Genomic DNA, 57,671 nt, shown 5'->3' on the forward strand with positions numbered 1-57,671 from the left:
CTTACAGCGCCGATGGTACTGCAGGGGGGACCCTGTGGGAGAGTAGGACGCCGCCGAACAATTATTCAAAGGGTTGGATCCTGAACTTCGGTTCGGGGTCCAACCCTTTTTTGTTCTCCGTCACTTGAAGTTCACGTTGCGCAACAACCATCCGAAGCATGGGTACTGCTGCAATGCTCAGGGCCGCCGGCGTCGGAGTCGGTGACGAGGTTGTCGTGCCGGCCTTCGGGAACTCCGAGGTTGCCGGGGCCGTCGCCCTCGCCGGCGCGCTGCCGGTGTTCGCCGACATAGATCCGCTGACGTACTGCCTCGACCCGGTCGCTGTCGAAGCAGCCATAACTCCGCGGACGGCGGCGGTCGTTGCCGTACACCGCTTCGGCCGGCCGGCCGACATCGCGCGGCTGCACGGTGTGGGGCAGCGGCACGGGCTTCTGGTCCTGGAGCAGGGCGAGTCCGAGGTTCCGTATGACGAAGTCGCTCAGCGGAGGGAGCGGGCCGCCTATCTCGACGCCAAGTTGAGGGGTGTGCGGACGCCCGACGGTGGTGACGGGCACACCTATCAGCAGTACGTGGTGCGGGTGCCGGGGAACGGGCGGCCGGATCGGGATGCCTTCGCTCGTGCCGTGCGCGCCAGGGGAGTTGAGTGCCGCGTGCCGGTGAAGACGCCTGTGCACCGGCTGCCGGAATTCCGCCGGTGTGTGTCGCTGCCGGAGACCGAGCGGGCGGCCGACGAGACCCTCGCGCTTCCTGTCGACGCCGCGTTGACCAAGCGGGACATGCAGCGGATCGTGGGCGCGTGCAATGCGCTGGGAGGATTGCTTCAGCCTGCTTTCTGATCGGCGGTCCGCACTGCATGACACGGTTGGGAGCACGTGTCTGTTCGGGGTATGATCTATTCCGTTGCCGCGAGGAAAACTCCTCAGGGTGACAGGCCCCTATAGCTCAGTCGGCAGAGCGTCTCCATGGTAAGGAGAAGGTCAACGGTTCGATTCCGTTTGGGGGCTCCAGAGGAAAGGCCCCGCCCAATTGGGCGGGGCCTTTTTCGTGTGCGTGGGTCCCTCAGTCCTTGTGGAGGCCTGGGACTCGCATCGCCAGGATCGCCATGTCGTCGGACGGGGCGTCGGACGCAAAGCGTTCCACTGCGCGCATGATGCGCGCGGCAACCGCTCCGGCCGTCAGGCCCGTGCAGGTGGTCAGGACGTCGGTGAGGCCGTCGTCGCCGAGCATGCGGGTGCCCTCGCGGCGCTCGGTGACGCCGTCCGTGACGCACAGGAGGACGTCGCCCGGGTCGAGGGTGACCGTCTGCTCGTAGAGCTCCAGGTCCTCCATGACGCCCAGGAGCGGCTGCGGTTCGGCTGCCGGTTCGACCGTGCCGTCCTGGCGCAGACGGAGCGGGAGGGGGTGGCCGGCGCAGACCACCTTCAGCTCGGCGCTGCCGTCCTCCTGCGGCCGTAGCTCGCCGTAGAGGAGGGTCAGGAAGCGGCTGCGGGCGCCCTCGTCGAGAATGGCCGAGTTCAGTCGCTCCAGGACCGCAGGGCCGCTGAGGCCTTCGCGGGCCAGGAGACGCAGCGCGTGCCGGGCGAGGCCCGTGACCGCCGCCGCGTTGGGGCCCGTACCGCAGACGTCGCCGATGGCGAAGCCGTAGGCGCCGTCGCTGATCGGGAAGAGGTCGTAGAAGTCGCCGCCGACCTCGTTGCCCTCGCCGGCCGCGCGGTAGATGACCTCGACCTCCACGCCGTCGATCTCCGGGAGTTCCGGGGGCAGGAGGCTGCGCTGGAGGGACTGGCTGATGGCCGTGCGCTCCGAGTACAGGCGGGCGTTGTCGAGGGCCAGGGCGGCCCGTCGGCTCAGGTCCTCGGCCAGTTCGAGGATTTCCTGGCGGAAGTGTTCGTCGGTGGGCTTGCCGAGGGTCAGCATGCCGATGACCCGGTTGCGCGCCACCAGGGGGAGTACGACGGTTTCGCCGCCGACCGCGGAGGCGGTGGCGAGCGTGGGGCCGATGCCCGAGGCGATCTGGCGGGTCGGGCCGCCACTCAGGCCCAGGCTCCGCATGGAGCTGCGCAGGGCCGCCCGGTGGGCGACCTCACCGGGGGCGGACCAGACGCGTGCGCCGGGGGTGGGTACCGGGTCGGGCGGCGGGACCTTCGACAGCAGCGACTTGATGCCGTCGATCAGCTCCTCGTCCTCGTGCAGGACGTACGACAGATACGGCTCGGAGGCCTGGTCGGCGATCGTGTAGACGGCGCACCAGGTGGCGAGGGTGGGGACCGTCATCTGAGCCATCAGGGCCAGGGTCTGGTCGCGGTCCAGGGTGCCTGCCAGGAGGTCGGAGGCCTCGACGAGGAAGCTGAGCGAGCCTCGGCGCAGGCGTTCCAGTTCGCCGAGGCGGGCCGACTCGACGGCCAACGCGATGCGGTCTGCTGCGAATTGGAGGCGCAGGGCCTCTTCGTTCGAGTATCTGCCCGGACTCTCGGCCGCCACGCCGAGGGAGCCGGTGAGGCGGCCCTCGACCTTCAGGGGGACCGTGACGACCGAGCGCATGCCCGTGCCGCTGAGGAGCGGGACGGCGCCGGGTACGGCCGTGAGGTCGTCGTGGACGGCCGGCATGCGGGCCGAGCCGTAGCGGCCGGGGCCTGCCTCGACGGGCACGCGCGCGAAGCGCTGTCGGGCGGAGGGCAGGCCGGTGGAGGCGCGGACCTCCAGCTCCGTCTCGTCGTCGGTCGCGAGGAGCAGGAAGGCGGAGTCGGCGTCGAGCATGTCGCGGGCGCGTTCCACCGTGCGCTGGAGGAGGCCGTCGAGGTCGTCCGGGGCCGGAGAGCCGATGAACACCTCGAAGGGGTCGGTGCTCTGGCCGTCGGCGGTGGATGCCGTGTCGGAGGCCGGGATGCGCAGCGGGGTCTGCAGGACGGCGCGTTCGTGGTCCCTGACGAGGAGGCAGACGGTGGAAGGTTCGCCGCCTGTGTCGCGGACGCGGAGGTGGGAGGCGTACACGGGGGTGACGCGGCCGTTGGCGCCCCTTATGCCGTAGCTGCCCTCCCAGCGGGAGAGCTGGAGGGCCTCGGCGATGCCGGTGCTGGTGCCGGGGGTGTGCGGCCACGCAGCGAGATCGGTAAGGGGCTTTCCGATCACCTGTTCGGCGGGGTAGCCGAAGAGTTCCTCCGCGTCCTCGTTCCACGAAGTGATGGAACCGCTGCGGTCGATCTGGACGACCGCGACGCGGACCCGGCCGTCGGCCAGGGGGAGGAGGTCGGCGGGGAGGGACGGGCCGGCGGCGCGGGTGCCCACGGCGCGCTCGGGGAGGTCGAGCTGGAACCAGACCTGTTTGTGGGTGGGCGTGTACTCGACACCCCAGCGGCCCGCGAGTGCGGCGCACAGCTGGAGCCCGCGGCCGCCCTCGCGGTCCGGGCTGCCCATGTTGACGGGGTGACCCTGGAGGGGGATCTCGCGCTCCGGGTACCGGTCGGCCACCTCGATCCGTACGCCTTCGTCACTGCGCAGACACAGGACGTCCGCGGAGGTGCCCGCGTGGACGACGGCGTTGGTGACCAGCTCGCTGGTGAGGACCACGGCGTCGTCGACGATGTCGGCGAAGCCCCAGCCCTGGAGGGTGTCGCGGACGAAGGAGCGGGCGGTCGCTACCGATCGTCCGACGGGCTCGAAGCTGGCGGCCGCGCGCGCGGTGATCACAGAACTCCTCGGCCGGTTGTCGACGGGCAGGGCTGCCTGGCCGACCGGCTCGTGCCGCTGATGCGGCAGACCGCCCGTCGGCCGGGGGTCCGGGGGCTGTCCCCCCGGGATCAGTCCGGTGGTCATGTGTGCGGCCGCCCCTCCGATGCCCGCTCGTTCTCGTGCCACCGCCCAGGCCGGACGGACCGGCGCGGCTGGACAGCCGCATGCAAGGTTACTTACCTTCGACGGCCATGCGGATGCCGGTCTGCAGTGTTTCCGCCCAGAGGGTGTGCGGACGATGTGCGAAGCTGCCGAACTGTTATGGCCGGGTTCAGGCAGGGTGAAACACTGGGCAAGCTTCTTGTGAAGGTCCGGGCAGGCCGAGTGGCTTCCGCGTGCAGTGGGCAGCAGCCCGTGGTGCGGCCTGGTACATCGGGCAGAAACAGGCAGCAGGTAACTGGTACGTCCAGCGGTAGTACCGGAGCACAGCAGTAACGGTCGACCCCTGCGGGAGGGACACAGTGGAGTCTGGCGCAGCGACGCGGGGCACTAAGACGCGCGCGAAAGGCGGACAGTCCCTGAACAACCAGCGCAAACCGCGCGGCGGGACGACCGCAGTGGACACGGCTTCTCTGAACAGGCTGCTGGCGGCTCTCGTGGCGATGCGCGACGGGAACTTCCGCAAGCGGCTCACGGTGTCCGGAGACGGCGTGATGTCGGAGATCGCGGCGGTCTTCAACGAGGTGGCCGACCGGAATCTCCATCTGACGGGTGAGCTGTCGCGGGTACGGCGCATGGTGGGCCGTGAGGGCAAGCTCACCGAACGGCTGGAGACGGGCGCCTACGAGGGCTCCTGGGTGGCCGCCATCGAGGCGTCCAACGCGCTCGTGGACGACCTCGTACGGCCCGTCTCCGAGGTCGGCCGGGTGCTGTCCGCGGTCGCGGAGGGTGATCTCTCGCCGCGAATGGAGCTGCGGACGCAGGCACCGGACGGGACCGGGCATCCGCTGCGCGGGGAGTTCCTCAAGGTCGGGCGGACTGTAAACAACCTTGTCGATCAGCTGTCGACCTTCACCGACGAGGTCACGCGCGTGGCCAGCGAGGTGGGCACCGAGGGCAAGCTGGGCGGGCAGGCACGCGTGCGCGGCATGTCGGGTTCGTGGAAGGACCTCACGGACTCCGTCAACACAATGGCGTACCGGCTGACGGCCCAGGTGCGGGACATCGCCCTGGTGACGACCGCGGTGGCCAAGGGCGACCTGTCGCGGAAGGTCACCGTTCATGTCGCCGGCGAGATGCTGGAGCTGAAGAACACCGTCAACACGATGGTGGACCAGCTGTCGTCCTTCTCCTCCGAGGTGACGCGAGTCGCCCGCGAGGTGGGCACCGAGGGCGAGCTCGGCGGGCAGGCGCAGGTGCCGGGCGTGGCCGGTGTGTGGAAGGACCTCACCGATTCGGTGAACCTCATGGCCGGCAACCTGACGGCACAGGTGCGTGGAATCGCCCAGGTCACCACGGCGGTCGCCAACGGTGACCTTTCGCAGAAGGTCACCGTCTCCGCACGCGGCGAGGTCGCGCAGCTCGCGGACACGATCAACCAGATGACGGAGACGCTGCGGATCTTCGCGGACGAGGTCACGCGCGTGGCCAACGAGGTCGGCGCCGCGGGACAGCTCGGCGGCCAGGCGAATGTGCCGGGCGCGGCGGGTACGTGGAAGGACCTGACGGACTCCGTCAACACGGTGTTCCGGAATCTGACCATTCAGGTGAGGGACATCGCGGCCGTCACCACGGCGGTGGCCAACGGTGACCTCTCCCAGAAGGTCACCGTCGACGTGGCCGGCGAGATGCTCGAGCTGAAGAACACCGTCAACGGCATGGTGGATCAGCTGTCGTCGTTCGGTTCCGAGGTCACCCGCGTGGCGCGCGAGGTCGGTGTCGAGGGAGAGCTGGGCGGGCAGGCGCAGGTGCCGGGCGCGGCCGGCACCTGGAAGGACCTGACCGACTCGGTCAACACCGCATTCCGCAACCTCACCGGGCAGGTGCGCAACATCGCCCAGGTGACGACGGCGGTCGCCAACGGCGATCTGTCGCAGAAGGTCACCGTGGACGTCTCCGGCGAGATGCTCCAGCTGAAGAACACCGTGAACACGATGGTGGACCAGCTGTCGTCCTTCGCCGACCAGGTGACCCGGATGGCCCGGGACGTGGGCACCGAGGGCCGGCTGGGCGGCCAGGCTGTCGTACCGGGCGTGGCCGGTACGTGGAAGGAGCTCACCGACTCCGTCAACGGAATGGCAGGGAACCTTACTGCCCAGGTGCGCAACATCGCCCAGGTGACGACCGCCGTGGCTCAGGGCGACCTCTCGCAGAAGATCGACGTCGACGCGCGCGGCGAGATCCTGGAGCTGAAGAACACCATCAACACGATGGTCGACCAGCTCTCCGGGTTCGCCGACCAGGTGACCCGCGTGGCCCGCGAGGTCGGCACGGAGGGCCGTCTCGGCGGCCAGGCGCAGGTGCCCGGCGTGGCAGGCGTGTGGCGGGACCTGACCGACTCCGTGAACGGAATGGCAGGGAACCTCACCGCCCAGGTGCGCAACATCGCGCAGGTCGCCACGGCCGTGGCTCGTGGTGACCTGTCCCAGAAGATCACCGTGGACGCTCGCGGGGAGATTCTGGAGCTGAAGAACACGCTGAACACGATGGTGGACCAGCTGTCGTCGTTCGCGGAGGAGGTCACCAGGGTCGCCCGCGAGGTGGGCACGGAGGGCCAGCTCGGCGGTCAGGCCGAGGTGCAGGGTGTCTCCGGCACCTGGAAGGACCTCACGCAGTCCGTGAACTTCATGGCGAACAACCTGACGATCCAGGTGCGCAACATCGCCGAGGTCACGACCGCTGTCGCCAAGGGCGACCTGTCCAAGAAGATCACAGTTGACGCGAAGGGCGAGATCCTCGAGCTCGTCACGACGGTCAACACCATGGTCGACCAGCTGTCCAGTTTCGCCGAGCAGGTGACCCGGGTGGCCCGTGAGGTGGGCACCGAGGGCATCCTGGGCGGCCAGGCGCACGTTCCGGGTGTCACGGGCATCTGGAAGGACCTCAGCGGCAACGTGAACCTGATGGCCAAGAACCTGACCATGCAGGTGCGCAACATCTCCCAGGTCGCGGCGGCCGTCGCCAACGGCGACCTGACACGGACGGTGACGATCGAGGCGCGCGGCGAGGTCCAGCAGCTCGCCGACACCTTCAACACCATGGTGAAGACGCTGAGTTCGTTCGCCGACCAGGTCACCAAGGTGGCCCGCGAGGTGGGCACGGACGGCATCCTCGGTGGCCAGGCGCATGTGCCGGGCGTGGCGGGCACGTGGAAGGACCTGACCGACTCCGTGAACGGCATGGCGTCCAACCTGACCGGCCAGGTGCGCAACATCGCCATGGTCACCACCGCCATCGCCAAGGGTGACCTGACCAAGAAGATCGACATTGACGCGCGCGGCGAGATCCTCGAGCTGAAGACGACGATCAACACCATGGTCGACCAGCTGTCGTCCTTCGCCGAGGAGGTCACCCGAGTGGCCCGTGAGGTGGGCACCGAGGGGCAGCTCGGCGGTCAGGCACGTGTGCGTGACGTCGACGGCACCTGGCGCGACCTCACCGAGTCCGTGAACGAAATGGCAGGAAACCTTACTCGGCAGGTGCGCGCCATCGCGCGCGTGGCGACCGCGGTGACCCGCGGTGACCTGAACCTGAAGATCGACGTCGATGCGTCCGGCGAGATCCAGGAGCTCCAGGACTACATCAACAAGATGATCGCCAACCTGCGCGACACCACGATCGCCAACAAGGAGCAGGACTGGCTGAAGGGCAACCTCGCCCGTATCTCCGCGCTGATGCAGGGCCGCCGCGATCTGCAGGACGTGGCCTCCCTGATCATGAGCGAGCTGACGCCCGTGGTCTCGGCACAGCACGGCGCGTTCTTCGTGGCGATGCCGCTGATGGACGGCAAGGACCTGAACGCCGAGAGCGAGGACGCGTACGAGCTGCGCATGCTGGGGTCGTACGGCTACTCGATGGGCTCCATGCCGACGTCGTTCCGGCCGGGCGAGGCGCTGATCGGGACGGCCGCCGAGGAGAAGCGCACGATCCTGGTGGAGAACGCGCCCAGCGGCTACCTGAAGATCTCCTCCGGTCTCGGCGAGGCGCCGCCCGCACAAGTGATCGTCCTTCCGGTGCTGTTCGAGGGCAAGGTGCTCGGTGTCATCGAGCTGGCCTCCTTCAATCCCTTTACGCAGATCCAGAAGGACTTCCTCAACCAGATCGCCGAGATGATCGCGACCAGCGTCAACACGATCTCCGTCAACACCAAGACGGAGCAGCTGCTGAAGCAGTCGCAGGAGCTGACCGAGCAACTGCGTGAGCGCTCGGCCGAGTTGGAGAACCGCCAGAAGGCCCTGCAGGCGTCCAATGCCGAACTGGAGGAGAAGGCCGAGCTGCTGGCCCAGCAGAACCGCGACATCGAGGTCAAGAACACCGAGATCGAGGAGGCGCGGCAGGTCCTGGAGGAGCGCGCCGAGCAACTCGCGGTGTCGATGCGCTACAAGAGCGAGTTCCTCGCCAACATGTCGCACGAGCTGCGCACACCGCTCAACTCGCTGCTGATCCTGGCCAAGTTGCTCGCCGACAACGCGGACTCCAACCTCACCCCGAAGCAGGTCGAGTTCGCCGAGACCATCCACGGCGCCGGATCGGACCTGCTTCAGCTGATCAACGACATCCTCGACCTGTCCAAGGTCGAGGCGGGCAAGATGGACGTCTCCCCGACGCGTATCGCGCTCGTCCAGCTCGTCGACTACGTGGAGGCCACCTTCCGGCCGCTGACCGCGGAGAAGGGCCTCGACCTGTCCGTACGGGTGTCGCCGGAGCTGCCCGCCACGCTGCACACCGACGAACAGCGGCTGCTGCAGGTGCTGCGGAACCTGCTGTCCAACGCGGTCAAGTTCACCGACTCCGGGGCCGTGGAGCTGGTCATCCGGCCGGCCGGCCGGGAGGTGCCGGCGGCGATCCGGGAGCAGCTGCTGGAGGCCGGGTCGATGAGCGATCCGGACGCGGATCTGATCGCGTTCTCGGTGACCGACACCGGTATCGGTATCGCCGCCAGCAAGATGCGCGTGATCTTCGAGGCGTTCAAGCAGGCGGACGGCACGACGAGCCGCAAGTACGGCGGTACCGGCCTGGGGCTGTCGATCTCGCGGGAGATCGCGCAGCTGCTCGGCGGTGAGATCCATGCGCAGAGCGAGCCGGGGCGCGGCTCGACGTTCACGCTGTATTTGCCGCTGCACCCCAGCGAACTGCCGCCGCAGGGCTACCAGCAGGCCCTGCCCGCCCTGAACGCCGGCGACCTGGTGGCCGCGTCGGACCTCGCTCATCTGTCCGAGGCGGAGATCGAGACGCCGGCCGAGGTGAAGTCGTACCGGGAGACGCAGAACGGCGCCGCCGCGCTCTTCAGGCGCCGTCGCAGGCACGGCCTCGACGCCGACCAGCGTCTGGCGACTCAGGAGCCGTGGTCGGCAGCCGAGCAGGACGCGGCGCCGCAGGTGCAGCGCGGTATCCGGTTCGGCGGCCAGAAGGTGCTGATCGTCGACGACGACATCCGCAATGTCTTCGCGCTGACCAGCGTGCTCGAACAGCACGGGCTGTCCGTGCTGTACGCGGAGAACGGCCGCGAGGGCATCGAGGTCCTGGAACAGCACGACGACGTCGCGGTCGTCCTGATGGACATCATGATGCCCGAGATGGACGGCTACGCGACCACCACGGCGATCCGCAGGATGCCGCAGTTCGCGGGCCTGCCGATCATCGCGCTGACCGCGAAGGCGATGAAGGGCGACCGGGAGAAGGCGATCGAGTCGGGTGCCTCCGACTACGTGACGAAGCCGGTCGATCCCGATCACCTGCTGTCGGTGATGGAGCAGTGGATGCGGGGGGAGTGACGGGAACCATCGATGTTCACGCGGAGTTGCTGACTCAGTGTGCCCGAAGCCGTGTAGAAGTACGGGATTCGGGGAACCTTCTGGTCTCCCGCTACGTTTCTGCTACGTGCACAGTGACATCGCGGTGACAGGGTGTGGCGACGGGCGGGGTGCGGCTACGATGACCGGCACAAGGACGGGCGGCGAAAGGGAGTCGTCCCCAGGGGCGGCGCCCGGTGCACATCCGGGGCGAGGAGGGCGGGCCATGGTGCAGAAGGCCAAGATCCTCCTGGTCGATGACCGGCCGGAGAATCTGCTTGCGCTGGAGGCCATCCTCTCTGCGCTCGATCAGACGCTGGTGCGGGCATCGTCCGGGGAGGAAGCGCTCAAAGCACTGCTCACGGACGACTTCGCGGTCATTCTGCTGGACGTCCAGATGCCGGGAATGGACGGTTTCGAAACAGCCGCGCACATCAAGCGGCGAGAGCGGACCCGGGACATCCCGATCATCTTCCTCACCGCGATCAACCACGGTCCGCACCACACCTTCCGTGGGTATGCGGCCGGCGCGGTGGACTACATCTCCAAGCCGTTCGACCCGTGGGTGCTGCGCGCGAAGGTCTCGGTCTTCGTCGAGCTGTACATGAAGAACTGCCAGCTGCGGGAGCAGGCGGCGCTGCTGCGGCTCCAGTTGGAGGGCGGCGGCGGCAAGACCGCGGCAGGTGAGGCCAAGGAGCCCGCCAGCCTGCTCGCCGAGCTGTCGGCGCGGCTCGCGGCGGTCGAGGAGCAGGCCGAGGCGCTGTCGAAGCAGCTCGACGACGAGTCGGCGGATGCGGCGGCCGTGGCGACCGCGGCCCATCTCGAACGCAAACTCACGGGATTGCGGCGGGCGCTGGACGCCTTGGAACCGGGCGCCGGCAGCGCGTCCTCGGTGTCCTCGCAGAACTGACTTCTGGGCGCGGACCAGTTGTCCATGAGGACGCGTCAGTTCCGCGCCCGCTTCAGGGCGACACGAACGGGTGAAGCAGCGGGCACACGTGTCCGCTGTCGCCTCCACCGGTAACCTCACCTCTATGGCCTCACGTCCCTCCGCTGCCAAGAAGCAGCCCGCGAAGAAGGCGGCGGCTCCGGCGAAGAAGGCCGCTGCGAAAAAGGCCCCGGCGAAGAAGGCCCCGGCCAAGAAAGCCGCGGCGAAGAAGTCGGCGCCACCGCCGAAGCCTGCGCCGAACCCGACCGGGGGTATCTACAAGCTCGTCCGCGCCCTCTGGCTGGGCGTCGCCCATGCCGTCGGCGCGGTCTTCCGCGGCATAGGGAACGGCGCCAAGAACCTCGACCCGGCCCACCGCAAGGACGGCGTCGCCCTGCTGCTGCTCGCCATCGCGCTCATCGTGGCCGCGGGCACCTGGGCCGATCTGCGCGGACCCGTCGGCGACCTGGTCGAGATCCTGGTGACCGGCGCCTTCGGCCGCCTCGACCTGCTCGTGCCGATACTGCTCGCGCTCATCGCCGTGCGCTTCATCCGCCACCCCGAGCAGCCCGAGGCCAACGGCCGCATCGTGATCGGCCTGTCCGCGCTCGTCATCGGTGTGCTCGGCCAGGTCCACATCGCCTGCGGGGCGCCCGCCCGCAGCGCCGGTATGCAGGCGATCAGGGACGCCGGCGGCCTCATCGGGTGGGCGGCGGCGACCCCGCTGACGTACACGATGGGCGACGTCCTCGCCGTACCTCTCCTCGTGCTGCTGACGATCTTCGGTCTGCTCGTCGTCACGGCGACTCCCGTCAACGCCATTCCGCAGCGGCTGCGGCTGCTCGGAGTGAAGCTCGGCGTCCTCCACGATCCGGAGGAGGACGAGTTCACCGAGGACGATCAGCGTTACGACGACCAGTGGCGCGAGGCGCTGCCCGCGCGTACGCGCAGGCGCGGTCCGGCCCCCGAGTCGTACGACCCCGAGGGCGCGGAGCAGGAGGCCCTCTCGCGGCGTCGTGGCCGCCCGCGCAGGTCGGCGGTCCCGCAGCCCGACATGCAGCGCCCCATGGACGCCGTGGACGTCGCGGCGGCCGCGGCCGCCGCGCTCGACGGCGCCGTCCTGCACGGCATGCCGCCCTCGCCGATCGTCGCCGACCTCACCCAGGGGGTGAGCGTCGGGGACCGCGAGGAGAGCACACCGATCCCCGCACCGGCACCGAAGGCCGTACCGGCCGCGCGTCCCAAGCAGGAGAAGCTGAAGGTCGAGGTCGCCGACCTCACCAAGCCCGCCCCCGAGGCGCCCGGCGACCTGCCCGCCCGCGCCGAGCAGCTTCAGCTCTCCGGCGACATCACCTACTCCCTGCCCTCCCTCGACCTCCTCACGCGCGGCGGCCCCGGCAAGGCGCGCAGCGCCGCCAACGACGCGGTGGTCGCGTCACTCACCAACGTCTTCACCGAGTTCAAGGTCGACGCCGCCGTCACCGGCTTCACCCGCGGACCGACGGTCACGCGCTACGAGGTCGAGCTCGGCCCCGCGGTGAAGGTGGAGCGGATCACCGCGCTGACCAAGAACATCGCGTACGCCGTCGCCAGCCCGGACGTGCGGATCATCAGCCCGATCCCCGGCAAGTCCGCGGTCGGCATCGAAATCCCGAACACCGACCGCGAGATGGTCAACCTCGGAGACGTGCTCCGCCTGGCGGCGGCGGCCGAGGACGACCATCCGATGCTGGTCGCGCTCGGCAAGGACGTCGAGGGCGGCTATGTGATGGCCAATCTCGCGAAGATGCCGCACGTCCTCGTGGCCGGAGCCACCGGTTCCGGCAAGTCGTCGTGCATCAACTGCTTGATCACGTCCATCATGGTCCGCGCGACTCCCGAGGACGTCCGTATGGTCCTCGTCGACCCCAAGCGGGTCGAGCTGACCGCCTACGAGGGCATCCCGCACCTGATCACGCCGATCATCACCAACCCGAAGCGTGCCGCCGAGGCGCTCCAGTGGGTCGTACGGGAGATGGACCTCAGGTACGACGACCTGGCCGCGTTCGGGTTCCGGCACATCGACGACTTCAACGAGGCCGTCCGCAACGGCAAGGTGAAGCCGCCCGAGGGCAGCGAGCGGGAGCTGCAGCCGTATCCGTATCTGCTGGTGATCGTCGACGAGCTCGCCGACCTGATGATGGTCGCGCCGCGGGACGTCGAGGACGCGATCGTGCGCATCACCCAGCTCGCGCGCGCGGCGGGCATCCACCTGGTGCTCGCCACGCAGCGGCCCTCCGTCGACGTCGTCACCGGTCTGATCAAGGCGAACGTGCCCTCGCGACTCGCGTTTGCCACCTCCTCGCTCGCCGACAGCCGCGTCATCCTCGACCAGCCCGGCGCCGAGAAGCTGATCGGCAAGGGCGACGGCCTCTTCCTCCCGATGGGTGCGAGCAAGCCGACCCGTATGCAGGGCGCCTTCGTGACCGAGGAGGAGGTCGCGGCGATCGTCCAGCACTGCAAGGACCAGATGGCGCCCGTCTTCCGGGACGACGTCACCGTGGGCACCAAGCAGAAGAAGGAGATCGACGAGGAGATCGGCGACGACCTCGACCTGCTGTGCCAGGCCGCCGAACTGGTGGTCTCCACGCAGTTCGGGTCGACGTCCATGCTCCAGCGCAAACTGCGCGTCGGCTTCGCCAAGGCCGGGCGGCTCATGGACCTCATGGAGTCCAGGGGCATCGTCGGACCGAGCGAAGGGTCGAAAGCTCGTGACGTTCTTGTGAAGGCTGACGAGCTGGACGGCGTGCTCGCGGTGATCCGCGGGGAGGCTTGAGAAGAGGCTCGCGCGACAGGGCCACCGATGTCCGATCGTGACTCACCCGTAAGGGATCATTGAGCAACCGTTTCCCGTCCCCGTACGTCAAGTTGAGCGAAGCGACCATCGCGCACCCACCATCGGCGTGTCCGGCCATTCCGATGGGCTACAAAGTCCGACCGCCCGGTTGCCCCACCCTTTCGCACCCCCCATAGACTGAACCTCCAGCACAGGTGGCTTAAACGCTCGAAAGGCGCCCCCGTGTCCATCGGCAACTCCCCTGAAGACGAGCGTCCGTTCGAAGACGATCGCGCGGAAGCCCACCGCTCCATCGGCCATGCCCTGCGGCAGGCACGGATCGCGGCCGGGTTGACCGTCGACGACGTCACCAACGCCACCCGGGTCCGCATCGCCATCGTGCACGCCATCGAGGCCGACGACTTCGCCCCCTGCGGTGGCGACGTCTACGCCCGGGGCCACATCCGGACCCTGGCCAAGGCTGTCCACCTCGATCCGGCCCCGCTGCTCGCGCAGTACGACGCCCAGCACGGCGGCCGCCCCGCACCGACCCCCGCGGCCCCCCTCTTCGAGGCGGAACGCATCCGCCCCGAGCGGCGCGGACCCAACTGGACCGCGGCCATGGTCGCCGCGATCGTCGCCGTGGTCGGCTTCGTCGGCTTCACCGCGTTCAAGGGCGGCGACGACAGCGGCGCGAAGACCCAGGTCGCCGAGGGGTCCACGCCCTCGACCAGCAAGTCCGCCTCGCCCACCCCCAAGAGCAGCAAGTCCGACATCCCGAAGTCCAACCCCTCGGACAGCGCCATCGCGGCCGCGCCCCAGGACAAGGTGACCGTCCAGGTCAGCGCCGCCAACGGCCGCAGCTGGATCTCGGCCAAGGACCACAACGGCCGGCTGCTCTTCGACGGGCTCCTCAAGCAGGGCGACTCCAAGACCTTCCAGGACAGCGAGAAGATCAATCTCGTCCTCGGCGACGCCGGCGCGATCCAGCTCTACGTCAACGGCAAGAAGATCGACGACAACTTCCAGTCCGGCGCGGTGGAGCGCCTCACGTACACGAAGGGTGACCCCCAGGCAGGCTGACGGCTGACAGCGGGGGAGGGCTCACACGGGGTTGGCCAAGATCGGCCAACCCCGTCGACGTGGGCTGTCAGTGAGACAAAGTAGTCTTGAGCGCATGCCTGAACGCCGTACCGTCGCACTCGTCACCCTTGGCTGCGCCCGTAACGAGGTGGACTCGGAGGAGCTCGCAGGCCGCTTGGAGGCGGACGGCTGGGACCTCGTGGAGGACGCCGCGGAAGCGGACGTCGCCGTCGTCAACACCTGTGGCTTCGTCGAGGCCGCCAAGAAGGACTCCGTCGACGCCCTCCTGGAGGCCAACGACCTCAAGGGCCACAGCAGAACCCAGGCCGTCGTGGCGGTGGGCTGCATGGCCGAGCGGTACGGCAAGGAGCTCGCCGAGGCCCTCCCCGAGGCCGACGGCGTACTCGGCTTCGACGACTACGCGGACATCTCCGACCGTCTGCAGACCATCCTGAACGGCGGCATCCACGCCTCCCACACCCCGCGGGACCGGCGCAAGCTGCTGCCGATCAGCCCCGCGGAGCGCCAGGAGTCCGCGACCGAGGTCGCGCTGCCCGGGCATGCCCCGGTGGACCTCCCGGACGGACTGGCGCCCGCCTCCGGCCCCCGTGCGCCCCTGCGCCGCCGGCTGGACGGTGCCCCGGTCGCCTCGGTCAAGCTCGCCTCCGGCTGCGACCGGCGCTGCTCGTTCTGCGCCATCCCGTCCTTCCGCGGCTCGTTCATCTCGCGCCGCCCGAGCGACGTGCTGAACGAGACGCGGTGGCTGGCCGAGCAGGGCGTCAAGGAGATCATGCTGGTCTCCGAGAACAACACCTCGTACGGCAAGGACCTCGGCGACATCCGCCTGCTGGAGTCGCTCCTGCCGGAGCTCGCCGAGGTCGACGGCCTGGAGCGCGTGCGCGTGAGCTATCTCCAGCCGGCCGAGATGCGTCCCGGGCTGATCGACGTCCTGACCTCGACGCCGAAGGTCGCCCCGTACTTCGACCTGTCCTTCCAGCACTCCGCCCCCGGTGTGCTGCGCGCGATGCGCCGCTTCGGTGACACCGACCGCTTCCTGGAGCTGCTCGACACCATCCGGAGCAAGGCCCCCCAGGCGGGCGTGCGCTCCAACTTCATCGTGGGCTTCCCGGGCGAGAGCGCGGACGACCTGGCGGAGCTGGAGCGGTTCCTGAACGGCGCGCGGCTGGATGCCATCGGTGTCTTCGGCTACTCCGACGAGGAGGGCACGGAGGCGGCGACGTACGACAACAAGCTGGCCGAGGACGTCGTCGCGGAGCGGCTGGCACGTGTCTCCCGGCTGGCCGAGGAGCTCGTCTCGCAGCGGGCCGAGGAGCGCCTGGGCGAGACCGTGCACGTGCTCGTGGAGTCCGTGGACGAGGACGGCGTGTACGGCCGCGGGGCGCACCAGGCACCGGAGACGGACGGCCAGGTGCTGCTCACGAGCGGCGAAGGTCTGAGCGTCGGCCGTATGGTCGAGGCGAAGGTGGTCGGTACGGAAGGTGTCGACCTGGTGGCCGAGCCGCTGACGGGCTCGCTCGGGTGTAGTGAGGAGGCGGGCAGATGACCGGAGTACCGGCATCGGCGGCGAACGGCTCCTCCCCGGCGGATTCCTCGCCGGCCGGCCCCGCCGCTTCCGACCGGGAGACAGGGGCGAAGTCCCCGAGGGGCGGGAAGCTGGCCGCCGCGGCCGTCAACCAGGCCAGCGTCTGGAACGTCGCCAACCTGCTCACCATGCTCCGGCTCCTCCTCGTGCCCGGCTTCGTCGCCCTGATGCTGGCCGACGGCGGGTACGACCCGGCATGGCGCTCTTTCGCCTGGGCCGCCTTCGCCATCGCCATGATCACCGACCTTTTCGACGGTCATCTGGCGCGCACGTACGACCTCGTCACCGACTTCGGCAAGATCGCCGACCCCATCGCGGACAAGGCGATCATGGGGGCGGCACTGATCTGTCTCTCCTCGCTGGGCGACCTGCCGTGGTGGGTGACGATCGTCATCCTGGGCCGGGAACTGGGGATCACGCTGCTGCGTTTCCTCGTCATCAGGTACGGCGTCATCCCGGCGAGCCGCGGCGGCAAGCTGAAGACGCTCACCCAGGGCGTGGCGGTGGGGATGTACGTCCTGGCGCTGACGGGCTGGCTGGCCACCCTGAGGTTCTGGGTGATGGCGGCGGCGGTCGTCCTGACCGTGGCGACCGGACTGGACTATGTGAGACAGGCCATTGTGCTGCGCAGGCAGGGAATCGCCGAGCGCACGGCCGCGTTGGAGGAGACGGAAGCGTGAATTCTCCGGCCGCCGACGTCGTACGACTACTGACAGTGAGGGGCGAGACCCTCGCAGTCGCCGAGTCGCTCACGGGCGGGCTGGTTGCGGCGGAAATCACAGCCGCCCCAGGAGCGTCCAAGGCGTTCCGCGGCTCGGTGACCGCCTACGCCACCGAGCTGAAGCACCAACTGCTGGGTGTCGACGACACCCTGCTGGCGCAGCGCGGAGCGGTGGACCCGCAGGTCGCGGCCCAGATGGCGGCCGGCGTGCGGAAGGCGCTGGGCGCCGACTGGGGCATCGCGACGACCGGTGTCGCGGGCCCGGAACCGCAGGACGGGAAGCCCGTCGGGACGGTTTTCGTGGCCGTGGACGGCCCCTTCGGAGCGGATTCCGGTTCCGCCGGTGGCGGAAAAGTCGAGGCCCTGCGGTTGAACGGCGACCGCGCGGAAATTCGTATGGAGAGTGTACGGAGCGTACTCGCACTGCTCCTGAAGGAGATTGCGAGCGAACAGTCCGGGAATGAGCTGGCACAGGATACGGAACAGAACGGGGGGTTTTGATGTTTGCAGCCCTGAGTGAACACGACATCGCTCCCCGCACGGCCGCAGCGCGAGGCGGTACGGTGGGGCGTGAAGGATGCGGCTACGCGGTCCGAGGAGGGAGCCACCGATGATTCTGCTCCGTCGCCTGCTGGGTGACGTGCTGCGTCGGCAGCGCCAGCGCCAGGGCCGTACTCTGCGCGAAGTCTCCTCGTCCGCCCGAGTCTCACTCGGCTATCTCTCCGAGGTGGAGCGGGGGCAGAAGGAGGCTTCCTCCGAACTGCTCTCCGCCATCTGCGACGCGCTGGACGTACGGATGTCCGAGCTCATGCGAGAAGTGAGCGACGAGCTCGCCCTTGCCGAGCTGGCCCAGTCTGCTGCGGCCACCGAGCCTGTGCCCGCGCCGGTTCGTCCGATGCTGGGTTCCGTGTCGGTGACCGGTGTGCCACCGGAACGGGTGACGATCAAGGCGCCCGCCGAGGCGGTGGACGTGGTCGCCGCGTGACGTTCACGCGCGTGGCTTGAGCCGACGTGCACGTGCAAGGCCCCGGCCGGGGCTTCTCCAGGGAGAACTGGGGAGGTGCGGTCGGGGTTTTCGTGTTGTCGGGGGGCCTTGTACGGCCGTCCGGGTCCGTTTGCCGGTGTGGCTCGGGGCGGTCATGGTGGATGCCTGCGATGCGTTGCGCCCATGTGCCGTCGGTGCGCCCTTTCCGGGGGCGAAGGCGGCGGTCTAGCTTCGGGCCCGGAGGTGGCGTCCATGGCACGGCCGACAGTGCGCTGGGGGGCGTTTCTCGGGCTCGGGGTGCTGTGGTGGTGGGCGGTGCTGCGGCTTGCGTTTGCGCCCGGGGCCGGCGTGCTGGAGGGGGCGGTCGCGGCCGGAGGCTGGGGGCTGGGTCTGCTGCCGGTGCACTGTGTGCCGAAGGGGCGGGCGAGGGATGCCGTGGGGGCAGGGCGGTGGCGGGTGGCCTGGCGGACGGCCCGCGTCACCACGGCATCGCCACCCCGCCGTTCGGACGCAGGATCTGGCCCGTCGTGAACGACGAGGCGTCGGAGGCCAGATACAGCACGGTGTGAGCGACGTCCTCCGGTTCGCCGACCCGGCCCAGCGGTGACATCCGGGCCATCAGCGCCTCGGTCTGCGCCTGTGCCTCGGCTTCATGGCGGTCGGTCATGGGGGTGCGGACCCAGCCGGGGGCGACCGCGTTGACCCGGATTCCGTGCCGGCCGACCTCGGTCGCCAGGGTCTTCGTCAGCTGGACGACGGCCGCTTTGGCCGCGCCGTAGCAGAGCAGGCCGGGACGGCCGGTGTCGACGGCGCTGGAGGCCATGGTGATGATGCTGCCGCCGGTCTTCCGGTCCACCATCAGACGGGCGGCCTCCTGGCAGGCGTACAGCACTCCCTTGAAGTTCACGCTCAAGACCCGGTCGAGGTCCTCGTCCCGCGTCTGAAGGACCGGGCTGCTGTGCATGATCCCGGCGATCGCGGCCATCACGTCCAGGCGCTCGCAGGACTCGACGGCCTGTCTGAGCTGCGCCCGGTCGGTGACGTCGAGGGGGTGGACATGGGCGGTGCCGCCGCCGTCCTTGATCAGGGTCGCCGTCTCGTGCAGGCCCTGTGCGTCGCGGTCGGCGCAGTGGACCGTGGCGCCGGCTTCGGCGAGCAGTACGGCCGAGGCGCGGCCGATACCGCCGGCCGCTCCGGTGACGAATGCGGTGCGTCCGGTGAGTTCGTACGCCTTGACGGGCATGAAGGGACGGTACGAGAGTTTCTGACGGGTCGTCAATTAGTCGTACTGCGTGGAGTTCCGCGGGGCGGTGCGGTACTCGGCGCGGGTCCCGTCTGGCAGTTCGGGCACCAGTAGGTGGGGCGTTCGCGGGAGCCGTCGCCCTGGTCGGCCACGCGGACGGAGGTGTGGCAGCGCAGGCAGGGGCGGGGCGCGCGGCCGTACACGAACAGGTCCTGGCCGCGGCGGCCCGTCGTGGTGCGGACCGGGCGGTCCCGGTTGGCCTCCAGGAGCTTCTTGGCGAGCGCGGGCAGCTTCGCCGCGCGGTCGGCGGGCAGCGCGCCGACGGGGAGCCAGGGGGTGGCACCGAGCAGGAAGCAGAGCTCGCTCTTGTAGACATTGCCGATGCCGGCGAGGTTGCGCTGGTCCAGGAGGGCCTCGCCGAGGGGGCGGGCGGGGTCGGCGAGCAGGTTGGCGAGCGCCTGCTGCGGGTCCCAGTCCGGGCCGAGGAGGTCGGGGCCGAGGTGGCCGACGGCGCGCTGTTCGTCGGCGGTGCGCAGGAGGTCGAGGACGGGGAGGCGGTAGCCGACCGCTGTGCGGTCGGCGTTGCCGAGGATCACGCGGATCTGGTGGGACGGGCCGCCGGTCCAGCGCATGCCGTTCGCGTACACCTTCCAGGAGCCGTCCATCCTCAGATGGGAGTGGAGCGTCAGGCCGCCCTCGATACGCGTCAGGAGGTGCTTGCCGCGCGGGGTGACGTCCAGGACGGTGCGGCCCGTGAGGTCGGTCGTGGCGTACTTGGGCACCCGGAAGTCGCTACGGGTCAGCACCTTGCCGGCGAGGGCGTCGTGCAGGCGTCTCGCCGTCTGCCAGACCGTGTCTCCTTCGGGCATGGGTCAAGGGTGTCACGGGCGGGCGTTCGCGGGCTCGGAGAGCGGGGGCGGGGTCCTTGCGGTCACGCCCGCAGCCGCAGGCCCCGCGGCGTCGCGATGAAGCCTGCTCCTTCCAGGAGAGTGCCGATGGGGGACGTCAGGGCCGAGGCGCCGTTGACCCGCTCCACCGTGACCGTGCCGAGGGAGCCTGCTCGGGCAGCGGCGGCCAGAGCCTGCGCCGCTGCCTGCAGACGGGGGTCCTCGGTGGCGGTGCCTTCCGGGTCGGCGGGCCAGGCCAGCAGCGTCTTGCCGCCGCGCTCCATGTAGAGCGTCAGCTCACCGTCGACGAGGACCACCAGGGAGCCCGCCTTTCGCCCCGGCTTGTGTCCCGCGCCGGTCGGGGGCTCCGGCCAGGGCAGCGCCGCGCCGTAGGCGTTCGCCGGATCGGCTGCGGCGAGGACGACGGCCCGGGAGTCGGGAGTGGGGCGGGGCCGGCGATCGGGGAACGCGGAGCCGTACGAGACGGGTGGTGAGCCGGGGCCGCTTCGGGGGCCGCCTGCGCCCGGGGACGCGAAGTCACGGGGCGAGACGTATTCGTCCCGTGGGGCGCGGGCGGGCGGGAGACCGAAGTCGTCCTCGAAGCCGGTGATGTCGAACTCGGGCGCGCCCCCGCCGGTACCATCCCCGCTCCGGGTGGTGCCGCTCCCCGAGTCGAAGCCGGCCGTCCAGTTGAAGGTGTCGGGATCGTCGGAGCTGTGCGGTGTGTGGCCGTGGGGCGTCCCGGCGCTCGGGTCGCCGGGCGGGGTGAAGGCGTGGGACGAGCCGAAGGGGCCGGCGGGGTAGCCGCTCGGCGTGCCCTCCGCCGACGGCTGCGGCAGGGTTTCGCCGCGGTCGCGGGCGTTGGACACCGCGCGCAGGCGGTCCACCGCGCCGTCCATCGCGAACTGGGCTGCACCGAGCCCCTCCACCACATAGCCGCGCCGTGCCTGGCCGCTCTCCTCGAAGGCGGACAGGATGCGGTACGTCGCCGAGAAGCCGCCCTCGACGCCTTCCGCGGAGACGGCGCCCCGGGTGACCACGCCGTGCCGGTCGAGGAGGGTGCGGGCGACGGCGTGTGCCCGCACCGTCGGGTCCGCCTCGCGTGCCGGGAGCAGGGACCAGCGGCCGGCGACGGTCGGCGGACCGCTGCGGGAGGCGGGGCGGGCCGCGGCCGTCAGGGAGCCGTAACGCCCGCGGGGGACGCTGCGCTTGGCGCGGTGGGCCGTGGAGCCCGCGGTGCGGCCCGAGCCCAGCAGGGAGCGCATGGGGGCCAGTGTGTCGTTGGTGAGGTGTCCGGACCAGGCCAGGTCCCAGACGGTGTCGGCGAGTTGGGGATCGGTGACGTCGGGGTGGGTGGTCGCGCGGACCTGGTCGGCGATCTGACGGAAGAACAGGCCGTAGCCCCCGGAGAGGGCGTCCAGTACGGACTGGTGGAGCGCGGTCAGTTCCAGCGGGTGTGGCGGGGGCTGGAGCAGGGGAGCAGCGTCCGCCAGATAGAGCGAGACCCAGCCGTCCTTGCCGGGAAGGGCGCCTGCGCCGGCCCAGACGACCTCTCCGGCGGCGGTCAGCTCGTCGAGCATCGCGGGCGTGTAGTTGACGACACGCGACGGCAGCACCAGCTTCTCCAGGGCCGACGCCGGCACGGATGCGCCCTGCAACTGCTCGACGGCACGCACCAGTCCGTCGACACCGCGCAGGCCGTGCCCCTTGCCGATGTGCTGCCACTGCGGCAGGAACTGGGCGAGCGCGGCCGGTGCCACCGGTTCCAGCTCGTGCCGCAGCGCGGCCAGGGAACGGCGGCGCAGTCGGCGCAGTACCGCCGCGTCGCACCACTCCTGGCCGATGCCTGCCGGATGGAACTCGCCCTGCACGACACGGCCGTTCGCCGCGAGGCGCTGCAGCGCGCCGTCCGTGACGGCCACGCCCAGGCCGAAGCGAGCCGCCGCCGTGGCCGATGTGAAGGGGCCGTGGGTGCGGGCATAGCGGGCGAGGAGGTCGCCGAGGGGGTCCTTCACCGGCTCTGTGAAAGCCTCCGGGACGCCGACCGGCAAGGCTGTGCCGAGGGCGTCGCGCAGGCGGCCCGCGTCCTCGATCGCCGCCCAGTGGTCCGCGCCGGCGATACGAACCTTGATCGCGCGGCGGGCGCGGGCCAGCTCCTGCGCCCACTGCGGCTCGGAGCCGCGCTCCGTCAGTTCCGCGTCGGTCAACGGGCCGAGCAGGCGCAGCAGGTCGGCGACACCCTCGGCGTCCTTGACGCGCCGGTCCTCGGTGAGCCACTGGAGCTCCCGCTCCAGCTCGGTCAGCACCTCGGCGTCGAGCAGTTCGCGCAGCTCCGCCTGGCCCAGCAGCTCGGCCAGCAGCCGCGAGTCCAGGGAGAGCGCGGCGGCGCGGCGCTCGGCGAGCGGCGAGTCACCCTCGTAGAGGAACTGGGCGACGTATCCGAAGAGGAGGGAGCGGGCGAAGGGGGAGGGCTCTGGGGTGGTGACCTCGACCAGGCGTACCTTGCGGGACTCCAGGTCGCCCATCAGCTCGACGAGGCCGGGGACGTCGAAGACGTCCTGAAGGCACTCGCGGACCGCTTCCAGGACGATCGGGAACGAGCCGAACTCGCCGGCCACCTGGAGCAGTTGGGAGGCGCGCTGGCGCTGCTGCCACAACGGGGTGCGCTTGCCCGGGTTGCGGCGCGGCAGCAGCAGCGCGCGGGCCGCGCACTCGCGGAAGCGGGACGCGAACAGGGCGGAGCTGCCCACCTGGTCGGTGACCACCTGGTCGACCTCGCCCTTGTCGAAGACGACGTCCGCGGCGCCGACGGGTGCCTGGTCGGCGTCGTACTCCGTGCCCGCCTTCATCGGCTCCTGGTCGAGCAGGTCCAGGCCCATGAGGTCGGCGTCCGGGAGGCGCAGCACGATGCCGTCGTCGGCGTGCATGACCTGGGCGTCCATGCCGTACCGCTCGGAGAGCTTGGCGCCGAGGGCGAGTGCCCACGGCGCGTGCACCTGGGCACCGAAGGGGGAGTGGACGACGACCCGCCAGTCGCCGAGCTCGTCGCGGAAGCGCTCCACGACGATGGTGCGGTCGTCCGGGACATGGCCGCAGGCCTCGCGTTGCTCGTCCAGATAGGACAGGACGTTGTCCGCGGCCCAGGCGTCCAGGCCCGCCGCGAGAAGGCGCAGCCGGGCGTCCTCCTTGGGCAGCGAGCCGACCTCGCGCAGGAACTGGCCGACCGCGCGGCCCAGTTCGAGCGGGCGGCCGAGCTGGTCGCCCTTCCAGAAGGGGAGCCGGCCCGGTACGCCCGGAGCGGGGGAGACCAGGACGCGGTCACGGGTGATGTCCTCGATGCGCCAGGAGCTGGTGCCGAGCGTGAAGACATCGCCCACGCGTGACTCGTAGACCATCTCCTCGTCGAGCTCGCCGACCCGGCCGCCGCCCTTCTTGGGGTCGGCTCCGGCGAGGAAGACCCCGAAGAGCCCGCGGTCGGGGATGGTGCCGCCGGAGGTGACGGCAAGGCGCTGAGCGCCGGGGCGGCCGGTGACCGTGCCGGTGACGCGGTCCCACACCACGCGGGGGCGCAGCTCGGCGAACGCGTCGGACGGATAGCGGCCGGCGAGCATGTCGAGGACCGCCGTGAACGCCGACTCCGGGAGCGAGGCGAAGGGCGCGGCTCGCCGGACCGTGGCGAGCAGGTCGTCGACCTGCCAGGTGTCCAGGGCCGTCATCGCCACCAGCTGCTGCGCCAGGACGTCCAGGGGGTTGGCGGGGACCTTCAGGGATTCGATGGAGCCGGTGCGCATGCGCTCGGTGACCACCGCCGCCTGGACGAGGTCGCCTCGGTACTTGGGGAAGACCACGCCGGTGGAGACCGCGCCCACCTGGTGCCCCGCGCGGCCCACCCGCTGCAGACCCGAGGCGACGGACGGCGGGGACTCCACTTGGACGACGAGGTCCACGGCACCCATGTCAATGCCCAGTTCGAGGCTGGAGGTGGCGACCACGGCGGGCAGGCGGCCCGCCTTGAGGTCCTCCTCGACGAGGGCGCGCTGCTCCTTGGAGACCGAGCCGTGGTGGGCACGGGCGATGACAGGTGGTGCACCCTGCGCCGCTCCGGAGCCGGCCATGAGCTCGGCCGGGGCGTGATGCTCCTCCAGGGGCTCGCCGGTGGCCCGCTCGTAGGCGATCTCGTTGAGCCTGTTGCACAGGCGCTCCGCGAGGCGACGGGAGTTGGCGAACACGATCGTGGAACGGTGGGCCTGGACGAGGTCGGTGATCCGCTCCTCGACATGCGGCCAGATCGACGGGCGCTCCGTGCCCTCCGATCCGTCGGCGACCGGGGAGCCGCCCAGCTCTCCCAGGTCCTCGACCGGGACGACGACCGAGAGGTCGAACTCCTTGCCCGACTTCGGCTGGACGATCTCCACCTTGCGGCGCGGTGAAAGGTACCGCGCGACCTCGTCGACCGGGCGGACCGTCGCCGAGAGACCGATGCGGCGGGCCGGCTTCGGCAGGATCTCGTCCAGCCGCTCCAGGGAGAGCGCGAGATGCGCGCCGCGCTTGGTGCCCGCCACCGCGTGCACCTCGTCGAGGATCACCGTCTCGATGCCGGTCAGCGCGTCGCGCGTGGCCGAGGTCAGCATCAGGAACAGGGACTCCGGGGTGGTGATCAGGATGTCCGGGGGGCGGGTGGACAGGGCGCGGCGCTCGGCGGGCGGGGTGTCGCCGGAGCGGATGCCCACCTTCACCTCGGGCTCGGGCAGGCCCCGGCGCACGGATTCCTGGCGGATACCGGTCAGGGGGCTGCGGAGGTTGCGCTCGACGTCGACCGCGAGGGCCTTGAGCGGCGACACGTACAGGACGCGGCAGCGCTTCCGGGGGTCTGCGGGCGGCGGGGTCGAGGCCAGCTGGTCCAGGGCGGCGAGGAACGCGGCCAGGGTCTTGCCGGAGCCGGTGGGGGCGACCACCAGGACGTCCGAGCCCTCTCTGATGGCCTGCCACGCGCCTGCCTGGGCCGCGGTGGGCGCGGAGAAGGCCCCCGTGAACCAACCGCGGGTCGCGGGGGAGAAGCCGTCGAGGGCTCGGTGTGCGGAGCTGACCATGCGTCCATCCTGCACCCGGCCACTGACAATGGCTCTGGCCTGCGGGTTCGCGGCGCTGGGCTTGGGCCGGGCGCGATGAGGTCCGTCGTGGGGCGGGGTCGCGGCGGTACGGCGAGCCCGCCGCCCGCGGGAGATCAGCCTGGTGGGGGGAGGGGCCGGCGGTGGGACGACGTAAGCGGCGGGCTGCGCCGCACCGCCGCGACCCACTTCTGTGCGTCGGCGGCTGCGGGTGGGTGGGGGGAGTTGGGCGGGCTGGCGGAGAATGGGGGTATGGCGGGGTCCGGGAAGGAATTGGCTCGGCACTGGCAGTACGCCGAGTTGCCCGGGGTCGATCTGCTGCGGGCCCGGTACATCCGCAAGGAGTTCGTGCGGCATACGCACGAGAACTTCGTCATCGCTGCCATCGCGGACGGGGTCGAGGTCTTTCACCATCGCGGGGCCGATCAGTACGCGGGGGCGGGGGCGCTCGCGCTGGTCAATCCGGACACCCCGCACACGGGGCGGGCCGGTGTGCCGGAGGGGTGGCGGTACGGGGCCGTGTATCCGTCGCCGGAGGTGGTGGCCGAGATCGCGGCCGAGAGCACGTTCATACGGGGGACGCCCGGGTTCGTCAGTCCGGTGCTTGACGATCCGTACACCGTGAGACTTGTGCATCAGGTGCTGCGGGCCGCGGAGGACGGCAATGCCCTGGCCGCCGACACGCTGCTGCGGGTCACGGTGACGAGGCTGCTGCGGCTCAATGGTGGGTCGCTGCCACAGCGGGAGGTACGGACGGCGGGTGCCCGGATCGCGGCACGCGCGCGTGCCGTGCTGGAGGAGCGGCTGGCCGAGCCTCCGACCCTGGAGAGGCTTGCTGCCGATTTCGGTACCAGTCCGTTCGCTTTGCTGCGGGCGTTCCGGGACGCCTACGGGATGCCGCCGCACGCCTGGCTCACGGACGCGCGGGTACGGCGGGCGCGGCGGCTGCTGGACGCCGGTACGACGCCCGCGGAGGCTGCCGTCACCGTCGGGTTCACCGATCAGCCGCACCTGAACCGGCATTTCACCCGGATCGTCGGTGTGCCCCATGGGGCGTACCGGCGTGAGCGCAAGAACGTACAAGACGCGCGAGCGTGACTGCTTCTACCGTCGGGTGGGTGGCAGAAGAGACAGCTCTCGCAGGTATGCGTCCGGAAGACGGAGGGAAGGCGGACTCCGCCGTCGTTCGGGATGCGCTCGGAGTCGGCGTCGCCGTAGGACTGTCCGGGTTCGCCTTCGGGGTGACCTCGGCCGGCAGCGGGCTCACGCTGCTGCAGACCTGCGCGCTCAGCCTCCTGGTGTTCACCGGTGCGTCCCAGTTCGCCCTCGTGGGGGCGCTCGCGGCCGGCGGCAACCCGCTCACGGCAGCGGCGGGCGCCCTCTTCCTGGGGGTGCGCAACGCCTTCTACGGGCTCCGTCTGTCCCAGTTGCTCGCCCTCCCGCGCGCGGTGCGGCCGTTCGCCGCCCAGTGGATCATCGACGAGACCACCGCGGTCGCGCTGGCACAGCCCACTCGGCGGGGCACGCGCATCGGGTTCGCCGTCACCGGGCTCAGTCTGTACCTGCTGTGGAACCTCACCACGTTCCTCGGCGCACTGGGCGCCGACGCCATCGGGGACACCGACAGATGGGGCCTCGACGCCGCCGGGCCGGCCGTATTCCTCGCTCTGCTCGCGCCGATGCTCAGGACCACCACCGAGCGCGCGGTGGCCGGCCTCGCCGTCCTTCTGGGGCTCGGTCTGCTGCCCGTGCTGCCCGCCGGAGTGCCTGTCCTGGTGGCAGCGCTGGCAGCGCCCACCGTTCTCTGCCTGGAGGGTCGCCGCCGGGGCACGTCACGCAAGGAAGCACACGAGAACGACGTATCAGAGGAAGACCGTTGAACACCTGGATCGCGATCGGCGCGACCGCCTTCGGCTGTTACGCCGTCAAGCTCGCCGGACTGCTCGTACCCGCGGGCGTGCTCGAGAAGCCGCTCGTCAGGCGTCTGGCCGCACTGTTGCCGGTGGCCCTGCTCGCCGCCCTCACGGCCCAGCAGACCTTCGCCGACGGGCACGCCCTGACCCTCGACGCGCGGGTTGCAGGGCTCGCCGCAGCCGCCGTGGCGCTGGTCCTGCGCGCCCCGTTCCTGCTCGTCGTGGCGGCGGCCGTCGTGGTGACGGCCGGAGTGCGCGCCATGGGCGGGTGACGGCGTCCGGGTCAGCCGATGGGACGCCCGTGCGCCCTGAGGGTGTGCAGCGCCTCGATCGTCGCCATGGGGCGAGCTTCCAGGGCGGTGCCCGGTGCCCACCGGTGCCGGTGGACGGGCCAGCCGCCGTCCTCCTGCTGCGCGTCCGCGAGGAAGTCGAGGGAGCGCGTCATCTCCGCGTCCGTGAACCACGCGCGCGCCAGAGAGCTCGGCGTCTTCGCGTAGTCGTGCGGGAAGTGGTGCTCACCGGGCGCGTAGCCGAGGGCGACCGGGTATGCGTCGAGGCGGTCGGGCTCCAGAGCCGCGAGCCGGTGTTCGCGCACCAGGCGGCCGAGGCGGTCGGCAGCCGCCTCCGCGCGCGGGCGATCGGGAGCGGAGTCCAGGAAGGCCACGGCGGCCTCGATCTCGTACGGGTGGGACTTCTCCAGCGACTCGACCGCATGCCAGCAGAAGTCCGTGGCCCTGAACAGCCAGGCGTGCCACACCTCGTTGCGGTGCAGCAGGCCCACCACCGGGCCCGTGGTGAGGAGTTCGCTGGCCGGGTCGTCCACGATCGGCATGAAAGGGGCCGCCGGATAGCCGCGCTGGCTGGGACGGATCGCCGGCAGGGCACCGTCCGTCGTGGACACGGCCGTCAGATAGCGGCACACGCGCTCCACCCGCTGTCCGCCACAGCGCCCGATGGCATCCAGAACACGCAGCGCGTGCACCGTGTGCAGCGGCTGGCTGACCGGGCCGCGCAGATCGGGCTCCAGGGCGTGGCCGTACCCGCCGTCCTCGTTGCGGTACGCGTCCAGCGCGGTCTCCACCGGGTCGGCGCCCCCGTTCAGGAAGTGGTACGCGAAGAGGCGCTGTTCCAGCACGCGCGCGGTGAGCCAGACGAAGTGCTCCGCGCGGAAGAGCGGGGAGCGTGCCGGGGGTGAGGCAGGGAGTGGGGAAGCTCCTGTTTCGGACATGCGTCAGACCGTAGGGCGGAAAGCGGTCTCGGCAAGGGGTCCCGGCTCAGGCCCACCCTCAGGGGCGGGATACTGGAGTCATGCGGTTGACGGTCTTCTGGCAGCGGATGGCGGATCACTTCGGTCCGGGATACGCCGACACCTTCGCACGCGACCACGTGATGGCGGAGCTCGGCGGTCGCACGGTGCACGGGGCGCTGGAGGCCGGCTGGGACGCCAAGGACGTGTGGCGAGTGGTCTGCACAGTCATGGACGTTCCGCGGGAGAAGCACTGATCGGTCACGAAGATCGCAGGACGGTAGTTGACTGTCAGACCGGTGGGCGAGACTTGAGCCGTGGCACCCACTGACGAGGCCGGGCAGACGGCCCAGCACGCATCCTCTCTCGGCACGACGCCGCCCGGCAGGCCCCCGGCCGACGCCGCCGGGGCGAACGTCCGCATGCCGCGCTGGCTGCCGCGCGCCGTGGTGCTCGTGCTCGCCCTCTACGCGGCCTTCCAGCTGGGCACTTGGGCCTTCCATCAGCTCACGGGCCTGCTGATCAACATCCTCATCGCGTTCTTCCTGGCTCTGGCCATCGAGCCCGCGGTGAGCTGGATGGCCTCGCGTGGCATACGCAGGGGGCTGGCCACAGGCTTCGTCTTCCTCGCCGTAATGATCATGGCGGCGGGCTTCGTCACCCTTCTCGGTTCCATGCTGGCGGGCCAGATCGTCAAGATCGTCGAGGAGTTCCCGAACTACCTCGACTCCGTCATCAACTGGGTCAACACGCACTTCCACACCGAGCTCAGACGCGTCGACGTCCAGGAGGGCCTGCTCCGCTCCAACTGGCTGCGCAACTACGTGCAGAACAGCGCCACCGGTGTGCTGGACGTGTCCGCGCAGGTCATCGGCGGTCTCTTCCAGCTGCTCACGATCGCGCTGTTCTCGTTCTACTTCGCCGCGGACGGCCCTCGGCTGCGCCGCGCGATCTGCTCCGTGCTGCCGCCCGCGCGTCAGGCCGAGGTACTGCGTGCGTGGGAGATCGCCGTCGACAAGACCGGCGGTTACATCTACTCACGCGGCCTGATGGCGCTCATCTCCGGCATAGCGCACTACATCCTGCTGCAGATCCTGGGTGTGCCCTACGCGCCCGTGCTCGGCGTCTGGGTGGGCCTGGTCTCCCAGTTCATCCCGACCATCGGCACCTACCTCGCGGGCGCCCTGCCCATGCTGATCGCCTTCACCGTCGATCCCTGGTACGCGCTGTGGGTGCTGATCTTCGTCGTGGTCTACCAGCAGTTCGAGAACTACATGCTGCAGCCCAAGCTGACCGCGAAGACCGTCGACATCCACCCCGCCGTCGCGTTCGGTTCGGTCATCGCCGGCACCGCGCTCCTCGGCGCCGTCGGGGCGCTGATCGCCATCCCCGCGGTCGCCACGCTGCAGGCGTTCCTGGGGGCGTACGTGAAGCGGTACGCCGTCACGGACGACCCTCGTGTCCACGGCCACCGGAGAGGGGGATCGGGGCCGGGTCTGCTCACGCGCGCGAGGCAGTTGTGGATACGGCGGCCGGAGGTGGTTCAGGACGAAGCGGTGGAAGCCGGGGAGGGTTCCTCCTGAGGCACGCCCCGATGAGCGGGCACGACCGGCTCAGTACGTGAGGACGGCCCACACCCCGGCGCCGATGACGGCAGCCACGTAGCAGCCGGTCGCCGCGGCCACGATCCGGCGTCGGGCCGGCTCGCTCCAGGACGTGCCGGACAGCAGCCGCGCCAGCAGCGGCAGGACGAGCACCGCATGCAGGCTGACCCCGTGCAGAGGCTTGAGCGGCGCCGTCGAGTGGTAGGCCGCCTCCTGGTGCCCGGTCCGGGTGAGCAGCACACCGCGCGCGATCATTGCGGCACCCGAAGCGAGCGCGACGAGCAGGATCGCGAAGCCGGAACGCACCGCGAGCGCCATCCCCGCGGGACCTGCGGGCCGGTGCCGGAACGACGCGACGGCGAAAGCGGTGAGCAGCACCACGAGGACACCACCGCCCACCGCGAGCGTCATGGACACCGCGGTGTCGAACGGGGTCTCCATGTCGAGGTGTGAGGGCACTCCGCGCCAGGCCTGAAGAGTGATACCGCCGACTTCCACGACGCAGTCGGCAGCGAACACGACGAGCAGCAGGGCGCGCAGCCGCGGACCGATGCGCAGATACGACGTCACCCAGGTCACCGCGATCAGCGTCGCCCCGAAGGACAACCCGAAGGTGACGGGCTTGCGCCAGGAGACGGGTCCGTCCCAGGGGCCACCGTCGACGGCGAACACCACCAGGTGCACGAGGCCGGAGAGGATCAGAAGAAGTCCGACGGTGCGGCAGAGGCGCTCCGCCGGGCGGTCTCCCGCCGTGGCCGCGACGACAGGGGGACGTTTAGCCCTGCCGCCCTCCCGGGTGAGCTTCGTGGTCTCCATGCCGTCAGCCTCGCGAGAGCGCCCCCTCCGGTCGTCGTCCGGTCGAAGACACCCGCCGTACGCCGCGGGAAGTAGTCGGACCGGCCGCAGCCACGAACAGCGGCCGTACGGCTCGCAGTCCGGCCCGTTGTCGGACCGCGGACGTAGGGTCGGAGGTGTCGCATGGTGCGCTTGACACAAAAATCGAACATCCATTCTTATGGAGGCTCCGGCTAGGCGCTCGACGGGTAATTCGCCGTGGTTTTGACGGAGATGTACCCGAGTTATCCACAGGCCGGACGGGCGTCGGGGCGCATTGTCAGTGGCAGGCGTTAGCGTCTTTGACGTGAAGCGATCGACTCAAGCAAACCGGGTGGAACCCATGGCAGGAACCGACCGCGAGAAGGCGCTCGACGCCGCGCTCGCACAGATTGAACGGCAGTTCGGCAAGGGCGCCGTGATGCGCCTCGGCGAGCGGCCGAACGAGCCCATCGAGGTCATCCCCACCGGGTCGACCGCACTCGACGTCGCCCTCGGCGTCGGCGGCCTGCCGCGTGGCCGTGTCGTGGAGGTGTACGGCCCGGAGTCCTCCGGTAAGACGACCCTGACCCTGCACGCGGTGGCGAACGCGCAGAAGGCCGGCGGCCAGGTCGCCTTCGTGGACGCGGAGCACGCCCTCGACCCCGAGTACGCGAAGAAGCTCGGCGTCGACATCGACAACCTGATCCTCTCCCAGCCGGACAACGGCGAGCAGGCCCTGGAGATCGTGGACATGCTGGTCCGCTCCGGCGCCCTCGACCTCATCGTGATCGACTCCGTCGCCGCGCTCGTCCCGCGCGCGGAGATCGAGGGCGAGATGGGCGACAGCCACGTCGGTCTCCAGGCCCGTCTGATGAGCCAGGCCCTGCGGAAGATCACCAGCGCGCTCAACCAGTCCAAGACCACCGCGATCTTCATCAACCAGCTCCGCGAGAAGATCGGCGTGATGTTCGGCTCCCCGGAGACCACGACCGGTGGCCGGGCACTGAAGTTCTACGCCTCGGTGCGCATCGACATCCGCCGCATCGAGACCCTGAAGGACGGCACTGAGGCGGTCGGCAACCGCACCCGCTGCAAGGTCGTCAAGAACAAGGTCGCCCCGCCCTTCAAGCAGGCCGAGTTCGACATCCTCTACGGCCAGGGCATCAGCCGCGAGGGCGGCCTGATCGACATGGGCGTGGAGCACGGCTTCGTCCGCAAGGCCGGCGCCTGGTACACGTACGAGGGCGATCAGCTCGGCCAGGGCAAGGAGAACGCACGCAACTTCCTCAGGGACAACCCCGACCTGGCCAACGAGATCGAGAAGAAGATCAAGGAGAAGCTGGGCGTCGGTGTGCGTCCGGAGGAGCCCACCGCTGAGCCGGGCGCGGACGCCGCCGTCTCCGCCACCGCGGACGACACCGCGAAGGCGGTGCCTGCTCCTGCGGCCAAGGCAGCCAAGACCAAGGCTCCGGCTGCCAAGAGCTGACGCATGACACGGCGAACGGACTGGGCCGAGTACGCCTACCCGGACCCTCCGCGAGGCCGGGACGGGCGAGGTGACGCGGCTCTTGCCGGGCCGGACGGCGATGCGTACGGGGCCGATGCGGGGCACGGCGCGCAGGGGGGACACCACCGCGCGAGGTCACGCGGCACGACGGCCTACGGCACCGGGGGGTCGTACGGCGACGAGCAGGGCGGCAGCGAGTGGCCGGACGACGGGGGACCGGACGGTTTCGGCTCGTCCGGTGGCGGCTCGCGCCGTGGCGGCCGGGCCCGTGGGGCGGGCGGCCCCCGCGGGCGGCAGCGGCGCCGCGGCGAGCCGTCCGATGAGGACGGGGGCTCCGCCTCCTCGTCGAGGGCCGAGCAGGAAGAGTCCTCAGGGGACCCGGTGGAGCGGGCACGGGCGATCTGTCTGCGCCTGCTCACCGGGACCCCGCGCACGCGCAAGCAGCTCGCCGACGCCCTGCGCAAGCGGGAGATTCCGGACGAGGCCGCCGAGGAGGTGCTGTCACGGTTCGAGGAAGTCGGGTTGATCAACGACAGCGCGTTCGCGGACGCCTGGGTGGAGTCCCGGCACCACGGCCGGGGACTCGCCCGGCGGGCACTGGCCCAGGAGCTGCGGACCAAGGGCGTCGACTCCACGCTGATCGACGCGGCCGTCTCCCAGCTCGACTCGGAGCAGGAAGAGGCGACCGCCCGCGAACTCGTCGCCCGCAAGCTGCGCTCCACACGCGGCCTCGACCGCGACAAGCGCCTGCGCCGCCTCGCGGGCATGCTCGCCCGCAAGGGCTACTCCGAGGGCATGGCGCTGCGGGTGGTGCGGCAGGCGCTGGAGGAGGAGGGGGAGGACACGGAGTTCCTGGGGGACGAGGGGTTCTGACGGGGCAGGCGGCATAGAGATGCGGCCGCCGGAATGCGTGCCGCGCTCAGTACGGCGTGACCGCCGAACCCGGCGGCGCGGTGCCTCCTTACCTGCGCTGTCGTCGTCCGCCTCGAACCCCCTCAAAACCATGTCGGACGGCTGTCGAGAACTGGCGTCGGCGACGGCCGATCGCGAACCGCCTATGACGTCACCGGCAGCCCCGCCGCCTTCCACGCCTGGAATCCACCGACCAGATCCGTGGCCCGTCCCAGCCCCAAACCGTGCAGGGAGGCCGCCGCGAGGCTCGACGCATAGCCCTCGTTGCAGATCACCACGATCCGCAGCTCGTGACTCGTGGCCTCGGGCACGCGGTGGCTGCCCTGCGGGTCGAGGCGCCACTCCAGCTCGTTGCGCTCGACGACGAGGGCGCCCGGGATCAGGCCGTCCCGCTCGCGCAGGGCGGCGTATCGGATGTCGACCAGGAGTGCGTCGCCGGCGCGAGCGGCGTCGTACGCCTCCTTCGGCTCGATCCGCTCGTAGCCCCCGCGCACCCGCTCCAGCAACTCGTCGATGCCGACGGGCTGTGCGCCCGCGCCGCTCACTGCCAGTCCTCCGGGCGCTCGACCTGCTCCAGGCGCAGGACCTGGCCCACGCGGCTGTAGCGGCGGATCTGCGGCAGCGGCGGGTAGTAGGCGTGGACGGAGACCGCGTGCCGGTCGGTGGACTCGTTGAGCACCTCGTGCACATGGTGGCGGCCGAAGGCACGGCCCTTCCCGGCCGGCAGTTGCCGCTCCCGGTCCACGCCGTCGGTGAGTTCCAGGGTCTTCCAGCCGTCGGCGGGCAGCCGGGCGGCGAGCGAGTTCTCCTTGAGCTCACCGGACGCCGTCACGAAGGCGCCGACGGACTCGGCGTGGTCGTGCCAGCCGGTCCCCGTGCCGGGCGGCCAGCCGATCAGCCAGGCCTCGCTGCCGCCGGGCCCCTCAAGGCGCACCCAGGTGCGGCCCTCGGGATCGAGTGGGAGGGAGGCGATCAGCTCGGCGTCCGCGGCCGTACGCCGTACGAAGTCGAGGAGGTCCGCCTGTGTCGGAGCCTGGGCGGCAGCGGCGGCAGAGGGTGGGGCAGAAGGGGAGACAGACACGTGGCACCGTCCTGAAGAAGCGTTCGCGGGGCGCGCGGCAGCACTGGAAGGCGCGCGCCGGAAAGGGGATGCGAATTCAGCAGGACGGACGACACACGCAGCCCGCATAGCGGACGAGGTCCATATGGACCCTCCGCCACAGGCGCACATAGGTGTCGGTCACGTACCGGAGTACACCATTGACGGTCCAGAGCGGTCAACTCACCGTCACTATGTGGACCACAGGGTGACGGTGAGTAGGGTCACTTCGAGGGTGAGCCGGCCGTCGCCTCCGCCTTCGCCGGCCCTCCCAGCGTCGCCTCCGCCGCCGAGTAGAGCTCGGCCGGGCGTACTCCGCCCAGTGCCGTGACCAGGTGGCCGTCCGGCCGTACCAGCAGTACGGTGTGGGCCGCCGCGCCGGGGTAGCTCTCCGCGACCAGCAGTTCGGCGGGGTGCGGCAGCGCGGCCACCGCCGCCGCCAGCCGTGGCATGATCCCCGCGGTCATCCAGTGCTTGCGGTCCCACACCGCCGTGCCCGGCGCGATCAGCACCACCAGCAGGGCTCCGCGCCCGAGCCGGTCCCTCAGCTGTACGAAAGTGCCGTCCTCCGCGGTGACCCGCACATCGGTGACCGGCTCGCCGGGCGCCGTGGCCACGGGGACCTCGGCTTCGAGGTTCCGGGGAGCGAGCGGGGAGGCGGCGTACGCCCCCACCGCGCCGAGTGCTCCGCGCCCCAGGTGGCCGTCCGTGAGCAGTGCGTCGTGGCCGCGGGCCGAGCCGGGCACATAGGCGCGCAGCCCTCCGCCGCCGCGCAGCAGCGGCAGGGCCTGGTCGGCGGCGCGCAGCCGACCTGCGACGACTCCGCGTCGCTCCGCCTGGTAGCTGTCGAGCAGCGCCTCGTGCGGCCCGTGGTGCCAGGCGAGCGCCAGCTTCCAGGCCAGGTTGTCGGCGTCCCTGAGTCCCTCGTCGAGTCCCTGCGCGCCCAGCGCGCCGAGCAGGTGCGCCGCGTCCCCGGCGAGGAAGACCCGGCGGACCCGCCAGCGGCGGGCCAGACGGTGGTGGACCGTGTGGACTCCGGTGTCGAGGAGCTCGTACGGCGGTGTCGGGCCCCCGGTCCAGCCGGCCAGGGTCTCCCGGATGCGGGCCAGCAGCAGTTCGGGCGTGACCAGGTCCTTGCCCGGCGGCAGCAGCCAGTCCAGGCGCCACACGCCGTCCGGGAGGGGGCGGGCGGTCACCTCCCCGGCCGAGGGCCCGGACGTACGCCACGGCGGCATCCGGTGGAGCAACGCTTCGTCCACCCACGGAAGTTCCGTGCGCAGCGCGGCCACGGCGTGTCGCTCCACCGCGGTACGGCCCGGGAAGCGGATGTCCTGGAGTTTGCGCACGGTGGAGCGCGGGCCGTCGCAGCCGACCAGGTAACTGCCGCGCCACCAGGTGCCCCTGGGGCCGCGGGTGTGGGCGGTGACCCCGGAGGCCTCCTGCTCGACGGTGTCGAGGCGGCTGTCCACGGCGAGCTCGACGAGCGGCTCGGTGGCCAGGGCGGCGCGCAGGGCGCCGGTCAGGACGTGCTGGGCGATGTGCAGCGGGGCGGGTTCGTCGCCGCCGAACGTGACCTCGCGCATCACCTGCTTGCGCCGCATCGACCGCCATCCGGCCCAGCGGGCTCCCTCCTGCGCGAGCGGCTGTCCGCTCAGCCGCTCCATCAGGGCGGCGGTGTCCTCGCGCAGGACAACGGTCCGCGCGGGGCGCGGTTCCTCCTTGCCGGGGCCCTCGTCCAGCACGACGCAGGGCACGTCCTGACGGGCCAACGCCAGGGCGAGCGTGAGCCCGACGGGCCCCGCGCCGACGATGATCACCGGGTCCACGACGCGGCGCCCCCTGCTCGTGGCGGCGTCCTGACGGACGTATGTGAACAGGAAGTTGGAGCAGGGTGCACGATCACAGAACGTATGCAACCCATTGGCGGGGTTTGCGTCAAGCGACGGAGGCAGTGGCGATCATGCCACTGCCTCCGGGCGGGTCAGACGAGGTGACCGATCATCAGATGCCGGTGCCCGCGCCGGCGCCGGTCCCGAAGGTCCCGCCCACCGCCGCCGGGTTGAGCTCCTCCATGTCTTCGGCACCGAGCACCGCGCCCGTGCCCTTCTTGCTGCGCCGCAGCCTGCCCTCCAACCAGCTCGCGAAGCTGGTGAGGAGGAAGTTGACCACGATGAAGATGACCGCCACGCCGACGAAGCTCTGGATGACGTCGGCGTAGTTGGCCGCGAAGGTGCTGCGTGCGCTGAGCAGTTCCGCGTAGCCGATCATGACGCCGCCCAGCGCGGTGTCCTTCACGATGACCACCAGCTGGCTGACGATGGCCGGCAGCATGGCCGTCACCGCCTGCGGGAGCAGGATGCTGGTCATCGTCTGGCCCTTGCGCAGGCCGATCGCGTAGGCGGCCTCCGTCTGGCCTTTGGGGAGCGCCAGAATGCCGGCGCGGACGATCTCGGCGAGGACCGAGGCGTTGTAGAGCACCAGGCCGGTGACGACTGCGTACAGGGGCCGGTCGTCTGTGGTGACGTTCGTGTAGCGGGAGTAGAACTCGTTCGCGAACAGCATCAGCAGGAGCACCGGGATCGAGCGGAAGAACTCGACCACTACTGCGGCCGGCACCCGCACCCACCGGTGGTCGGACATACGGGAGATGCCGAAGAAGGCACCCAGCGGGAGGGCGATGATCATGGAGAGTGCCGCGGCCTTCAGGGTGTTGCCGAGACCGGGCAGCAGATACGTGGTCCACGCTTCGGACGTGGTGAACGGCTTCCACAGGACCCACTTCAGCTGGCCCTTGTCGTCCATCGTCCGCCAGACCCACCACACCAGGAGGGCGAGCAGGGCGACGAAGACCACCGACAGGAGGACGTTGCGCCTCTTGGCCCGGGGGCCCGGGGCGTCGTAGAGGACCGAGGTCATCGCTTCACCGCCAGTCGCTTGCCCAGCCAGCCGAGGATGAGGCCGGTGGGAAGGGTCAGAACCACGAACCCGAAGGCGAAGACCGCGCCGATGAGCAGCGTCTGAGCCTCGTTCTCGATCATCGTCTTCATCAGAGCGGCGGCCTCGGCCACGCCGATCGCGGCCGCCACGGTGGTGTTCTTGGTCAGCGCGATCAGCACGTTGGCCAGCGGCCCGATGACCGCACGGAACGCCTGCGGCAGCACGATGAGCCGCAGGGTCTGGCCGAAGCTCAGCCCGATGGCGCGGGCTGCCTCGGCCTGCCCCAGCGGCACCGTGTTGATACCGGAGCGCAGCGCCTCGCAGACGAAGGCCGAGGTGTAGGCGATGAAACCGAGCACCGCCAGCCTGAAGCCCTGGATCTTGAAGTCGGAAGCGCCCAGCGTCACACCGAAGATGTCGGCGAGGCCGAGCGAGTTGAAGACGATGATGACCGTCAGAGGGATGTTCCGGACGATGTTGACGTAGGCGGTGCCGAACCCGCGCATGAGCGGGACCGGGCTGACTCGCATTCCGGCCAGCAGGGTGCCCCAGACCAGGGAGCCGACGGCGGAGAGGACGGTGAGTTTCACCGTCATCCAGAACGCCCCCAGGACGTCATAACCATGAAGAAAATCGAACACGATCTCCCGCGCTTCCGGGTGTGTGGCGTACGAGAAGGGCGTGGCGCGCCGCCGCCGTGATCGCGGTGGGCGGCGGCGCGCCGGTGGAACCCTGCGTGGGCTGCGGTTCCCTGGGTTACTTGACGATGACGCCGATCTTCGGGGCGGGCTCGTACTTGTAGTTGGCCGGGCCGAAGTTCTTCTCGACGTCCTTCTTCCAGGTGCCGTCGCTGACCATGGCCTTCAGGGCGTCGTTGATCTTGTTGACGGTCGCGGTGTCCCCCTTCTTCACACCGATGCCGTAGTTCTCGTTGCTGAGCTTGAGCCCGAGGAGCTTGAACTGGCCCTTGTACTGGGACTGCGAGGCGTAGCCCGCGAGGATCGAGTCGTCGGTGGTCAGCGCGTCCACGGCCCCGCTCTGCAGGCTGGCGACGCACTCCGAGTAGCCGCTGTTCTCCTTGAGGTTGACCTTGGGGGCGATCTTCACGATCTTCTGCGCCGAGGTGGAGCCGGTCACGGAGCACAGCTTCTGGCCGTTGAGGTCCGTGCCCTTGGCGATCTTCGAGTCCTTCTTGACCAGAAGGTCCTGGTGGGCCAAGAAGTACGGGCCGGCGAAGTCGACCTTCTGCTTGCGCTCGTCGGTGATCGAGTACGAGGCAACGATGAACTTGACGTCACCGCGCGAGAGGGCGTTCTCGCGGTCGGCGCTCTTGGTCTCGACGAACTCGATCTGGCTGGGCTTGTAGCCGAGCTTCCCGGCCACGTAGGTCGCCACGTCCACGTCGAAGCCGGAGAAGGTGCCGTTCGGCTGCTTCAGGCCGAGGCCCGGCTGGTCGTACTTGATGCCGATCTTGATCTTGCCGCCGCCGCCGCCGCTGGAGGAGGAGCTGTTGCTGTTGTTCGACCCGCACGCCGTAGCCGCCACAGCGAGGGCGAGCACGGCGGCCGAAGCGGCGGTGACCTTGCGGAGCTTCATGGTGAACATCCTTTGGCTGGTGAAGAGAAGAGAGGAGCGCCGGCGGAGAAGAGGAGAGCCGGCGAGGGCCGGACGGGGCGAACCGTCAGTGGTGAAGGATCTTCGACAGGAAGTCCTTGGCGCGGTCGCTGCGCGGATTGCTGAAGAACTGGTCGGGCGCAGCCTCCTCGACGATCCGGCCGTCCGCCATGAAGACCACCCGGTTTGCAGCCGATCGTGCGAAGCCCATCTCATGGGTGACGACGATCATGGTCATGCCGTCGCGGGCGAGCTGCTGCATGACCTCGAGGACCTCGTTGATCATCTCCGGGTCGAGGGCCGACGTCGGCTCGTCGAAGAGCATGACCTTCGGGTCCATGGCCAGCGCCCGTGCGATGGCGACGCGCTGCTGCTGGCCGCCGGAGAGCTGAGCGGGGTACTTGTCCGCCTGGGTGGCCACGCCCACCCGGTCGAGCAGGGCCCGGGCCTTCTCCTCGGCCTTCTTCTTGTCGGCCTTGCGGACCTTGATCTGGCCCAGCATCACGTTCTCGAGCACGGTCTTGTGCGCGAAGAGGTTGAAGGACTGGAAGACCATCCCCACGTCGGCGCGCAGCCGGGCCAGCTCCTTGCCCTCCTGGGGCAGCGCCTTGCCGTCGATCGTGATCGAGCCGGAGTCGACGGTTTCCAGGCGGTTGATGGTGCGGCACAGGGTGGACTTACCGGACCCGGAGGGCCCGATGACCACGACGACCTCGCCGCGGGCGATCGTCAGGTCGATGTCCTGGAGTACGTGCAACGCGCCGAAGTGCTTGTTGACGCTCTTCAGGACGACCAGTTCGCCGGTCGCGGCCACATCTTCCTTGGCCACCGATACTTCGGTCATCGCTATCGGGCTCCGTCCTCCTCGGTTTCGGAGGACAGTAGTAACCCCGTTCCACCAGCGTCATTACATCTGAGGGGAATCTGAGCATCACGATCCGATAGCAATCGGACACATGTCGTAGCAGTTGCGAGAGGGCCGGTATCGGCCGGGTAACTAAAGCGGTCCGCGACCGGAACCCACTTGACGGCGTACTCGTCCATCAGCGTGACTGCCTTGGTGCACGCGCGCGTGTGCCAGGCGTTTTGTACCCATCCTGTTCGTACGGCCGATGAACCGAAGGAGGCCCGGATGAGACTGCTCCTCGTCGAGGACGACAACCATGTCGCCGCCGCACTTTCTGCGGTTCTGGCGCGGCACGGTTTCGACGTCACGCACGCGCGCAGCGGCGAGGAAGCTCTCCAGGCACTCGTTCCGGAGGGCGACGGCTTCGGCGTCGTCCTGCTCGACCTGGGCCTGCCTGACCAGGACGGCTACGAGGTCTGCGGCAAGATCCGCAAGCGCACCAGCACCCCGGTGATCATGGTCACCGCGCGCTCCGACGTCCGCTCCCGCATCCACGGCCTCAACCTCGGCGCCGACGACTACGTGGTGAAGCCGTACGACACCGGGGAACTGCTCGCCCGTATCCACGCGGTCAGCCGGCGCAGCGTCCACGAGGACGCCGGGGTGGGCGGCGACCACCAGCTGCGCCTCGGGTCCATGCTCATCGAACTGCCCACCCGTCAGGTCAGCGTGGACGGTTCGGTTGTCCAACTGACCCGCAAGGAGTTCGATCTCCTCGCCCTCCTCGCGCAGCGCCCCGGGGTCGTCTTCCGCCGGGAGCAGATCATCAGCGAGGTGTGGCGCACCAGCTGGGAGGGGACCGGGCGCACCCTGGAGGTGCACGTCGCGTCCCTGCGCGCCAAGCTGCGCATGCCGGCCCTGATCGAGACCGTACGCGGCGTCGGTTACCGGCTTGTCGCCCCGTCCTCGTAGCGTGCACGGGTGCGTACTCGTCTTCTTCCGCTGCTGATCGTCCTGATGGCCGCCGTGCTGCTCGCGCTCGGCATCCCGCTCGCCGTGAGCGTGGCCTCCGCCCAGCAGCAGAAGGTCGTCGTCGACCGGATCGACGACACGGCGCGCTTCGCGTCCCTCGCCCAGTTCGTCACCGACGCGTGCAGTTCCACGCGCACGTCCACGGACGAGCGGCTGGCGACGCTGCGCAGTGAACTCGCCAGCTACTACGGCGTCTACGGCATCCGGGCCGGGGTGTTCTGCCGTACCGACATCCCCATGGCGCAGGCCCCGCCGTCCTTCTTCCTGCCCGACCAGGGCGAGGTGCGCGACGCCTTCGCCGAGGCCCTGCTCAGCCGCCGCAGCCACGACCCCAAGCAGGTGTGGCCCTGGCAGCGCAACCGTCTGGTCGTCGCCTCACCGGTCATCCGGGACGGCGATGTCGTGGCGGTCGTGGTCACCGACTCGCCCACCGGGGCGCTGCGTTCGCGGATCCTGCACGGCTGGCTGGTCATCGGTGTGGGTGAGATCGCCGCGATGCTGCTGGCCGTCGGCGCCGCGCTGAGGCTGACCGGCTGGGTGCTCAGGCCGGTACGGGTGCTGGACGCCACCACTCACGCGATCGCGAGCGGCCGTCTGAAGACCCGGGTGGCGGCTGCCGGCGGTCCTCCGGAACTCCGGCGCCTGGCCCACTCGTTCAACGAGATGGCGGACAACGTCGAGGACGTGCTGGAGCAGCAGCGCGCCTTCGTCGCCGACGCCTCGCACCAGCTGCGCAACCCCCTTGCGGCGCTGCTGCTGCGCATCGAACTGCTCGCTCTCGAACTGCCGGAGGACAACGAGGAGATCGCATCGGTCCGCACCGAGGGCAAGCGCCTCGCGGAGGTCCTCGACGACCTGCTCGACCTGGCCCTGGCCGAGCACACCGAGGCCGACCTGCGCATCACCGACATCGGTGCGCTGACCGCCGAGCGCGTCGCGGCCTGGACGCCGACCGCGGAGGCCAAGGGCGTTCGGCTGGTGGGGAACTGCCCGCCGACCACTGCCTGGGCCGACCCGGTCACGCTCTCCAGCGCGCTGGACGCGGTGATCGACAACGCGGTCAAGTTCACGCCGCAGGACGAGTGCGTCGAGGTCACGGTCGCGGCCGACGGCGACACCTCGACCGTCGTGGTCACCGACAACGGCCCCGGCCTGACCGATGAGGAACTCGCCCGCGTCGGCGACCGTTTCTGGCGCAGCAGCCGCCACCAGAACATCAAGGGCTCGGGTCTCGGCCTGTCCATCTCGCGCACGCTGCTCGCCGCGGGCGGCGGCTCGATCTCGTACGGCCGTCACGAGCCGCACGGGCTCACGGTGACGGTGTCCGTGCCGAGGAACAGCCCTGCGGTCTGACGGCGGTACTACGGCTTGACGGAGCGGTAGTAGCGGCGGGCGCCCTCGTGCAGGGCCAGCGGGTCGGTGTAGATCGCGGTGCGCAGGTCGACGAGCTGCGCGGAGTGGACCTGCGTGCCGATGCCGTCACGGCTCCTGATCACGGTGCGGGTCATCCACTCGGTGAGCCGGGGGTCCATGTCCTTGCGTGTCATCAGCAGGTTGGACACGGCGAGCGTCGGCACGGCGACCCCGTTCTGGATGCTGGGGTAGGCCGACTCCGGCATGTTGGTGGCGCGGTAGTAGCGGGTGGCACGGTCCTGGTTGTGCAGCTTGGCTACGAGCTTGGGCCCGATCGGCACGAACCGGAACGTGAAGGTGTCGGCGAGCTTCTGCAGCCCCTCCGTGGGCAGCCCACCGGACCAGAAGAACGCATCGATCTTGCCCTGCTTCAGCCCGTCCGGACCGGTGTCGATGCCGTCGTCGAACGGCGTGATGTCCTTCGTCGCATCGATGCCGGCCGCCTTGAGCACCCGGTCGGCGATCAGCCGCACACCCGAGCTGGGCGGTCCTATGGCCACCCGCTTGCCCCTGAGGTCCGCGACGGATGTGATGCGTGAGTCGCGCGGGACGACGAGCTGCACGTAGTCGTCGTAGAGGCGGGCGACACCACGCAGCTGGTCGGCGCCGGGGTTGTGGGCCGCGAGCTTGTACGTCTCGACCGCGTCGGCCGCGGCAATGGTGAAGTCGGCCTTGCCGGTGGCCACCCGCCTGACGTTCTCCTGGGAGCCGTCGCTGGTCAGCAGCTTCACCTTCAGGTCCGGCATGTCCTTGTCGAGGGCGGTACGCAGGAGCTTGCCGTACTGCTGGTACACCCCGGCCGGCGTTCCGGTGCTGATCGTGATCGTTCCGCTCGGAGGGGCCTCGCCCAGGGGCAGCAGCCACCACAGCAGCAACCCGAGGGCGACGAAGCCGGCAGCCGCGCCCTGCAGGGCCCGGCGTCTGCCGATCCGGGGGAACATCTTGGACATGCCAGGGATCCTGCCAGCCGGAACGCGGTGCTGACCAGGGCTGCTGATCGGGGCAGGGTCACAACGGGATCACGACCGGGTGTTGTCAGTGGCGGTCGATACAGTCGCCGTATGAGCTCATCGCCCGCCGACCTGGTTCGCCAATTCCACCTCGCCGTCGGGCTCGACGCCCGCAGTACGCCCACCGAGGTCGCGCCCTCGCTGGCCGCCCACCGCGGAGAACTGCTCGCGGAGGAGGCCGCGGAGGTCGCCGAGGTCTCGGTCAAGGGCCCGCTCGACAAGCTCGCCCACGAACTGGCCGACGTCGTCTACGTGGCCTACGGCACCGCCCTCGTGCACGGCATCGACCTGGACGCGGTGATCGCCGAGATCCACCGCTCGAACATGACCAAGCTGGGCCCCGACGGCCGGGTCACCCGCCGCGCCGACGGCAAGGTCCTCAAGGGCGACCACTACGAGGCCCCGGACGTGTCGGCGGTACTACGCCGACAGGGGTGGACGCCCGACGGCATATGAGGCCTTGCGGCAGTCCCGCCGAGCCCTGTCCCGCCGTCCGTCTGATGGGCGAGCGATGGTGCATCAGCGTCGAGGTGGGGCGGCCGAGGGGCTTGTCCACCGTCCACCCGTTGGGGGCTGCCCCCAGCGGCTTCCGACGTCCGTGCTGCGCGCATCGGTCCGTCAACGGGCCCTTGGCCGTCCACCGCCCGATCGACACGTGACGGCCGACTCCTGCGCCGGCCCTGCACTCAGGGTCGGCGTTCACCCACCGACACGCTCGCCCCCACCGGCTCCGAGGAATCCGTGCGGGCGTTCCGGCGCTCGTTCAGGCGCCGGGCCAGTGGTTCCGTGTAGCGGGCGGTGAGGGGGCCGAGGACGACCAGGATGAGGACGTACGCCGTGGCCAGCGGGCCCAGGGACGGCTCGATGCCGGCGCTCACCGCCAGCCCGGCGATGACGATCGAGAACTCGCCGCGCGCCACCAGGGCGCCGCCCGCACGCCAGCGGCCCTTGACGGAGATCCCGGCCCGGCGCGCCGCCCAGTAGCCGGTGGCGATCTTCGTCGCCGCGGTGAGCAGCGCCAGCGCGAGGGCGGGCAGCAGGACGGGCGGGATGCTCGCCGGGTCGGTGTGCAGCCCGAAGAACACGAAGAACACCGCGGCGAACAGATCGCGCAACGGGCTGAGCAGGGTGTGGGCGCCTTCCGCGACCTCCCCGGACAGCGCGATGCCCACCAGGAAGGCACCGACGGCCGCCGACACCTGGAGCTGCTGCGCGACGCCCGCGACCAGGATCGTCAGTCCCAGCACGACCAGCAACAGCTTCTCCGGGTCGTCACTGGAGACGAACCGCGAGATGACGCGCCCGTAGCGCACGGCCACGAACAGGACCAGCCCCGCGGCCCCCAGCGCGACCGCCAGCGTCACGCTCCCGGCCAGCAGCCCGGCGCCGGCCACCAGCGCGGTCACGATGGGCAGGTACACCGCCATCGCCAGGTCCTCCAGCACGAGCACGCTGAGGATCACCGGCGTCTCGCGGTTTCCCACCCGGCCCAGATCACCGAGCACCTTCGCGATCACCCCGGACGACGAGATCCAGGTGACTCCGGCCAGCACCACGGCGGCCACCGGGCCCCAGCCGAGCAGCAGTGCCGCGACCGCGCCCGGCACGGCGTTGAGCGCACAGTCGACCAGGCCCGACGGGTAGTGCGCCTTCAGGTTGGTGACCAGGTCACCGGCCGTGTACTCCAGGCCCAGCATCAACAGCAGCAGGATGACGCCGATCTCGGCGCCGATGGCGACGAACTCCTCGCTCGCCCCCAGCGGCAGCAGCCCACCCTCGCCGAAGGCCAGGCCGGCCAGCAGGTACAGCGGAATGGGGGAGAGCTGAAAGCGGGCGGCGGCCCGGCCGAGCAGCCCGAGGCCGAGCAGAATGGAACCGAACTCGATCAACAACACCGCGGAGTGCACCGGTTCACTCCCGCCCGAGTATCGCCGCGGCGGCGTCGACGCCCTCGCGCGTGCCGACGACGATCACGATGTCACCGCCCGCCAGCCGGAAGTCCGGCGCCGGCGACGGAATCGCCTCGGCCCGGCGCAGCACCGCCACCACCGACGCGCCCGTCTCGGTCCGCATCCGGGTGTCGCCCAGCACCCGCCCGTTCCAGCGCGAGGCCGCGGCCAGCTCGATCCGCTCGGCGACCAGCCCCAGGTCGGAGGCGTAGAGCAGGCTCGCGCTGTGATGGGACGGCTTCAGCGCGTCGATCAGCGCGCCCGCCTCGGAGCCGGACAGCCGCAGCGACTGGGCACAGGAGTCGGGGTCGTCGGCCCGGTACACATTCACCGTGCGCGCGCCGTCGCGGTGTGCCACCACCGACAGATGGCGTTGGTCGCGGGTCACCAGGTCGTACTGGACCCCGATGCCCGGCAGCGGCGTCGCCCTCAGTCGTGGCGCAGACACGTTTCTCCCTTTGTCCCGGCGGCATGGTCGTGGTCTGCCGGTGATCAACCCCGGCCGCTTCGCATGCTGCCATCCGCCCGTACGGTGGCGACATGGGTGACGTCACGGATATACGCGGCCGGGGGCGGACGGCGAGGCTGGCCGGAGCCACATCGGGAGCGCCTGCGGAACCAGGGAGGACCGTGTCACTGTTCTGGCGGATCTTCTCCCTCAACGCCATGGGCCTGGTCGCGGCCGCCGCCCTGCTGCTGGGCCCGGTCACCGTGTCGACCCCCGTCCTGCCGGCCGAGGCGCTGGTCGTCCTCGTGGGCCTGACCGCACTGCTGGCAGGCAATGCGATCGTGCTGCGTCTCGGGCTCGCTCCGCTGCGGCGGCTCGGCAGGGCCATGGCCACCGCGGACCTGCTGCGCCCCGGCCCCCGAGCGGTCGTCGCCGGTCCGGCGGAGGCGGCCGAGCTGATCACGACGTACAACACGATGCTCGACCGGCTGGAGAGCGAACGCGCGGCCGGAGCGGCCCGTGCCCTGTCCGCGCAGGAGCGCGAGCGGCAGCGCATCGCCCGCGAGCTCCACGACGAGGTGGGCCAGACCCTGACCGCCGTCCTCCTCCAGCTCAAGCGCGTCGCCGATCGCGCCCCCGAAGAACTGCGCGGGGAGGTGGGCCAGGCGCAGGAGGCGACCAGGGCGGGCCTGGACGAGATCCGCCGTATCGCCCGTCGGCTGCGCCCCGGCGTCCTGGAGGAACTCGGCCTGGTCAGCACCCTGCGCTCACTCGCCGCCGAATTCACCACCCACGGGTTGACGGTGCGCCACCACATCACCGGCGATCTGCCCCCGTTGACCCAGGAGTCGGAGCTGGTGATCTACCGCGTTGCCCAGGAAGGGCTCACCAACACGGCCCGGCACGCCGGCGCCGACCGCGCCGAGGTCCGCCTCCGGCCGGTTGCGGACGGCGTCGAACTCCTCGTACGCGACAACGGCAAGGGCCTCGGTACGGCTCAGGAGGGCGCCGGAATCCGCGGCATGCGCGAACGCGCGCTGCTCGTAGCAGCCGACCTTTGGCTCGGACCCGGTCCCGAGGAGGGCACCGATGTGCGCCTGCGGGTCCCCGTCACCGCCGGAGGCCGCTGATGGCATCCCCCGCGCGCGTGCTGCTCGCCGACGACCATGCACTCGTACGCCAGGGTGTGCGCCTCATCCTGGACGGCGAGCCCGATCTGACCGTGGTCGCCGAGGCCGGGGACGGGGCGCAGGCGGTCGAGCTGGCACGCGCGCGTGACGTCGATCTGGCCGTCCTGGATGTAGCCATGCCCCGGATGACGGGCCTCCAGGCGGCCCGTGAACTCTCCCGCCGCCTGCCCGGCCTGCGCATCCTCATGCTCACCATGTACGACAACGAGGAGTACTTCTTCGAGGCCCTCAAGGCCGGAGCCAGCGGCTACGTCCTCAAGTCCGCCGCCGACCGCGACCTGGTCGGGGCCTGCCGGGCGGCGGTGCGCGACGAGCCGTTCGTGTACCCGGGCGCGGAGCGGGCCCTCGTGCGCTCCTACCTGGACCGCCTGCGCCGGGGCGACGACCTGCCCGCGCGCCCGGTCACCGAGCGCGAGGAGGAGATCCTCAAACTGGTCGCCGAGGGCCACACCTCGAAGGAGATCGGCGAACTGCTCTTCATCAGCACGAAGACGGTCGAGCGTCACCGCGCGAACCTGCTGCACAAGCTGGGCATGCGCGACCGTCTGGAACTCACCCGCTACGCGATCCGCGCGGGCCTCATCGAGCCCTGAGCCCCCGGTTGTCCACAGGGCGGCGGGAGGCACTTCCGGCACCGCCTACCCTTGTCACATGAGCAGCATCGACCGGAGCCAGGCAGTGGGCGTGAAGACCTACGAAGTGCGCACCTACGGGTGCCAGATGAACGTCCACGATTCCGAGCGATTGTCCGGGCTGCTCGAAGAGGCCGGGTACGTGCGCGCGCCCGAGGGCTCCGACGGTGACGCCGACGTCGTCGTCTTCAACACCTGCGCCGTCCGGGAGAACGCCGACAACCGGCTGTACGGCAACCTCGGCCGCCTCGCGCCGAAGAAGGCCTCGCGGCCCGGAATGCAGATCGCGGTCGGCGGCTGTCTCGCGCAGAAGGACCAGGACACCATCGTGAAGAAGGCGCCCTGGGTGGACGTCGTCTTCGGCACGCACAACATCGGCAAGCTGCCCGTCCTGCTGGAGCGCGCCCGGGTGCAGGAGGAGGCCCAGGTCGAGATCGCCGAGTCCCTGGAGGCGTTCCCCTCCACCCTGCCGACGCGCCGCGAGAGCGCGTACGCGGCGTGGGTGTCGATCTCCGTCGGCTGCAACAACACCTGTACCTTCTGCATCGTCCCGGCCCTGCGCGGCAAGGAGAAGGACCGCCGCACCGGCGACATCCTCGCCGAGATCGAGGCCCTGGTCGCCGAGGGCGTCTGCGAGATCACCCTGCTCGGCCAGAACGTCAACGCGTACGGCTCCGACATCGGCGACCGCGAGGCCTTCAGCAAGCTGCTGCGCGCCTGCGGAAGGATCGAGGGCCTGGAGCGCGTCCGCTTCACCTCCCCGCACCCTCGCGACTTCACCGACGACGTGATCGCGGCGATGGCCGAGACCCCCAATGTGATGCCGCAGCTGCACATGCCGCTGCAGTCCGGCTCGGACACGGTGCTGAAGGCGATGCGCCGCTCCTACCGGCAGGACCGCTACCTCGGGATCATCGAGAAGGTACGGGCCGCCATCCCGCACGCCGCGATCACCACCGACATCATCGTGGGCTTCCCCGGCGAGACGGAGGAGGACTTCGAGCAGACCCTGCACGTCGTCCGTGAGGCGCGGTTCGCGCAGGCCTTCACCTTCCAGTACTCCAAGCGCCCCGGGACCCCGGCCGCGACCATGGAGAACCAGATCCCGAAGGAGGTCGTGCAGGCGCGTTACGAACGTCTCGTCGCCCTCCAGGAGGAGATCTCCTGGGAGGAGAACAAGAAGCAGGTCGGCCGCACTTTGGAGCTGATGGTCGCCGAGGGCGAGGGCCGCAAGGACGGCGCCACCCACCGCCTCTCCGGCCGCGCCCCGGACAATCGCCTGGTCCACTTCACCAAGCCGGAGCAGGAAGTGCGCCCCGGCGACGTGGTCACGGTCGAGATAACGTACGCCGCCCCGCACCACCTGCTCGCCGAGGGAGCCGTCCTCGACGTGCGCCGCACGCGCGCGGGCGACGCCTGGGAGAAGCGCAACGCGGCAGAGGCGGCGAAGCCGGCGGGTGTCCTGCTGGGCCTGCCGAAGATCGGTGTGCCCGAGCCGCTGCCGGTGGCGACGGGGAGCGGCTGCGGCTGCGACTGACCGCTCCGCTCGGCGCGGTGCCCGCCGCCGGGCGGCGGGGTTACCCTGCCCAAGCATGATCGGCGGGGTTACCCTGCCGATCATGCTTGTCGTCGCCGCAGTCTGCCCCTGTCCGCCGCTGCTCGTGCCCGAGGTCGCCGCGGGTGCCGCCGCCGAGATGGACGTCGCGCGGGCCGCGTGCACGGACGCGGTCGGTGTGCTCGCGGCCGCCCGTCCCGACCGGCTCGTCGTGGTCGGTCCCGCGGAGCAGAGCGGCCGAGGCACGTATCTGGAGGGCACGCGGGGCTCCTTCCGCGGCTTCGGCGTCGACGTGGACGTACGGCTCGGCAGGACCGGGCATGCCGAGGCCGAAGTCGCGGCCCCGGCGGCCTCGCAGCGGTCGCTTCCGCCCTCGCTGGCGGTGGCCGCGTGGCTGCTGCAGCGCACCGGCTGGTCCGACGCCCCGATCGAGGGACTCGGTGTGGGGGAACCTCTGGCGGCCGAGCGGTGCATTCAAGTCGGAAGGGACATCGCCGCCGGGCCCGAGCGGGTGGCGCTGCTGGTCATGGGTGACGCCAGCGCTTGCCGCACGCTCAAGGCCCCCGGTTACCTCGACGAGCGCGCGGCGCCCTTTGACGCGGAGGTCGCGCGTGCGCTGGGGGCGGCGGACGTGGCGGCCCTCAAGGCGCTGGACACCGAGTTGGCGTCCGAGCTGAAGGCATCGGGCCGGGCTCCCTGGCAGGTTCTCGCCGGCGCGGCCGAGGGCACGGACCTCGCGGGCGCGCTGCTGTACGAGGATGCGCCATACGGCGTGGGGTACGTGGTCGCCACCTGGTCGTAGAGGCGCGGGGCGTACGGCGGACGGCCGGGAGCCCCAGGGCCCCGCGGCCGTCCGTCGGTGTGCCGTGCCGTTCAGGAAGCAGGCGGTGTGGACCCGGGCGGTGCGGTCGTGCCACCGCCTGCCCCCGTGTCGTCCTTGTGCGCGAGCCGGTCCATGGCGCCCTTGGCCTTGCCCGTCCCGGTGTGGATCTTGTCGCTGTACTTGCCCTTGGTCTTCTCGTCGACGACCTTGGCGGCCTTGTCGAGACCGTGCGTGATCTTGTCCCCGTGCTGCTGCGCGAGGCCGGAGACCTTGTCCTTGGCCGGGTTGAGCTTGGCCTTCAGGTTGTTCAGGAGACCCATGGTCCACCTTTCCGTCGTTCCCGGGCTCGGCACGCCCCTCCGGCTCACTCGGGCCAGGGGCGCTTACGTGCGGGCGTCCTCGCCGGCATCCCTGTCGGCCGCTTCCTCGGCGGACTGCTGCTTGGGGATCTCGACGGCCTCACCGGAGGCGGACTCGGCGGCCTCCGTCGCCTCCGGTTCGCCCTCGGTCGGCTCCTCGGCCTCGGCCGACACCTTCGCCTCTGCCGCCTCCTCCGGCGCGGGCTCGGCCGTCGGTGTGTCGGCCTGAGCCTCGGCGGTTGACGCCTCCTCGGTAGCCTTCGACCTCCGCAGAAGTCGTGCGAAAACGCCCATATCCACTCCATACGTTACTTGTGCGGGTGAAATCCCGCGTCGTCCGGTGCGCCCGTTTGCGCCGCCCGGGTCGCCGCCCCCCGAAACCGGCGGCGAGAGCCTCGCAACGGGCAACGACCCGGCACCCGTGCCGTCACGTAACTCGTTCGAGGAGTGCCCTCGGGGTTTGCGAGACTGGTGCGGTGAGCAGCGCACCCCCCGCCCCCCGAGTCATCGCCGTCGTCGGACCGACCGCGGCCGGAAAGTCCGATCTGGGCGTTTTCCTCGCCCGGCAGCTCGGAGGCGAGGTCGTCAACGCCGACTCCATGCAGCTCTACCGCGGGATGGACATCGGCACCGCCAAACTGACGCCGGAGGAGCGCGGTGGCATCACGCACCATCTCCTCGACATCTGGGACGTGACGGTCACGGCGTCGGTCGCCGAGTACCAGAAGCTCGCCCGCGCCAAGATCGACGGCCTGCTCGCCGAAGGCCGCTGGCCGATCCTGGTCGGCGGCTCCGGCCTGTACGTCCGCGGGGCCGTCGACAACCTGGAGTTCCCCGGCACCGACCCCGAGGTCAGGGCCCGGCTGGAGGAGGAGCTCGCGCTGCGCGGCTCCGGCGCGCTGCACGCCCGACTGGCCGCCGCGGACCCGGAGGCGGCGCAGGCGATCCTGCCCAGCAACGGCCGCCGTATCGTCCGGGCCCTCGAAGTGATCGAGATCACCGGTCAGCCCTTCACCGCCAATCTGCCCGGCCATGACTCGGTCTACGACACCGTCCAGATCGGCGTCGACGTGGCCCGCCCCGAACTCGACGAGCGCATCACCCGCCGGGTCGACCGGATGTGGGAGGCCGGGCTCGTGGACGAGGTGCGTGCGCTGGAGGCGCAGGGTCTGCGTGAGGGGCGTACGGCTGCTCGCGCGCTCGGCTATCAGCAGGTGCTCGCGGCGCTGGCCGGGGAGTGCACCGAGGAGGAGGCGCGCGCCGAGACCGTGCGCGCCACCAAGCGCTTCGCGCGCCGGCAGGATTCCTGGTTCCGGCGCGACCCCCGTGTGCACTGGCTGAGCGGGGCTGCGGCGGATCTCACAGAACTTCCGCAGCGCGCACTGGCGTTGGTCGAACGACCGGTTACAGCCTGATCACGTCATGGCATCGGGACGCTCCGGCCGCCGTTCCGGCCTCCGGCGCCGTGCCATCATCGAGCTTCGATCGACCAAGTGGAGTCCTAGTTGGGAGGGCGCGTGGCGATGGAGGCCGGCCCTCGCGACACTGCACAAGGCACCGAGCCCCTCACCGTCGAGAGCGGTGAGTCGGAGCAGGACGAGAACAGTCTGAGCCCCGACGGGCCCGACGACACGCAGGGCGGAGTGACGGCCGACGGCCCCGAACCGGACGAGATGTTCGCCGGTGGTCCCGAGGTCGAGGTCGAACTGCGCCCGCAGCGCCGCCTGCGCATCTGGCAGCTCGCCCCCATCGTCGCCCTCGCCGCGGTCGGCTCCCTGATGTTCGCCTTCCCGCTCGCCTTCGACTTCGGCGACAGCGGCGCCGTCATCGCCATGCTGGGGCTGCTGATCTGCTCCTGCGCGGCCGGCTGGGGCATGATGGCCGCCCGCCGGGTGGGTTACACGGGCCCCGGGCTCCCCCCGAGGGGCTCCGGCCGCAGACCGGACTGGCGGGTGGTCCTGGCGTACGTGGTCGTCGTGGCGGCCGTGGTCGTGCTGGCGGTGTGGCGCGTAGCCAGGCTGCGCTGAGGTTTTCAGGGGCGCGGGGCTGTGTCGACATGCGGCTCCGCCGCGTGGGCGTGACCAGCCCCGACCGGCCCGCAGTCGAACAACGACAGTCACATACCATCAAGGTATGACCCGCATCGCCTTCCTCAAGGGCCACGGCACGGAGAACGACTTCGTGATCGTGCCGGACCCCGAGAACTCCATCGACCTGCCCCCGAGCGCCGTCGCCGCCCTGTGCGACCGCCGCGCGGGCATCGGCGGTGACGGCCTGCTGCACGTGGTGCGCTCCGCCGCGCACCCCGAGGCGCAGCACATGGCGGCCGAGGCCGAGTGGTTCATGGACTACCGCAACGGCGACGGCTCGATCGCGGAGATGTGCGGCAACGGCGTGCGGGTGTTCGCGCACTACCTCCAGCGCGCCGGGCACGTCGCCGAGGGCGACCTCGCCGTGGCCACACGCGGGGGCGTGAAGAGCGTGCACATCGCCAAGACCGCCTCCGACAGCGGCTCCGCCGCGGGCGACATCACCGTCGGCATGGGCAGGGCGCGCCTCCCCGAAGGGGACGTCACGGTGACCGTCGGCGAGCGCAGCTGGCCCGCGCGGAACGTGAACATGGGCAACCCCCATGCGGTCGCGTTCGTCGACGACCTCGCGCACGCCGGAGACCTGTACGAGCCGCCGCCGTTCAGCCCGGCCTCCGCCTACCCGGACGGGGTGAACGTGGAGTTCGTGGTCGACCGCGGCCCCCGGCACGTCGCACTGCGCGTGTACGAGCGCGGTGCCGGCGAGACCCGCTCGTGCGGCACGGGCGCGTGCGCCGTCGCCGTGGCCGCCGCCCGCCGGGACGGCACCGACCCGGCGGTCACCGGGAGCCCGGTGACGTACACCGTCGACGTGCCCGGCGGGACCCTGGTCATCACCGAACAGCCCGACGGCGAGATCGAGATGACCGGCCCCGCAGTGATCGTCGCCGAGGGCGAGATCGACCCCGAGTGGCTGGAAACATTCGTTCGCTGAACGGGATGGCGGCTTGGGATCCGAGGCCTGTGTGCCAGGTGGTGCACGGGAGTTGCTCAGGGGCGGCGACCGCGCGTCCGAAATCGCAGGCGGTCCCCTGTCGCGTGGCGCGAAACCGTAAACCTCCAGACCGTCGCTCGAATGGGTGATCCGTTTCACGCTCGGCGAGAGGCGGTCAGCCGCACGTGATGGGCTCGGTAGCATCAAGCACCGGCCCGGACGGGGGACCGTTGCCATCCCCTGAGCCGTGTCCGCCATGGGGCACCCCGTCCGCCGGTCCACGCAGCCGGAGGTGCCCATGAGTGCGGAGGCGACGAATCCCGCGACCCCAGGTCCGGTAACAGGCCCGGCGGCGCGCTGGCGGGCGCGGATCGACCTGCGCCGCCTCGGCCGTGCCGCCCTGCTCGGCCCCGCCACCCGTGACCGGCTGCCCAGCGCCATCAGCCATGTCGTCGACGCCCACCGCGCCCACTACCCGAGCGCCGACCTCGAACCCCTGCGCCGCGCCTACGTGCTCGCCGAGTCCTCGCATCGCGGCCAGATGCGCAAGAGCGGCGAGCCGTACATCACGCATCCGCTCGCGGTGACGCTGATTCTCGCCGAACTCGGCGCGGAGACCACGACCTTGACGGCCTCTCTGCTCCACGACACCGTCGAGGACACGGACGTGACCCTGGATCAGGTCGGCGAGGAGTTCGGATCGGAGGTCCGCTATCTCGTCGACGGCGTCACAAAACTGGAGAAGGTCGACTACGGCGCCGCCGCCGAACCCGAGACCTTCCGCAAGATGCTCGTCGCCACCGGCAGCGACGTCCGCGTGATGTCGATCAAACTCGCCGACCGGCTGCACAACATGCGCACCCTCGGCGTCATGCGCCCCGAGAAACAGGCGCGCATCGCCAAGGTCACCCGCGACGTCCTCATCCCGCTCGCCGAGCGGCTCGGCGTCCAGGCGCTGAAGACCGAGCTGGAGGACCTGGTCTTCGCGATTCTCCACCCCGAGGAGTACGAGCACACACGGGAGTTGATCGTCGACAACGCCTCCCGCGCCGACGACCCGCTCGCCGAGATCGCCGACGAGGTACGAGGCGTGCTGCGCGAGGCCGACATCCCGGCCGAAGTCGTCATCCGGCCACGGCACTTCGTCTCCGTCCACCGCGTCGCCCGCAAGCGCGGGCAGCTGCGCGGCTGCGACTTCGGCCGCCTGCTGGTGCTGGTGAACGAGGACGCGGACTGTTACGGCGTCCTCGGCGAACTGCACACCTGTATGACGCCCGTGGTCTCGGAGTTCAAGGACTTCATCGCCGTCCCCAAGTTCAACCTGTACCAGTCCCTGCACACCGCGGTCGCCCGCGCGGACGGCCAGGTCGCCGAAGTCCTCATCCGCACCCACCAGATGCACAAGGTCGCCGAGGCCGGTGTCGTCGCGCTCGGCAATCCCTATGCCCCGCCTGCGGAGGAGAACACCCCGGCCGACGGCGAGCGCGTCGACCCCACCCGCCCGGGCTGGCTCTCCCGCCTCCTGGACTGGCAGGAGGCCGCGCCCGACCCGGACACGTTCTGGTCCACCCTCCGCGAGGACCTCGCCCAGGACCGTGAGATCACCGTCTTCCGACCCGACGGCGGCACGCTCGGACTGCCCGAGGGCGCCACCTGTGTGGACGCCGCGTACGCCCAGTACGGCGAGGACGCGCACGCGTGCATCGGCGCCCGCGTCAACGGCCGCCTGGCGACGCTGAGCACCGTCCTGCGGGACGGCGACACGGTCCAGCTCCTCATGGGCCAGGACCCGGCCTCCGAGCCCTCCAGGGAGTGGCTGGAGCACGCCCACACGCCTGCCGCCCGTATCGCCATCCAGCGGTGGCTCGCGGCCCACCCGACGCACGAGGAGGCGCAGGAGGCAGCACCGGAGAGGGCACAGCAGACCGACGAGGAGCCCTCGGTCGCCCTCCGGCCCGCGGCGGAGGGACTGAGCTCACGTCCCACCACCGCCGACATCACGGTCGACCAGCCCGGCGCGACCGTACGCCTCGCCGGCTGCTGCACACCCGTACCGCCCGATGAAGTCACCGGCTTCGCCGTGCGGGGCGGTGTGGTCACCGTCCACCGTGTCGAGTGCGCCGCCGTGGAACGCATGAAGAGCGGGGGGCGCGCCGAGGTCGACGTGCGCTGGGGGGACACCACCGAGTGCCGGGTCACGCTGCTCGCCGAATCGTTCGTCCGCCCCCATCTGCTGGCGGACCTGACGGAGGCCATGGCCCTCGAAGGCGCCGAGATCGTGTCCGCGACGGTCGAACCTCCCACCCAGCAGCGCGTCCGCCACACGTACACCCTCCAGCTTCCGGACGCGGCCCACCTGCCCGCCCTGATGCGGGCGATGCGCAATGTGCCGGGGGTCTACGACGTGAGCCGGGCGCAGACGCCGGGCGGGTGAGCGCCGGGCCGCGCGCCCCACGGCGCCAGAGCCGCACACCCGCACCCGACCTACCCATTCGGGTGGGCCGAACGCGAGTCGTCGCCGTCCGGCACGCGCGCGCTGATAGCCGTGATCCATGCTGCTCACCCCGCGCTCCCAGGCCCCACGACCGCACGGCCCGCGTCCCGGCACCGCGGCTCGGTTCCGCCGCCCTGCCGGCCGCCTGAAGGCGAGCGCACTGCTCGCCTCCGCCGTCTCCGTCTGCCTCCTGGCCGCGAGCTCGCCCCCGACTCCCCTGGGCATCGGCGACCGCCTCTACCCGGACCTCGGCAACCCCGGCTACGACGTGCAGTCGTACGACCTCTCGTTCACCTATCCCGGCACCAACAGCAAGGCCCTCCAGGCCGTCACCACGATCAACGCCTCGACGACCGCCGACCTGGACCGGCTGAACCTCGACTTCGCACACGGCAAGGTCGAATCGGTCCAGGTCAACGGTGAGCCGGCCACGTTCACCAGTGCGGGTGCGGACCTCGTCGTCACGCCCGCCAGGCCGCTGCCCCGGGGCACCTGGACGCGGATCACCGTGCGGCACACCAGCGACCCCGTGGCCGCCAAGGACCAGGACGGCGGCTGGGTGCGCACCGAGGACGGGCTCGCCATGGCCAACCAGGCCGATGCCGCGCACCTGGTGTTCCCCTGCAACGACCACCCCTCCGACAAGGCGCTGTTCACCATCCGGATCACCGCCCCCAACGACTACACCGCCGTGGCCAACGGCCTGCCGACCGGCGTGGAGCGCGGCTCCCGGTCGACCACCTGGACGTATCGCACCCGGCACCCCATGGCCACCGAGCTCACCCAGGTGTCCATCGGCCGCTCCACCGTGCTGCAACGCACCGGGCCGCACCACCTGCCCATGCGCGACGTCGTGCCCACCAAGGACGTCAAGGAACTCGAACCGTGGCTCGCCAAGACCCCCGACCAGATCGCCTGGATGGAGAGCAAGGTCGGTCACTACCCCTTCGAGACCTACGGCCTGCTCATGGCACAGGCGTCCACCGGCTTCGAACTCGAGACCCAGACGCTCTCTCTCTTCGAGAAGGAGCTGTTCACCGGCCACACCTACCCCAAGTGGTACGTCGAGTCGATCATGGTGCACGAGCTGTCCCACCAGTGGTTCGGCGACAGCGTCAGCCCGCGGACCTGGTCCGACCTGTGGCTCAACGAAGGGCACGCCACGTGGTACGAGGCGCTGTACGCGGAGGAGGTGGGACACAAGCCCATGGAGACCCGCATGAAGGCCGCGTACGCCGCCTCCGACGGCTGGCGCGCCGCCGGGGGGCCGCCGGCCGCACCCAAGGCGCCCGACCCCGGCCAGAAGATCAGCATCTTCCGGCCGAACGTCTACGACGGTGCCGCGCTCGTGCTCTACGCCCTGCGCCAGGAGATCGGCAACCCCGCCTTCGAGCGCCTGGAGCGGTCCTGGGTGAGCCTCCACCGCGACGGTACGGCCACCACCGCCGACTTCGAACGGCTCGCCTCCCGGATCTCCGGGCGCGACCTGAGCGGCTTCTTCGCAGGCTGGCTGTACGGCAAGAAGACCCCGCCGATGCCCGGCCACCCCGACTGGAAGCCGGCGGCACCCGGTGCGCAGGCCGTGAAATCCGCGAAATAAGGCGATGACCGGACGGGCCGTGCCGTGCGACCATCTTCGGGTCGGCGGCACGGGTCGCGGGGAATGTCCCGGGGTGCCCGTACGTTGTCCACAGTGACCGCTCTCGCGATCGCCGTACCGGAATCCCCATCGACGTAAGGATCCAATGACCTCCTCTTCATCCCCTTCCCAGGACACTGAGCGCTTCGCGCACACCTACCCCGAGCGTCTTCGGGCCGATGCCCTGATGGAAGAGGACGTCGCCTGGAGCCACGAGATCGACGGAGAGCGGGACGGCGACCAGTTCGACCGCTCCGAGCGCGCGGCTCTGCGCCGTGTGGCGGGCCTCTCCACCGAACTCGAGGACGTCACCGAGGTCGAGTACCGCCAGCTCCGCCTGGAGCGTGTCGTGCTCGTCGGCGTCTGGACCACGGGGACCGTGCAGGACTCGGAGAACTCCCTCGCGGAGCTCGCAGCCCTCGCGGAGACCGCGGGCGCGCTCGTGCTCGACGGTGTGATCCAGCGCCGCGACAAGCCCGACGCGGCCACCTACATCGGCTCCGGCAAGGCCTACGAGCTGCGGGACATCGTTCTCGAAACGGGCGCGGACACCGT

General features: G+C 70.5%; 48 protein-coding genes, 1 tRNA gene and 1 pseudogene (1 of these 50 running past the window's edge). 31 read left to right on the forward strand and 19 right to left on the reverse strand.

The features are described from left to right. Window positions 1-173 precede the first annotated feature (173 nt). Window positions 174-836 (forward strand): DegT/DnrJ/EryC1/StrS family aminotransferase, encoded by a 663-nt coding sequence (locus ABD355_RS19050; RefSeq protein ID WP_344402052.1) that lies wholly within the window; start codon window positions 174-176, stop codon window positions 834-836. Window positions 837-931: 95 nt separating this feature from the next. Continuing rightward, window positions 932-1,007, forward strand: a tRNA-Thr gene (locus tag ABD355_RS19055). Between the two features lie 52 nt (window positions 1,008-1,059). Here ABD355_RS19055 and ABD355_RS19060 read toward each other — a convergent pair. Beyond that, complete coding sequence (locus ABD355_RS19060) at window positions 1,060-3,813, reverse strand: SpoIIE family protein phosphatase (RefSeq protein ID WP_344401670.1); 2,754 nt, start codon at window positions 3,811-3,813, stop codon at window positions 1,060-1,062. Between the two features lie 377 nt (window positions 3,814-4,190). Here ABD355_RS19060 and ABD355_RS19065 point away from each other — a divergent pair, with 377 nt between their 5' ends. The 9 genes from ABD355_RS19065 to ABD355_RS19105 all read left to right on the forward strand — a co-directional run bounded on the left by ABD355_RS19065 (window position 4,191) and on the right by ABD355_RS19105 (window position 18,346). Continuing rightward, window positions 4,191-9,662 carry a HAMP domain-containing protein gene (locus ABD355_RS19065; protein ID WP_344401671.1) on the forward strand — a complete coding sequence of 1,824 codons (5,472 nt, stop codon included), beginning with the start codon at window positions 4,191-4,193 and terminating at the stop codon, window positions 9,660-9,662. Window positions 9,663-9,906: 244 nt separating this feature from the next. Further along, a complete protein-coding gene (locus tag ABD355_RS19070) occupies window positions 9,907-10,590 on the forward strand; it encodes a response regulator (RefSeq protein ID WP_115909444.1) in 684 nt (227 codons plus the stop codon). Between the two features lie 124 nt (window positions 10,591-10,714). Then, the gene (locus ABD355_RS19075; RefSeq protein ID WP_344401672.1) at window positions 10,715-13,423 is read left to right on the forward strand and encodes a DNA translocase FtsK; all 2,709 of its coding nucleotides are present in this window, start codon (window positions 10,715-10,717) and stop codon (window positions 13,421-13,423) included. 243 nt (window positions 13,424-13,666) lie between these two features. Next, window positions 13,667-14,506 carry a helix-turn-helix domain-containing protein gene (locus ABD355_RS19080; RefSeq protein ID WP_344401673.1) on the forward strand — a complete coding sequence of 280 codons (840 nt, stop codon included), beginning with the start codon at window positions 13,667-13,669 and terminating at the stop codon, window positions 14,504-14,506. A gap of 94 nt (window positions 14,507-14,600) precedes the next feature. Beyond that, the gene (rimO, locus tag ABD355_RS19085; RefSeq protein ID WP_344401674.1) at window positions 14,601-16,070 is read left to right on the forward strand and encodes a 30S ribosomal protein S12 methylthiotransferase RimO; all 1,470 of its coding nucleotides are present in this window, start codon (window positions 14,601-14,603) and stop codon (window positions 16,068-16,070) included. After that, window positions 16,067-16,789, forward strand: coding sequence for a CDP-diacylglycerol--glycerol-3-phosphate 3-phosphatidyltransferase (gene pgsA, locus ABD355_RS19090; RefSeq protein WP_344401675.1), 723 nt, complete (start codon window positions 16,067-16,069; stop codon window positions 16,787-16,789). Before rimO ends, pgsA begins: the two co-directional genes overlap by 4 nt. Next, window positions 16,786-17,331, forward strand: a complete 546-nt coding sequence (locus ABD355_RS19095) for a CinA family protein (protein WP_344401676.1) — start codon at window positions 16,786-16,788, stop codon at window positions 17,329-17,331. Before pgsA ends, ABD355_RS19095 begins: the two co-directional genes overlap by 4 nt. Window positions 17,332-17,440: 109 nt before the next feature. Then, window positions 17,441-17,815: a helix-turn-helix domain-containing protein gene (locus ABD355_RS19100; protein ID WP_030947329.1), complete on the forward strand. Its 375-nt coding sequence runs from the start codon at window positions 17,441-17,443 to the stop codon at window positions 17,813-17,815. Between the two features lie 252 nt (window positions 17,816-18,067). Then, window positions 18,068-18,346 carry a hypothetical protein gene (locus ABD355_RS19105; RefSeq protein WP_344401677.1) on the forward strand — a complete coding sequence of 93 codons (279 nt, stop codon included), beginning with the start codon at window positions 18,068-18,070 and terminating at the stop codon, window positions 18,344-18,346. Here the strand turns inward: ABD355_RS19105 and ABD355_RS19110 are convergent. The 3 genes from ABD355_RS19110 to ABD355_RS19120 form a co-directional block, all read right to left on the reverse strand. After that, window positions 18,294-19,058 carry an SDR family NAD(P)-dependent oxidoreductase gene (locus ABD355_RS19110; protein ID WP_344401678.1) on the reverse strand — a complete coding sequence of 255 codons (765 nt, stop codon included), beginning with the start codon at window positions 19,056-19,058 and terminating at the stop codon, window positions 18,294-18,296. The genes ABD355_RS19105 and ABD355_RS19110 overlap by 53 nt on opposite strands. Before the next feature lie 32 nt (window positions 19,059-19,090). Further along, the gene (locus ABD355_RS19115) at window positions 19,091-19,927 is read right to left on the reverse strand and encodes an Fpg/Nei family DNA glycosylase (RefSeq protein ID WP_344401679.1); all 837 of its coding nucleotides are present in this window, start codon (window positions 19,925-19,927) and stop codon (window positions 19,091-19,093) included. Window positions 19,928-19,989: 62 nt separating this feature from the next. Continuing rightward, the gene (locus ABD355_RS19120) at window positions 19,990-25,035 is read right to left on the reverse strand and encodes an ATP-dependent helicase (RefSeq protein WP_344401680.1); all 5,046 of its coding nucleotides are present in this window, start codon (window positions 25,033-25,035) and stop codon (window positions 19,990-19,992) included. 270 nt (window positions 25,036-25,305) lie between these two features. Here ABD355_RS19120 and ABD355_RS19125 point away from each other — a divergent pair. The 3 genes and pseudogenes from ABD355_RS19125 to ABD355_RS19135 all read left to right on the forward strand — a co-directional run bounded on the left by ABD355_RS19125 (window position 25,306) and on the right by ABD355_RS19135 (window position 27,238). Then, window positions 25,306-26,271, forward strand: a pseudogene (locus ABD355_RS19125) (AraC family transcriptional regulator). After that, entirely contained in the window at window positions 26,172-26,933 is a 762-nt protein-coding gene (locus ABD355_RS19130) for an AzlC family ABC transporter permease (RefSeq protein WP_344401681.1), read from the forward strand. Before ABD355_RS19125 ends, ABD355_RS19130 begins: the two are co-directional and overlap by 100 nt. After that, window positions 26,930-27,238: an AzlD domain-containing protein gene (locus ABD355_RS19135; RefSeq protein WP_344401682.1), complete on the forward strand. Its 309-nt coding sequence runs from the start codon at window positions 26,930-26,932 to the stop codon at window positions 27,236-27,238. The genes ABD355_RS19130 and ABD355_RS19135 overlap by 4 nt, the downstream gene beginning before the upstream one ends. An 11-nt stretch (window positions 27,239-27,249) precedes the next feature. Here ABD355_RS19135 and ABD355_RS19140 read toward each other — a convergent pair whose 3' ends face one another. Beyond that, on the reverse strand, window positions 27,250-28,194 hold the full coding sequence (locus ABD355_RS19140; RefSeq protein WP_344401683.1) for a hypothetical protein: 945 nt from the start codon (window positions 28,192-28,194) through the stop codon (window positions 27,250-27,252). An 80-nt stretch (window positions 28,195-28,274) separates the two neighbouring features. Here ABD355_RS19140 and ABD355_RS19145 point away from each other — a divergent pair, with 80 nt between their 5' ends. Then, the gene (locus ABD355_RS19145; protein ID WP_344401684.1) at window positions 28,275-28,469 is read left to right on the forward strand and encodes a DUF3046 domain-containing protein; all 195 of its coding nucleotides are present in this window, start codon (window positions 28,275-28,277) and stop codon (window positions 28,467-28,469) included. Between the two features lie 60 nt (window positions 28,470-28,529). Further along, window positions 28,530-29,795: an AI-2E family transporter gene (locus tag ABD355_RS19150; protein ID WP_344401685.1), complete on the forward strand. Its 1,266-nt coding sequence runs from the start codon at window positions 28,530-28,532 to the stop codon at window positions 29,793-29,795. 30 nt (window positions 29,796-29,825) lie between these two features. On the opposite strand, the gene ABD355_RS19155 is transcribed toward ABD355_RS19150, so the two are convergent. After that, window positions 29,826-30,632: a hypothetical protein gene (locus ABD355_RS19155; protein WP_344401686.1), complete on the reverse strand. Its 807-nt coding sequence runs from the start codon at window positions 30,630-30,632 to the stop codon at window positions 29,826-29,828. 361 nt (window positions 30,633-30,993) lie between these two features. On the opposite strand from ABD355_RS19155, the gene recA reads away from it, so the two are divergent. Beyond that, the gene (gene recA, locus ABD355_RS19160) at window positions 30,994-32,118 is read left to right on the forward strand and encodes a recombinase RecA (protein ID WP_344401687.1); all 1,125 of its coding nucleotides are present in this window, start codon (window positions 30,994-30,996) and stop codon (window positions 32,116-32,118) included. A gap of 3 nt (window positions 32,119-32,121) precedes the next feature. Further along, window positions 32,122-33,012, forward strand: a complete 891-nt coding sequence (gene recX / locus ABD355_RS19165) for a recombination regulator RecX (RefSeq protein ID WP_344401688.1) — start codon at window positions 32,122-32,124, stop codon at window positions 33,010-33,012. Between the two features lie 182 nt (window positions 33,013-33,194). Here the strand turns inward: recX and ABD355_RS19170 are convergent, their stop codons facing one another. The 8 genes from ABD355_RS19170 to ABD355_RS19200 form a co-directional block, all read right to left on the reverse strand. Then, window positions 33,195-33,596, reverse strand: a complete 402-nt coding sequence (locus ABD355_RS19170; RefSeq protein WP_344401689.1) for a rhodanese-like domain-containing protein — start codon at window positions 33,594-33,596, stop codon at window positions 33,195-33,197. Beyond that, window positions 33,593-34,132: a cupin domain-containing protein gene (locus ABD355_RS19175; protein WP_344401690.1), complete on the reverse strand. Its 540-nt coding sequence runs from the start codon at window positions 34,130-34,132 to the stop codon at window positions 33,593-33,595. Before ABD355_RS19175 ends, ABD355_RS19170 begins: the two co-directional genes overlap by 4 nt. Window positions 34,133-34,208: 76 nt before the next feature. Further along, the gene (locus ABD355_RS44725) at window positions 34,209-34,256 is read right to left on the reverse strand and encodes a hypothetical protein (RefSeq protein WP_309506048.1); all 48 of its coding nucleotides are present in this window, start codon (window positions 34,254-34,256) and stop codon (window positions 34,209-34,211) included. Window positions 34,257-34,374: 118 nt separating this feature from the next. Continuing rightward, window positions 34,375-35,976, reverse strand: a complete 1,602-nt coding sequence (locus tag ABD355_RS19180; protein WP_344401691.1) for an FAD-dependent monooxygenase — start codon at window positions 35,974-35,976, stop codon at window positions 34,375-34,377. 175 nt (window positions 35,977-36,151) lie between these two features. After that, window positions 36,152-37,066: an amino acid ABC transporter permease gene (locus ABD355_RS19185; protein WP_344401692.1), complete on the reverse strand. Its 915-nt coding sequence runs from the start codon at window positions 37,064-37,066 to the stop codon at window positions 36,152-36,154. Next, window positions 37,063-37,728: an amino acid ABC transporter permease gene (locus ABD355_RS19190; protein WP_344401693.1), complete on the reverse strand. Its 666-nt coding sequence runs from the start codon at window positions 37,726-37,728 to the stop codon at window positions 37,063-37,065. Before ABD355_RS19190 ends, ABD355_RS19185 begins: the two co-directional genes overlap by 4 nt. Window positions 37,729-37,843: 115 nt before the next feature. Next, window positions 37,844-38,683, reverse strand: coding sequence for a glutamate ABC transporter substrate-binding protein (locus ABD355_RS19195; RefSeq protein WP_344401694.1), 840 nt, complete (start codon window positions 38,681-38,683; stop codon window positions 37,844-37,846). A gap of 85 nt (window positions 38,684-38,768) precedes the next feature. Next, window positions 38,769-39,545: an amino acid ABC transporter ATP-binding protein gene (locus tag ABD355_RS19200; RefSeq protein WP_030947272.1), complete on the reverse strand. Its 777-nt coding sequence runs from the start codon at window positions 39,543-39,545 to the stop codon at window positions 38,769-38,771. Window positions 39,546-39,833: 288 nt separating this feature from the next. Between ABD355_RS19200 and ABD355_RS19205 the strand changes: the two genes are divergently transcribed. Beyond that, window positions 39,834-40,520 (forward strand): response regulator transcription factor, encoded by a 687-nt coding sequence (locus ABD355_RS19205; RefSeq protein WP_344401695.1) that lies wholly within the window; start codon window positions 39,834-39,836, stop codon window positions 40,518-40,520. A 9-nt stretch (window positions 40,521-40,529) separates the two neighbouring features. After that, entirely contained in the window at window positions 40,530-41,933 is a 1,404-nt protein-coding gene (locus ABD355_RS19210) for a sensor histidine kinase (RefSeq protein WP_344401696.1), read from the forward strand. Between the two features lie 8 nt (window positions 41,934-41,941). Here ABD355_RS19210 and ABD355_RS19215 read toward each other — a convergent pair whose 3' ends face one another. Further along, complete coding sequence (locus ABD355_RS19215) at window positions 41,942-42,943, reverse strand: TAXI family TRAP transporter solute-binding subunit (protein WP_344401697.1); 1,002 nt, start codon at window positions 42,941-42,943, stop codon at window positions 41,942-41,944. Between the two features lie 111 nt (window positions 42,944-43,054). On the opposite strand from ABD355_RS19215, the gene ABD355_RS19220 reads away from it, so the two are divergent. Next, window positions 43,055-43,459 (forward strand): pyrophosphohydrolase domain-containing protein, encoded by a 405-nt coding sequence (locus tag ABD355_RS19220; RefSeq protein WP_344401698.1) that lies wholly within the window; start codon window positions 43,055-43,057, stop codon window positions 43,457-43,459. A 230-nt stretch (window positions 43,460-43,689) separates the two neighbouring features. Here ABD355_RS19220 and ABD355_RS19225 read toward each other — a convergent pair whose 3' ends face one another. Both ABD355_RS19225 and ABD355_RS19230 read right to left on the reverse strand, forming a co-directional pair. Beyond that, entirely contained in the window at window positions 43,690-44,910 is a 1,221-nt protein-coding gene (locus ABD355_RS19225; protein ID WP_344401699.1) for a cation:proton antiporter, read from the reverse strand. A 4-nt stretch (window positions 44,911-44,914) separates the two neighbouring features. Next, a complete protein-coding gene (locus ABD355_RS19230; RefSeq protein WP_344401700.1) occupies window positions 44,915-45,400 on the reverse strand; it encodes a cation:proton antiporter regulatory subunit in 486 nt (161 codons plus the stop codon). A gap of 182 nt (window positions 45,401-45,582) precedes the next feature. Between ABD355_RS19230 and ABD355_RS19235 the strand changes: the two genes are divergently transcribed. From ABD355_RS19235 to ABD355_RS19250, 4 genes are all read left to right on the forward strand, one after another. Continuing rightward, window positions 45,583-46,530: a sensor histidine kinase gene (locus ABD355_RS19235; protein ID WP_344401701.1), complete on the forward strand. Its 948-nt coding sequence runs from the start codon at window positions 45,583-45,585 to the stop codon at window positions 46,528-46,530. Further along, window positions 46,530-47,183, forward strand: coding sequence for a response regulator (locus ABD355_RS19240; protein WP_344401702.1), 654 nt, complete (start codon window positions 46,530-46,532; stop codon window positions 47,181-47,183). The genes ABD355_RS19235 and ABD355_RS19240 overlap by 1 nt, the downstream gene beginning before the upstream one ends. A 58-nt stretch (window positions 47,184-47,241) precedes the next feature. Next, a complete protein-coding gene (gene miaB / locus ABD355_RS19245; RefSeq protein ID WP_344401703.1) occupies window positions 47,242-48,759 on the forward strand; it encodes a tRNA (N6-isopentenyl adenosine(37)-C2)-methylthiotransferase MiaB in 1,518 nt (505 codons plus the stop codon). Between the two features lie 82 nt (window positions 48,760-48,841). Further along, the gene (locus ABD355_RS19250; protein ID WP_344402053.1) at window positions 48,842-49,579 is read left to right on the forward strand and encodes a class III extradiol dioxygenase subunit B-like domain-containing protein; all 738 of its coding nucleotides are present in this window, start codon (window positions 48,842-48,844) and stop codon (window positions 49,577-49,579) included. 71 nt (window positions 49,580-49,650) lie between these two features. On the opposite strand, the gene ABD355_RS19255 is transcribed toward ABD355_RS19250, so the two are convergent. Next, window positions 49,651-49,920: an antitoxin gene (locus ABD355_RS19255; protein WP_344401704.1), complete on the reverse strand. Its 270-nt coding sequence runs from the start codon at window positions 49,918-49,920 to the stop codon at window positions 49,651-49,653. Between the two features lie 63 nt (window positions 49,921-49,983). Continuing rightward, complete coding sequence (locus ABD355_RS19260; RefSeq protein WP_344401705.1) at window positions 49,984-50,253, reverse strand: hypothetical protein; 270 nt, start codon at window positions 50,251-50,253, stop codon at window positions 49,984-49,986. A gap of 182 nt (window positions 50,254-50,435) precedes the next feature. Here ABD355_RS19260 and miaA point away from each other — a divergent pair, with 182 nt between their 5' ends. From miaA to hflX, 6 genes are all read left to right on the forward strand, one after another. Further along, entirely contained in the window at window positions 50,436-51,374 is a 939-nt protein-coding gene (miaA, locus tag ABD355_RS19265; RefSeq protein WP_344401706.1) for a tRNA (adenosine(37)-N6)-dimethylallyltransferase MiaA, read from the forward strand. A gap of 108 nt (window positions 51,375-51,482) precedes the next feature. Beyond that, a complete protein-coding gene (locus tag ABD355_RS19270) occupies window positions 51,483-51,986 on the forward strand; it encodes a hypothetical protein (protein ID WP_344402054.1) in 504 nt (167 codons plus the stop codon). A gap of 106 nt (window positions 51,987-52,092) precedes the next feature. Then, a complete protein-coding gene (dapF, locus tag ABD355_RS19275; RefSeq protein ID WP_344401707.1) occupies window positions 52,093-52,983 on the forward strand; it encodes a diaminopimelate epimerase in 891 nt (296 codons plus the stop codon). A gap of 298 nt (window positions 52,984-53,281) precedes the next feature. Then, window positions 53,282-55,417 carry a RelA/SpoT family protein gene (locus ABD355_RS19280; protein ID WP_344401708.1) on the forward strand — a complete coding sequence of 712 codons (2,136 nt, stop codon included), beginning with the start codon at window positions 53,282-53,284 and terminating at the stop codon, window positions 55,415-55,417. Between the two features lie 118 nt (window positions 55,418-55,535). Then, entirely contained in the window at window positions 55,536-57,077 is a 1,542-nt protein-coding gene (locus ABD355_RS19285) for a M1 family metallopeptidase (protein ID WP_344401709.1), read from the forward strand. A gap of 145 nt (window positions 57,078-57,222) precedes the next feature. Continuing rightward, window positions 57,223-57,671, forward strand: the start of a protein-coding gene (gene hflX, locus ABD355_RS19290) for a GTPase HflX (protein ID WP_344401710.1). It continues 1,045 nt past the right edge of the window; 449 of the gene's 1,494 nt are visible here — the first part of the coding sequence; its start codon is at window positions 57,223-57,225; the stop codon falls past the right edge of the window.

Source organism: Streptomyces longisporus (assembly GCF_039532765.1).
Lineage (GTDB): Bacteria > Actinomycetota > Actinomycetes > Streptomycetales > Streptomycetaceae > Streptomyces > Streptomyces longisporus.

Bases quoted from the DNA above. Each gene is read 5' to 3' on its own strand.
- ABD355_RS19285 (WP_344401709.1), top strand. From the start codon at position 55,536: ATGCTGCTCACCCCGCGCTCCCAGGCCCCACGACCGCACGGCCCGCGT.
- miaB (WP_344401703.1), top strand. From the start codon at position 47,242: ATGAGCAGCATCGACCGGAGCCAGGCAGTGGGCGTGAAGACCTACGAA.
- ABD355_RS19185 (WP_344401692.1), bottom strand. From the start codon at position 37,066: ATGACCTCGGTCCTCTACGACGCCCCGGGCCCCCGGGCCAAGAGGCGC.
- ABD355_RS19070 (WP_115909444.1), top strand. From the start codon at position 9,907: ATGGTGCAGAAGGCCAAGATCCTCCTGGTCGATGACCGGCCGGAGAAT.
- ABD355_RS19105 (WP_344401677.1), top strand. From the start codon at position 18,068: ATGGCACGGCCGACAGTGCGCTGGGGGGCGTTTCTCGGGCTCGGGGTG.
- ABD355_RS19220 (WP_344401698.1), top strand. From the start codon at position 43,055: ATGAGCTCATCGCCCGCCGACCTGGTTCGCCAATTCCACCTCGCCGTC.
- ABD355_RS19075 (WP_344401672.1), top strand. From the start codon at position 10,715: ATGGCCTCACGTCCCTCCGCTGCCAAGAAGCAGCCCGCGAAGAAGGCG.
- ABD355_RS19120 (WP_344401680.1), bottom strand. From the start codon at position 25,035: ATGGTCAGCTCCGCACACCGAGCCCTCGACGGCTTCTCCCCCGCGACC.
- ABD355_RS19205 (WP_344401695.1), top strand. From the start codon at position 39,834: ATGAGACTGCTCCTCGTCGAGGACGACAACCATGTCGCCGCCGCACTT.
- dapF (WP_344401707.1), top strand. From the start codon at position 52,093: ATGACCCGCATCGCCTTCCTCAAGGGCCACGGCACGGAGAACGACTTC.
- recX (WP_344401688.1), top strand. From the start codon at position 32,122: ATGACACGGCGAACGGACTGGGCCGAGTACGCCTACCCGGACCCTCCG.
- rimO (WP_344401674.1), top strand. From the start codon at position 14,601: ATGCCTGAACGCCGTACCGTCGCACTCGTCACCCTTGGCTGCGCCCGT.
- ABD355_RS19100 (WP_030947329.1), top strand. From the start codon at position 17,441: ATGATTCTGCTCCGTCGCCTGCTGGGTGACGTGCTGCGTCGGCAGCGC.
- ABD355_RS19250 (WP_344402053.1), top strand. From the start codon at position 48,842: ATGCTTGTCGTCGCCGCAGTCTGCCCCTGTCCGCCGCTGCTCGTGCCC.
- ABD355_RS19060 (WP_344401670.1), bottom strand. From the start codon at position 3,813: ATGACCACCGGACTGATCCCGGGGGGACAGCCCCCGGACCCCCGGCCG.
- ABD355_RS19280 (WP_344401708.1), top strand. From the start codon at position 53,282: ATGAGTGCGGAGGCGACGAATCCCGCGACCCCAGGTCCGGTAACAGGC.
- ABD355_RS19140 (WP_344401683.1), bottom strand. From the start codon at position 28,194: ATGTCCGAAACAGGAGCTTCCCCACTCCCTGCCTCACCCCCGGCACGC.
- recA (WP_344401687.1), top strand. From the start codon at position 30,994: ATGGCAGGAACCGACCGCGAGAAGGCGCTCGACGCCGCGCTCGCACAG.
- ABD355_RS19260 (WP_344401705.1), bottom strand. From the start codon at position 50,253: ATGGGCGTTTTCGCACGACTTCTGCGGAGGTCGAAGGCTACCGAGGAG.
- pgsA (WP_344401675.1), top strand. From the start codon at position 16,067: ATGACCGGAGTACCGGCATCGGCGGCGAACGGCTCCTCCCCGGCGGAT.
- ABD355_RS19270 (WP_344402054.1), top strand. From the start codon at position 51,483: ATGGAGGCCGGCCCTCGCGACACTGCACAAGGCACCGAGCCCCTCACC.
- ABD355_RS19200 (WP_030947272.1), bottom strand. From the start codon at position 39,545: ATGACCGAAGTATCGGTGGCCAAGGAAGATGTGGCCGCGACCGGCGAA.
- ABD355_RS19145 (WP_344401684.1), top strand. From the start codon at position 28,275: ATGCGGTTGACGGTCTTCTGGCAGCGGATGGCGGATCACTTCGGTCCG.
- ABD355_RS19215 (WP_344401697.1), bottom strand. From the start codon at position 42,943: ATGTCCAAGATGTTCCCCCGGATCGGCAGACGCCGGGCCCTGCAGGGC.
- ABD355_RS19155 (WP_344401686.1), bottom strand. From the start codon at position 30,632: ATGGAGACCACGAAGCTCACCCGGGAGGGCGGCAGGGCTAAACGTCCC.
- ABD355_RS19110 (WP_344401678.1), bottom strand. From the start codon at position 19,058: ATGCCCGTCAAGGCGTACGAACTCACCGGACGCACCGCATTCGTCACC.
- ABD355_RS19255 (WP_344401704.1), bottom strand. From the start codon at position 49,920: ATGGGTCTCCTGAACAACCTGAAGGCCAAGCTCAACCCGGCCAAGGAC.
- ABD355_RS19115 (WP_344401679.1), bottom strand. From the start codon at position 19,927: ATGCCCGAAGGAGACACGGTCTGGCAGACGGCGAGACGCCTGCACGAC.
- ABD355_RS19240 (WP_344401702.1), top strand. From the start codon at position 46,530: ATGGCATCCCCCGCGCGCGTGCTGCTCGCCGACGACCATGCACTCGTA.
- ABD355_RS19195 (WP_344401694.1), bottom strand. From the start codon at position 38,683: ATGAAGCTCCGCAAGGTCACCGCCGCTTCGGCCGCCGTGCTCGCCCTC.
- ABD355_RS19050 (WP_344402052.1), top strand. From the start codon at position 174: ATGCTCAGGGCCGCCGGCGTCGGAGTCGGTGACGAGGTTGTCGTGCCG.